The sequence below is a fragment of the Desulfoluna spongiiphila genome, assembly GCF_900101345.1.
GTDB lineage: Bacteria > Desulfobacterota > Desulfobacteria > Desulfobacterales > Desulfolunaceae > Desulfoluna > Desulfoluna spongiiphila.
Genome location: NZ_FMUX01000031.1, coordinates 1 through 51,289, shown reverse-complemented (window position 1 = coordinate 51,289; position 51,289 = coordinate 1). Strand labels below are relative to the sequence as shown.

39 protein-coding genes are annotated in these 51,289 nt (G+C 57.7%); 21 read left to right on the top strand and 18 right to left on the bottom strand.

Annotation, left to right across the window (positions count from 1 at the left end):
- Nucleotides 1-111: 111 nt before the first annotated feature.
- The 14 genes from BLQ12_RS25495 to BLQ12_RS25425 all read left to right on the top strand — a co-directional run bounded on the left by BLQ12_RS25495 (nt 112) and on the right by BLQ12_RS25425 (nt 15,428).
- The gene (locus BLQ12_RS25495) at nt 112-600 is read left to right on the top strand and encodes a Mu transposase domain-containing protein (protein WP_092215587.1); all 489 of its coding nucleotides are present in this window, start codon (nt 112-114) and stop codon (nt 598-600) included.
- Nucleotides 601-715: 115 nt separating this feature from the next.
- Nucleotides 716-1,357: an IS21-like element helper ATPase IstB gene (istB, locus tag BLQ12_RS25490; RefSeq protein ID WP_092215585.1), complete on the top strand. Its 642-nt coding sequence runs from the start codon at nt 716-718 to the stop codon at nt 1,355-1,357.
- A gap of 653 nt (nt 1,358-2,010) precedes the next feature.
- On the top strand, nt 2,011-2,460 hold the full coding sequence (locus BLQ12_RS25485) for a hypothetical protein (protein ID WP_092215583.1): 450 nt from the start codon (nt 2,011-2,013) through the stop codon (nt 2,458-2,460).
- Between the two features lie 819 nt (nt 2,461-3,279).
- Nucleotides 3,280-4,608: an NADP-specific glutamate dehydrogenase gene (gdhA, locus tag BLQ12_RS25475; protein WP_175470068.1), complete on the top strand. Its 1,329-nt coding sequence runs from the start codon at nt 3,280-3,282 to the stop codon at nt 4,606-4,608.
- Between the two features lie 219 nt (nt 4,609-4,827).
- A complete protein-coding gene (locus BLQ12_RS25470) occupies nt 4,828-6,195 on the top strand; it encodes an aminotransferase family protein (protein WP_092215577.1) in 1,368 nt (455 codons plus the stop codon).
- A gap of 126 nt (nt 6,196-6,321) precedes the next feature.
- Nucleotides 6,322-7,851 carry a CoA-acylating methylmalonate-semialdehyde dehydrogenase gene (gene mmsA, locus BLQ12_RS25465; protein ID WP_092215575.1) on the top strand — a complete coding sequence of 510 codons (1,530 nt, stop codon included), beginning with the start codon at nt 6,322-6,324 and terminating at the stop codon, nt 7,849-7,851.
- Between the two features lie 167 nt (nt 7,852-8,018).
- Nucleotides 8,019-8,504 (top strand): universal stress protein, encoded by a 486-nt coding sequence (locus BLQ12_RS25460; RefSeq protein ID WP_175470067.1) that lies wholly within the window; start codon nt 8,019-8,021, stop codon nt 8,502-8,504.
- Nucleotides 8,505-8,573: 69 nt separating this feature from the next.
- Complete coding sequence (locus tag BLQ12_RS25455) at nt 8,574-9,329, top strand: ABC transporter ATP-binding protein (RefSeq protein ID WP_092215571.1); 756 nt, start codon at nt 8,574-8,576, stop codon at nt 9,327-9,329.
- Between the two features lie 312 nt (nt 9,330-9,641).
- The gene (locus BLQ12_RS25450; protein WP_092215569.1) at nt 9,642-10,754 is read left to right on the top strand and encodes an ABC transporter substrate-binding protein; all 1,113 of its coding nucleotides are present in this window, start codon (nt 9,642-9,644) and stop codon (nt 10,752-10,754) included.
- A gap of 116 nt (nt 10,755-10,870) precedes the next feature.
- Nucleotides 10,871-11,665 (top strand): ABC transporter permease, encoded by a 795-nt coding sequence (locus BLQ12_RS25445; protein ID WP_092215567.1) that lies wholly within the window; start codon nt 10,871-10,873, stop codon nt 11,663-11,665.
- Nucleotides 11,666-11,670: 5 nt separating this feature from the next.
- Nucleotides 11,671-12,510: an ABC transporter permease gene (locus BLQ12_RS25440; protein ID WP_217640408.1), complete on the top strand. Its 840-nt coding sequence runs from the start codon at nt 11,671-11,673 to the stop codon at nt 12,508-12,510.
- 25 nt (nt 12,511-12,535) lie between these two features.
- Nucleotides 12,536-13,312 (top strand): ABC transporter ATP-binding protein, encoded by a 777-nt coding sequence (locus tag BLQ12_RS25435; RefSeq protein WP_092215565.1) that lies wholly within the window; start codon nt 12,536-12,538, stop codon nt 13,310-13,312.
- Between the two features lie 381 nt (nt 13,313-13,693).
- Entirely contained in the window at nt 13,694-14,410 is a 717-nt protein-coding gene (locus BLQ12_RS25430; protein ID WP_092215564.1) for a GntR family transcriptional regulator, read from the top strand.
- A 232-nt stretch (nt 14,411-14,642) separates the two neighbouring features.
- Entirely contained in the window at nt 14,643-15,428 is a 786-nt protein-coding gene (locus tag BLQ12_RS25425) for a sulfite exporter TauE/SafE family protein (RefSeq protein WP_092215562.1), read from the top strand.
- A 459-nt stretch (nt 15,429-15,887) separates the two neighbouring features.
- Here the strand turns inward: BLQ12_RS25425 and BLQ12_RS25420 are convergent, their stop codons facing one another.
- The 3 genes from BLQ12_RS25420 to BLQ12_RS27175 are packed head-to-tail and all read right to left on the bottom strand — an operon-like array spanning nt 15,888 to nt 17,556.
- A complete protein-coding gene (locus BLQ12_RS25420) occupies nt 15,888-16,322 on the bottom strand; it encodes a hypothetical protein (protein ID WP_092215560.1) in 435 nt (144 codons plus the stop codon).
- 9 nt (nt 16,323-16,331) lie between these two features.
- Complete coding sequence (gene panC / locus BLQ12_RS25415; protein WP_092215558.1) at nt 16,332-17,180, bottom strand: pantoate--beta-alanine ligase; 849 nt, start codon at nt 17,178-17,180, stop codon at nt 16,332-16,334.
- Between the two features lie 10 nt (nt 17,181-17,190).
- The gene (locus BLQ12_RS27175; protein ID WP_139164116.1) at nt 17,191-17,556 is read right to left on the bottom strand and encodes a hypothetical protein; all 366 of its coding nucleotides are present in this window, start codon (nt 17,554-17,556) and stop codon (nt 17,191-17,193) included.
- A gap of 70 nt (nt 17,557-17,626) precedes the next feature.
- Between BLQ12_RS27175 and BLQ12_RS25410 the strand changes: the two genes are divergently transcribed.
- The 6 genes from BLQ12_RS25410 to BLQ12_RS25385 all read left to right on the top strand — a co-directional run bounded on the left by BLQ12_RS25410 (nt 17,627) and on the right by BLQ12_RS25385 (nt 25,465).
- A complete protein-coding gene (locus BLQ12_RS25410) occupies nt 17,627-20,500 on the top strand; it encodes a PEP/pyruvate-binding domain-containing protein (protein WP_217640407.1) in 2,874 nt (957 codons plus the stop codon).
- Between the two features lie 487 nt (nt 20,501-20,987).
- The gene (locus BLQ12_RS25405; RefSeq protein ID WP_092215553.1) at nt 20,988-21,680 is read left to right on the top strand and encodes a GntR family transcriptional regulator; all 693 of its coding nucleotides are present in this window, start codon (nt 20,988-20,990) and stop codon (nt 21,678-21,680) included.
- Nucleotides 21,673-22,440, top strand: a complete 768-nt coding sequence (locus tag BLQ12_RS25400) for an RluA family pseudouridine synthase (protein WP_092215551.1) — start codon at nt 21,673-21,675, stop codon at nt 22,438-22,440. The genes BLQ12_RS25405 and BLQ12_RS25400 overlap by 8 nt, the downstream gene beginning before the upstream one ends.
- A 489-nt stretch (nt 22,441-22,929) precedes the next feature.
- Nucleotides 22,930-23,850, top strand: a complete 921-nt coding sequence (locus BLQ12_RS25395) for a dihydroorotate dehydrogenase (RefSeq protein ID WP_092215549.1) — start codon at nt 22,930-22,932, stop codon at nt 23,848-23,850.
- Between the two features lie 493 nt (nt 23,851-24,343).
- A complete protein-coding gene (locus BLQ12_RS25390) occupies nt 24,344-24,802 on the top strand; it encodes a DUF2147 domain-containing protein (RefSeq protein WP_217640406.1) in 459 nt (152 codons plus the stop codon).
- A gap of 90 nt (nt 24,803-24,892) precedes the next feature.
- Entirely contained in the window at nt 24,893-25,465 is a 573-nt protein-coding gene (locus tag BLQ12_RS25385; protein WP_092215546.1) for a chalcone isomerase family protein, read from the top strand.
- Between the two features lie 430 nt (nt 25,466-25,895).
- Here BLQ12_RS25385 and ilvC read toward each other — a convergent pair whose 3' ends face one another.
- The 15 genes from ilvC to BLQ12_RS25310 form a co-directional block, all read right to left on the bottom strand.
- The gene (gene ilvC, locus BLQ12_RS25380; protein WP_092215545.1) at nt 25,896-27,362 is read right to left on the bottom strand and encodes a ketol-acid reductoisomerase; all 1,467 of its coding nucleotides are present in this window, start codon (nt 27,360-27,362) and stop codon (nt 25,896-25,898) included.
- 153 nt (nt 27,363-27,515) lie between these two features.
- Nucleotides 27,516-29,054 carry a 2-isopropylmalate synthase gene (locus BLQ12_RS25375; RefSeq protein WP_092215543.1) on the bottom strand — a complete coding sequence of 513 codons (1,539 nt, stop codon included), beginning with the start codon at nt 29,052-29,054 and terminating at the stop codon, nt 27,516-27,518.
- Between the two features lie 448 nt (nt 29,055-29,502).
- Nucleotides 29,503-31,083 (bottom strand): citramalate synthase, encoded by a 1,581-nt coding sequence (gene cimA, locus BLQ12_RS25370; protein ID WP_092215542.1) that lies wholly within the window; start codon nt 31,081-31,083, stop codon nt 29,503-29,505.
- Between the two features lie 135 nt (nt 31,084-31,218).
- The gene (ilvN, locus tag BLQ12_RS25365; protein WP_092215540.1) at nt 31,219-31,704 is read right to left on the bottom strand and encodes an acetolactate synthase small subunit; all 486 of its coding nucleotides are present in this window, start codon (nt 31,702-31,704) and stop codon (nt 31,219-31,221) included.
- 111 nt (nt 31,705-31,815) lie between these two features.
- A complete protein-coding gene (ilvB, locus tag BLQ12_RS25360; protein ID WP_092215539.1) occupies nt 31,816-33,501 on the bottom strand; it encodes a biosynthetic-type acetolactate synthase large subunit in 1,686 nt (561 codons plus the stop codon).
- Between the two features lie 126 nt (nt 33,502-33,627).
- Nucleotides 33,628-35,295, bottom strand: a complete 1,668-nt coding sequence (gene ilvD, locus BLQ12_RS25355) for a dihydroxy-acid dehydratase (RefSeq protein WP_092215538.1) — start codon at nt 35,293-35,295, stop codon at nt 33,628-33,630.
- A 537-nt stretch (nt 35,296-35,832) separates the two neighbouring features.
- Complete coding sequence (gene larB, locus BLQ12_RS25350) at nt 35,833-36,597, bottom strand: nickel pincer cofactor biosynthesis protein LarB (RefSeq protein WP_092215536.1); 765 nt, start codon at nt 36,595-36,597, stop codon at nt 35,833-35,835.
- Nucleotides 36,598-36,650: 53 nt separating this feature from the next.
- Entirely contained in the window at nt 36,651-37,691 is a 1,041-nt protein-coding gene (locus BLQ12_RS25345; protein ID WP_092215534.1) for a response regulator, read from the bottom strand.
- A 36-nt stretch (nt 37,692-37,727) separates the two neighbouring features.
- A complete protein-coding gene (locus BLQ12_RS25340; protein WP_139164115.1) occupies nt 37,728-41,069 on the bottom strand; it encodes a hybrid sensor histidine kinase/response regulator in 3,342 nt (1,113 codons plus the stop codon).
- Between the two features lie 240 nt (nt 41,070-41,309).
- Entirely contained in the window at nt 41,310-43,013 is a 1,704-nt protein-coding gene (locus BLQ12_RS25335) for an N-acetylmuramoyl-L-alanine amidase (RefSeq protein ID WP_092215530.1), read from the bottom strand.
- Nucleotides 43,014-43,026: 13 nt separating this feature from the next.
- Nucleotides 43,027-45,687, bottom strand: coding sequence for a DNA mismatch repair protein MutS (gene mutS / locus BLQ12_RS25330; RefSeq protein ID WP_092215589.1), 2,661 nt, complete (start codon nt 45,685-45,687; stop codon nt 43,027-43,029).
- 181 nt (nt 45,688-45,868) lie between these two features.
- Nucleotides 45,869-46,276, bottom strand: a complete 408-nt coding sequence (locus BLQ12_RS25325; protein WP_092215528.1) for a hypothetical protein — start codon at nt 46,274-46,276, stop codon at nt 45,869-45,871.
- Between the two features lie 236 nt (nt 46,277-46,512).
- Nucleotides 46,513-47,253, bottom strand: coding sequence for a UPF0280 family protein (locus BLQ12_RS25320; RefSeq protein ID WP_092215526.1), 741 nt, complete (start codon nt 47,251-47,253; stop codon nt 46,513-46,515).
- A 7-nt stretch (nt 47,254-47,260) separates the two neighbouring features.
- Nucleotides 47,261-48,424, bottom strand: coding sequence for a deoxyguanosinetriphosphate triphosphohydrolase family protein (locus BLQ12_RS25315; protein ID WP_092215524.1), 1,164 nt, complete (start codon nt 48,422-48,424; stop codon nt 47,261-47,263).
- A gap of 83 nt (nt 48,425-48,507) precedes the next feature.
- Nucleotides 48,508-49,356, bottom strand: a complete 849-nt coding sequence (locus tag BLQ12_RS25310; protein ID WP_092215522.1) for an Mrp/NBP35 family ATP-binding protein — start codon at nt 49,354-49,356, stop codon at nt 48,508-48,510.
- Nucleotides 49,357-49,839: 483 nt separating this feature from the next.
- On the opposite strand from BLQ12_RS25310, the gene BLQ12_RS25305 reads away from it, so the two are divergent.
- Nucleotides 49,840-51,174, top strand: coding sequence for a CCA tRNA nucleotidyltransferase (locus BLQ12_RS25305; RefSeq protein ID WP_092215520.1), 1,335 nt, complete (start codon nt 49,840-49,842; stop codon nt 51,172-51,174).
- Nucleotides 51,175-51,289: the final 115 nt, after the last annotated feature.

Here is a 51,289-nt window from a genome sequence, read left to right as displayed (position 1 = left end):
AACCTTGTATCTCACATTTTCCATGAGTCCCTCCATAGTGGGAGGGGGTCAATTTTAGATGTCGTTAGGGGGGCAGTTTTACATGTCGCCTGACAAAGGCAATGGGCTTCCGTGGAGGAACTACAGGCCGAGACGGATAAGGCCATCGCCCGCTATGCAGAGAATACGATCTGTCCGGCAACAGGAAAATCTATCCGCGAGAGCTGGCAGAATGAACTCTTGGCATTAAGGCCACTGCCAAAATTGCCCGAACCCTTCGACAAGGTGGTAACGCGAACAGTCCGGCCAGATTGTTGTGTGGTCTTCGAAAACCGGCAGTACACAGTTCCGTTCCAATATGTGAAAGATCAAGTGGAAATCCGAGGGTGTGCTGACCAAATCCAGCTCCTGGCAGATGGGAAAATCATCCAGGAATACCCCCGTCATACAGCCGAGCGAATTCTGATTGATGAACGATGCTACGAGGGTCCGGCAACAGATCGTGTGGTGCCACCTCCACCGTTAGGGGAAATGACCTGTCGCCTGAAAGAAATCATGGAAACGTCTGTTGAGACGCGTTCCATTGACTTTTATGCAGCCCTTTCGGAGGTGGCAAAATGAGCAAACCAAGAATCGAAGTAGATGCCATCCGAAATGCCCTTGTAGAACTGGGGTTGTTATTTTCTGCTGAGGCGCTGCCTGGGCTTCTCAGCGAGTCTGTAAAAAAAGAAATGCCATCCCACGAGTTGCTGGGTCGCCTTCTTGCCGTGAAACCGATCAAAGAGAAGAACGCAGGATCGGCAGGTCGCTGCGGCTGTCCGGCCTTCCTTCTGGCTATACGCTGGGAAATTTCGATTTTGTATTCCAGCCGAGCATCGAGAAGGCACGAATCGAAACCCTGGCCACAAGTGCATATATCCAACAGAGTGAAACGGTTTTGATCCAAGGGCCACCAGGAACAGGAAAAACACACCTCGCGGTTGCTCTTGGCATCAAAGCGATAGAACACGGGTTCTCAGTGGCGTTTTACACATTGGAAGATCTAATCCATGCCGCACGGCAGGATGTGGATCGTCAACCCAAACGAATGAAAGGTGTCAAATACCTGAAGTCATCCCTTTTGATTATCGATGAGATGGGCTTTCAACCCCTGTCCAGAGAGGATGCTGCACTCCTCTTTCGCGTTGTTAATTATCGCTACGGGCGCGGTAGCACGATTATTACGACAAACAAGGCCGTAAAGGATTGGCCGGAGATCCTCGCAGGCGACGAAGTAATGACCACTGCCGTTTTGGATCGCCTGTTGCATAAAAGTCACGTACTCCATGTGAATGGTCGTTCCTACCGCCTCAAGAACCTTGAAAAGATGCTGGCATAACCCCATCCGTCTATCCCTCCAAACTATTTTCATTCGATGAGGGATGAGCGGATGGGACAACCACGGTTTGAGAGTTATCGAACCGGATTACACCCGGGCATATTCGTAAAAACTCATGTCCCCTAACTTCGTGAAAAGTCGTGTCCCTTTACAGCTGTTCGAACAGGCATGTATCGGCAGAGTTCTATGATAAAGGCCCCAAAAACCGGTACGGTATATGGCGATCGGCGGCGATATGGGCGTGGCGTTAGGCCGGAGGTCCCCGCAACGCCAAACGGTGCGGGAGCCGGACGCCGCGTTTCACGAGGGCGGTGGAGGGGTTTGTAGGATTCGCCGTCCGCACCGAATCTCTATGGTTTTGGTGTGGCAATTACTGAATCGATGTATTTGCGCCGTGCATTGATTGTTATGAAGAAGAATGGAGAGGCTTAACATTAAACTCTCTCAGGCCGAGATAGACGTTTTGTGAGGAATCATGACTTTACTTTTTGGGTCTGGAATTGTATAGCCTATGGATACTTATTGGGCCTGTTTCTCCATGACGTAAAGCGGGAATGGAGAGCTGCCGCCTGATGTTTTCATTCGGACAATCGAGTCCCAGGGCTCATTAACAAGTGTTATATAAATCACGTATGAAAATAGAGGAGACGACAATGAAGAAGCTTCTGGTTCTGTTCTGCTCCGCCGGTGTTTTGTTGATGGCGGGATGCGGCAGCGACAAGGTGACCCCTGAAGACGTGGGGAAGAAGTACATGGAAAAACGATTTTCCGGTGCCGAAGCCAATTTGACCGAGCTCAACTATACCGTCGTTGATGCCGGGGATGACATGGCCACGGTGGAAATCGAGGGGAGCATTACCTACAAGGAACAGATTTTTCTCAAGAAAAAAGGCGGCAACTGGGTTGTGAGCGAGGAAGCTCCGGCGGCAGTTGAGGCGGTTGCCGTTGCTGAAGCTGCTGAGTCCGAGGAAGCAGTGGAAGCCCATGCGGATGTTGAGGTTGAAGAAGAGGCGGCGGTTGAGCACGTGACCGAGCCTGCTGAGGAATCCCATGACGCCCATGCAGACAGCCATGCTGTTGCTGAAGAGGCCGTTCACCACTGATTTTCATGGGATGCATGAGCGACTCGTTGCGCCATGCGTTTTAAGCTCGGGATATCCGTTGCCTGGTAAATGATGCCGTCTCTTTCTTTATAAGGAAGGGGCGGTTTTTTTATGGGCACTCCGTCCGTACAGGTGCCGGTTGGTTTGAAAATCTGCTTTGTGCCCATCGTTTATGGGGTGCCGGCGATGGGTGAGGCAGCCCGCTGTAAATACGGCGAAAAATAAATCCCTGCGCCTTGGCTTCAGTCCTTGATATCTTGACTGTGGACCATTGTCGTGGTATGTAATGCCATGCTTTTTTAGATGGTTATGTGTATCTCTCCCCGTTTTGTCCTCCTCTTGTTTTTTCTTACTGTTCGGTTTTTTCTCCATGGCTTTTCCAGGACGTTCCCCGGCCTTCTTTCTGCTTTTGGCACAGTGGCTTTTTGTCCCTGTCGTTTGGGTATGTATACATAAAGGTGTCCATGGGCCCTTCGCCATTGTGTTCCCTTGATACCCATTGAGCCGATGGTGTCGGCCTGTCGGCAAGGAATTGTGTTACGGAAATCGGGGCCCGAAGGTGAGAATCATGGGGGCGGAGCGCAGGGTGTTATCAGTCCATTTGATCAACATATTCAATGGGTCACGGGCGGTGGCGTTGCATGATGAGGGTGGGGGTGGTGTACGGGTAGGTAACCACGGGGCTTTGGCTGATTTTAAAATGCAACGGAACGCTGTTTTATTTCTTGACGCCTTCTTTTGGTATCTGATATATCAGATACAGAAGATCACGCATCATCGGTGATGCGCTGGTATGTATATTAAATTGGGATAAGTGACATGTCAGAGATTTTAGAAATCGTAAAAAACAGAGACCCTCATCAACCGGAATTCCACCAGGCCGTTACCGAAGTGGTGGAGTCCGTAATGCCCGTTCTTGAGCAGAACCCTCAGTACCGACAGCACAATGTCCTGGAGCGACTTGTGGAGCCGGAGCGTGTCATTATGTTTCGAGTCCCCTGGCTCGACGATGAAGGCAAGATTCAGGTGAACCGAGCCTTTCGTGTGCAGATGAACAGTGCCATCGGCCCGTACAAGGGCGGATGCCGTTTTCACCCCTCGGTCAACCTCAGTATTCTCAAATTCCTCGCCTTTGAGCAGGTCTTTAAGAACGCTCTGACAACCCTTCCCATGGGAGGCGGCAAAGCAGGGTCCGACTTCGATCCCAAAGGCAAGTCCGACAATGAAGTCATGCGCTTTTGCCAGAGCTTCATGGCGGAACTCTTCCGCCACATCGGCCCCAACACCGACGTGCCTGCCGGTGATGTGGGGGTAGGGGCCCGAGAGATCGGCTACCTTTTCGGTATGTACAAGAAACTCACCAACGAGTTTACCGGGGTGCTTACCGGAAAAGGCCTCAACTGGGGCGGCAGCCTGGTTCGTCCCGAAGCCACGGGGTACGGTGCTGTCTACTTCCTGGAAGAGATGCTCAAGACCCGCGGTGAGACCGTAGAAGGCAAGACCGTTGCGATTTCAGGCTACGGAAACGCCGGCACCTATGTCATCGAAAAGATCAACGAACTCGGCGGCAAGGTTGTGACCATTGCCGATGAGTACGGCTACGTTCACGATCCCGATGGCATCAAGGGTGAGAAGCTGAAATACATGGCCGACCTCTGGACCATTTATCGCCGTCCCGCCAAGGATTACGCCGACAAGTACGGCTGCGAGTGGGTGCCCGGTAAAAAGCCCTGGGAGGTTCCCTGCGATGTGGCCATGCCCACCGCCATGGAAAATGAACTCCAGCTTGAGCATGCCGAGACCCTCGTTGCCAACGGCTGCAAAAGCGTCGTGGAAGTGGCCAACATGCCCTGTACCCTGGAGGCCGCCCATCACTTCAAGGAGAACGGAATCCTCTTTGCCCCCGCCAAGGCAGCCAACGCAGGCGGTGTCGCCACCTCCGGCCTGGAGATGAGCCAGAACAGCATGCGTCTCTCCTGGGGCCGTGAAGAGGTTGACGCGCGACTCAAGGGGATCATGCAGAACATCCACAGTACCTGCCTGTCGGCAGCCGAGCAGTACGGCATGCCCGGGAACTATGTGGCCGGCGCCAACATTGCCGGTTTCATCAAGGTTGTGGACGCCATGATTGATCAGGGCGTGGTTTAGCCCGGATATTTCACTAGCCCGGAGGGTGAGAAAATCGAACAGATAATCGTGAATTATATTTCGTTTTTCTTATGAAATATCCGGGATAGGACAATACAGACGGGGGGCCGGTGCTTCGTACGACGAGTCGCGAGCAGCCGAAACGAGTCGGGAAAGGCCGGCATCCCCACCTGTCTTTAACATACATGTGTATCCATTTTTTTTGGAAGGAGTGGACCATTGATAGACTTAAAAAGCATCCCCACAACCAAGGAGGACCTCGATTCCTACGAGGTCAAAAACAACTTTCATTCCTGGTCTTACCAGCCCGAGAAGTCGCCCATGCGTGTTGTCTCCGCCAAGGGTGTTCGCTTCACCACCGAAGACGGTCGTGAGCGCCTTGACTTCAGCTCCTGCTTTGTGAGCCACAACATCGGCCACCAGGACCAGCGCGTCATCGATGCCATGTGCAAGCAGGCCAACGAGCTGACCTCCTTTGCTCCCAGCATGTCCACCAAGCCCCGCGCGGTGCTGGCCAAGATGCTGGCGGAAGTGACCCCGGGCGATCTGTCCAAGTCCTTTATTTCCCTGGGCGGCACCGAGGCCAACGAAGCGGCCATCAAGATTGCCCACCAGTTCACCGGGCGCCGCAAGATCATCGGCCGTTTCCGCAGCTACCACGGCGGAACCGCCACCTCCATGAGCCTCTCCCTGGGCGATTCCCGTGGCTGGCAGCAGGTCCTGGGCGGTGCGGATCTCGTTCGCGTGCCCCAGCCTTACTGCTACCGCTGCATGTTCGGCCAGACCTATCCCGGTTGTAAAATGGAGTGCGTCAAGTACGTGGACGAAGTGATCGAGCTTGAAGGCGGCGGCGACAAAGTGGCTGCCATCATCTTCGAGCCCATCACCGGCGCCAACGGCATCATCGTGCCCCCCGACGAGTACATGAAGGAGCTCCGCGCCGTCTGCGACAAGTGGGGCGTTCTCATGATCGCCGACGAAGTCATGACCGGTTTCGGTCGTACCGGTGAGTGGTTCGCCATGAACCACTGGGACGTTGTGCCCGATATCATGACCATGGCCAAGGGCCTCTCTTGCGGGTACCTCCCCATCGGTGCCACCGTGGTGCGTGAGCACATCGGCGAAGCCTTCAAGAACACCTTCTTCGGCCACGGCTGCACCTACGCAGGTCATGCCATGAGCTGCGCGGCCGCCGGTGCGGTGCTTCCCATTTACCAGGAAGACAACCTCATCGAGAACTCCCGCGTCATGGGCGCCTACCTCCTCGACAAGGCCATGGAGCTCAAAGATAAGCACCCCAGCGTGGGCGATGTCCGCGGCAAGGGCCTCTTTGTGGGTATCGAGCTGGTCAAGAACAAGGAGACCAAAGAGCCCATCATGGCCGTTGCGGACCGCGTTAAAAAGGGCCTCAACCCCAAGACCGCCGTTGGCGCCAAGCTCGGCGAATTGGGCATGATGGCCATGGCCGCCAACCCCAGCAACGTCATTGCCATGGCTCCTGCGCTCATCGTGACCAAAGATGAGATCGACGAAGGCATCGCCAAAATGGACGAAGCCCTCAAGGTTGCCGATACTTACTGCGAATAACAGCCTTTTCCGGCTCCACTGGGGGCCAGAAAGATCTGTCAATATAACAGAAGATCATTTCGCCGGGGCCGGGTTTCGTAAGACCCCGGCGGATTGAAACACGCTTTTCAAAAGGAGAGCAGTTACATGGAATTTACGAGAGTCAAGAACTTCATCAACGGTGAGTGGGTTGAAGACCCCAAAGCAACTTATATTCCCCTGCACAACCCCTCTACAGGTGAAGTGATCGGTGAAGTTCCCATGAGCAGCACCGAGGCCTCCATTGACGCAGTCAAGGCTGCGGATGCCGCTTTCCCCGCATGGAAGAACCTGTCCATCGGCAAGCGCGTAGGTTACCTTTTTGCTCTTCGTCAGGCCATGCTTGACCATCAGGAAGAGCTGGCCGTTGCCATTGCCACCGACCAGGCCAAGCACATCAGCGAAGCCCGCGGTGAGGTGATGCGCGTGGTGCAGATTTTCGAAGCCGCCTGCAGCATCCCCACCCTGATGCAGGGCGAGACCCTGGGCAACATTGCCAACGGCATCAACGGCCGTGTGACCAAAGAGCCCCTGGGTGTGTTCGGCGGTGTGGCTCCCTTTAACTTTCCCGCCCTTGTGTTCGGCTGGTTCATCCCTTACGCCATCGGCACCGGGAACACCTTTGTATACAAGCCCTCCAACGAGTCTCCGCTTTTCATGCAGATCATCGGCGACATCTTCAACGAAGTGGGTCTCCCCAAAGGCGTGGTCAACATCATCCACGGCGACCCCAATGTGGTTGAAGCCTGGTACGATCGTCCCGAAGTGGCCGGTGTCTGCCTCGTGGGCTCCTCCCCCACAGCCAAGGCCATCGCCCAGGGCTGCGGCAAAAACGGCAAGCGCTCCATGCTCCTGGGCGGCGCCAAGAACTTCCTCGTGGTCATGGAAGACGCCAACATGGATGTGTTCATCGAGAACTTCATCCACTCCGCTTACGGTTCAGCAGGTCAGCGCTGCCTGGCCGGCTCCATCATCGCCGTGGTCCCCGAAGTCTACGACGAGTGCATCGAGCGCATGGTGGAAGCCTCCAAGAAGGTCACCGTGGGCGATGCCATGGACCCCGATATCTACATGGGCCCCGTCATCACCAAGGCTGCCAAAGAGCGCATTGAAAAGTACATCGAGCTCGGCATCGAAGGCGGTTCCAACCTTGTACTGGACGGCCGCAGCCCCGAGCTGCCCGAAAAGAACAAGGATGGTTACTTCGTCGGTCCCACGATTTTCACCGATGTCACGCCCTGCCGCACCATCGCCAAGGAAGAGATCTTCGGTCCCGTGGTGTCCGTCATGAAGATCAACGATCTCAACGACGTGCTGGGTCTGATCAAGGAGCAGGAGTTCGGTAACGGTGCCTGCATCTTCACCCAGAACCAGTACTACACCGAAAAATTCATCGCCGATGCCAACGTCGGCATGGTGGGTGTGAACGTGGGTGTCTGTGCTCCCCACCCCTACCTGCCCTTCGGCGGTATCAAGGATTCTTTGGTCGGCACCAACAAGGTTCAGGGCAAAGACGGCATTGAGTTCTTTACCCAGAACAAAGTGGCCACCATTCGTGTGACTCCCCCCGAGGGCGTTGCCGAATGCGGCACCCGCGTAGACGGCGACAAGTCTGTTCGCAGCTGCGTAGCCCAGTAGGAGAAGCTGTTCCTGAAAAGGGTCGGGGGTGCTTGTGGAGTGGCGCCTTCGATCCTTTCAGGACCTGTTCGGGCACAAGGGGAGAAGTGCCGATCCCCGGACCCTTTAAAAAGGGTCTTAATTCCGGCTTAACCTGTGAAGACACACATCATACCGACAGGTGCACTATGGCGTATAAAAAAATTGTCGTGGCCGTTGATGTCAACGACGCAAGCTCTACCCTCATGGCGCAGTCCATTGAGCTTGCAGTGAAAGAGGGTGCGGAACTCGCCGTGTTCCATTGCCTACGCCAGTCTACGGTCGCGGAACTGGAAGACCGCATAGGAACCTTCACGGAGATGGACCAGGCCTCATCTCACCGGAGACGCATTGAACGAAAAGATGCCCAGGTGACGCACGCCGAAGCCTGGCTCCAGGGGCTGTGTATTCTGGCCAAAGGGAAGGGGATCAAGACGCGAACCCATGTGGCTGTGGGAAACCCCGGGGAAGACATCGTCGAGTACGCCGGCGACTGGGGGGCGGACCTGATCGTGTTGGGTCGGACAAACCGCGGCACCCTGGCCGATCTTCTCCTGGGAAGCGCCAGCAACCACGTGGTCCATCATGCGCAATGCTCCGTACTGCTTGTTCACACACAACAGACGAGCGGGTAACCCGACAGCGCCTGGTGACCTTCACGCCCAAAATAGATAACATCAAGAAACTATGAGGGGAATTTAAAGGTGGGGAACAATCCAGCTGTAAGAAACAAAATTGAAGTGAAGAACCTGACCAAGCGATTTGGCGATCTGCTGGTTCTTGACAAGATCAACTTTACCGTCGCTGAGGGGGAATTCCTCAGTATCGTCGGCCCGACCGGGTGCGGGAAAACCACGTTCCTGAACCTTCTGTCCACACTCATGCCTTCCTCTGACGGCAATATCTTCATCGACGGAGAGATTGCCGATCCCACCAAACACAACCTTGCCTTTGTTTTTCAAGAGCCCACGTGCCTTCCGTGGCGAACCGTTCGGGAGAACGTGGCCTTCGGCATGGAGGTAAAAAACGTCTCCGCGGCTGAAAAAGAGGAACGCCTTGACCGCATCATGGATATGGTTGGCTTGACTGACTGCGCCAGCCTCTATCCCAACCAGGTATCGGCCTCTATGATCCAGCGTATCGCTGTGGCCCGTGCCTTTTCCGTCGATCCTGACCTGCTTTTGATGGACGAACCCTACGGACAGCTCGACGTCAAGCTCCGCTACTATCTGGAAGACGAGCTTGTGTCGCTCCAGAACAAACTGAAAAGCACCGTTATTTTCGTAACCCATAACATTGAAGAGGCCGTCTACGTTGCCGACCGCATCCTGGTCCTGAGCAACAAGCCCACCAATGTTCGTGCCGAGGTGGAGGTGGACCTGCCCAGGCCCCGCAACCCCATGGACCCCAAATTTGTTGAGATCAGGGAGCACGTGACCGAACTCATCCGCTGGTGGTAACAGCCGCCTTTGGGGATACTTTTTTACGAAACGTTTTCAACCCGGATGGTTGAACGGGAAAAAAGCCGTTCAGACTGCAATCCCGGCTTTGCCCCTCACAGCCACCCGGCAGCACCACGGTCCACAGGCGAGGTTTATGCCGATGGGGCCGCTTAAAGCACCCGACCTTGGGACGATCGGGCGAGAAAAGACCCGATGGGCGTCGGGCACTTTAGCACCTGTTGGTGGACCCTCCCCTTTTGAGGTTTGCAGGAGGAGGGACGAGGTGTCACTCCGTGAAACATTAACTGTAGTTATGCGAAGGAGAGTGTAATGAGAAAGCTTAAATTAATCGGCATCGTGTGCCTGGTTCTTCTGTTTGCCGTCACGGGCGTCGGAACGGCCTTTGCCAAGAAGAAGCTTTTTAAATTAAAGACCTGCTGGCTTCCCGAACATGAAGCATTCATGGCCTGGTACATGGTGGAGAAGGGCTGGGACAGGGAAGAGGGTCTTGACATGGAACTCCAGTACTACGACTCAGGGATGGCGCAGCTGGAAGCCCTTCCTTCAAAATCCTGGCACCTGGGCGGTAACGGGGCCACCCCCCACGTCCTTGCAGGCCTTCGTTACGGAACCTATGTCGCCCAGATCGGCAACGACGAGTCCTTCACCAACTCTGTTCTCGTGCGCGGAAACAGCCCCATTTTAAAGACCAAAGGGTGGAACCCCAAGAACCCCGAAGTCTACGGCAGCCCCGAAACCATCAAGGGCATCACCATCCTTACCACCACGGTCTCTTCTCCCCACTACACCATGAGCTCCTGGCTCAAGGTCTTCGGTCTTAAAGACAAAGATGTCATCGTCAAGCACATGGACCAGGCCCAGGCCATGGCCGCCTTTGAAGCCGGTGTCGGCGACGCCGTCTGTCTCTGGGCTCCCAACATGTACATCGGCATGGATCGCGGCTGGAAGGTTGTCGGCAATATCCACACCTCCGGCACCAGCCTTCCCATCACCATGATGGTCGCCCGTGAGTTCGGCGACGAGCACCCCGAGATCGTGGCGAAATTCCTCCGCCAGTACTTCCGCGTCGTGAACCTCATGAAAGAGCACGGCCAGGGAGACTTCGACACCCCCACCAGCAAGCAGCTCCTCGCCGATTACCGTCGTTTCTTCGAGGAGTGGGTGGGAACCCCCCTGACCAAAGAGATGGCCATGATGGACATCAAGATGCACCCCGTGTTTACCCTGGAAGAGCAGCTTGAACTCTTTGCCAAGAAGGACGGCAAGATGAGCACCGTTGAGATCTGGATGCGCGACATCACCGATTTCTTCACCGCCCAGGGCAAATTCACCAAGGCCGAGCGCGACAAGGTCGTGAACAGCGACTACATCACCGACAAGTTCCTGAAGATGGTGGAGACCCCGATCCCTGCGTACAACTAAGGATTGCTTCCTCCTGACATAAGGGAACCTCCCCCTTTTCCTTTCGAGGCTTTCGGAAGGGAAAGGGGGATCGGATGCAAAAAAGTACACGATTACGACTCGGAGGTTCATGATCCATGAGTTATGAAGAGGTGAAGGTTACCAAAGAACCATTGATGGTGATCCTTCCAATCATCAGTATCATCTTCTTTTTCGGGGCCTGGCAGTCACTCCTCACCTTCGGGGTGGTTCCCAGCTCGCTGCTGGCATCACCCCTGCAGGTGCTCAAGCTGTTTATTGCCAAATGGACCCAGCTGAACCCGGACGGTGCGCTTCTCACGACCCACATGTGGACCAGTATCCAGGAGGCGTTTACCGGGTACATCCTGGCGCTGCTCGTTGGGATTCCCCTGGGTCTTGCCATGGGGTGGTTCCCCGTTGTGGAAGGCCTTGCCCGTCCCATTTTTGAATTGATCAGGCCCATTCCCCCCATTGCCTGGATTCCCCTGACCATCTTCTGGTTCGGCATCGGGATCCCCGGGAAAGTCTTTATTATCTGGATTGCCGGTATTGTCCCCTGCGTCATCAACTCCTACGTCGGGGTGAAGATGACCAACCCTGTGTTGATTCAAATGGCACGGACTTACGGTGCCTCCAGCTGGCAGATTTTTACAAAGATCTGCATCCCCTCAGCGCTTCCCATGGTGTTCGGTGCGCTTCAGATTGCCCTGGCTTACTGCTGGACCAACCTGGTGGGGGCGGAACTCCTGGCAGCCGATAACGGCCTGGGCTTCATGATCACCATGGGCCGCCGTCTTGCCATGCCGGACATGGTGCTCCTCGGGATGGCCATGGTGGGCCTGACCGGTGCTGTCATCGGCGTGGTGATCGATGCGGTTGAAAAGCGGCTTCTTGCAGGCATAAGGAGGTAGGACACGTGACATCTATTGCCAACGAAACCCAAGCAACGACCAGGGAGCGCAAACCCATCACGGTGAAGGCCGTCTTGATGAACAAGTGGTTCCTCTACGCCGTTTCCCTCACCTTTTTCTTCGGGCTCTGGGACTATGTGGCGTACAAGAAGATCCTGGGAAGTTCCCTGGCCCGTCCCCTGGAAGTGGTCAATTACATGGGGTACATGATCAACCACCGCCTGGCCGGCAACTCCCTGTGGGGCCATATCTGGGCCAGTACCCGGCGCATTCTCATCGGCTTTACCATTGCCTCTCTGATTGCTGTGCCCTTAGGGCTGATGATGGCCCTGAACAAATACGTCAACGCCATCGTCAAGCCGATTTTCGACCTGATGAAGCCCATGCCTCCCATTGCCTGGATCTCCATATCCATTCTCTGGTTCGGAATCGGCGAGCCTTCCAAGGTGTTTATCATCATCATCGGGACCTTTGTGCCCTGCCTTTTGAACTCCTACAACGGGGTGCGCCTGGTGGAGCCGGAACTCTACGATGTGGTCCGGGTCCTGGGCGGCAACAGGCGGGATGAGATCCTTCAGGTCTGCTTTCCCGCGGCCTTTCCCTCGATCTTTGCCGGACTTCAGATCTCGCTTAGTATTGCATGGACCTGCGTGCTGGCAGCCGAACTCGTCAGCGCCCGTTCGGGCCTGGGGTATGTGATCATCAAGGGCATGAACCTCGGCCGGCCGGCCATGGTTTTGGGGGGCATGGTGGCCATCGCCCTTGCCGCTTTGTTGACGTCTCAACTGGTGGGGTTGCTGGAAAAAGTGCTTTGCCCCTGGAAGCGTGAAATCGAGGGACTCTAATTCATTGGAGGATGGAAACAAGACAATGGCTGAAAACGGAAACACAAACGCGAAAATTTCCTGTCAGAATATCAGCAAAACCTTCATCCAGAAAGGGAGCCAGAAGGTCCATGTTCTTGAAGACATCAGCCTTGATGTGAAAGAGAACGAATTTGTGGTGATCCTGGGGCCGGGGCAATGCGGGAAGAGTACCCTGCTCAGGATCATGGCCGGTCTTGAGACCGCCACCACCGGAAGCGTGGTGATCAACGGCAAGGAGGTGGACGGGCCGGGGCAGGACAGGGGCCTCGTGTTCCAGAGCTACATGCTCTTTGCCTGGAAAACCGTCATGGGCAACGTGGAGATGGGCCCGAAGCTTCGCGGCGTCGGTAAAGAGGAGCGCCGGAAGGTGGCCCAGCACTACATCGACATGGTGGGGCTCCAGGGGTTTGAGAACAAGTATCCCCATCAGCTCTCCGGCGGGATGAAACAGCGCGCGGGCATCGCAAGGGCCTACGCCAACCAGCCCCAGGTGATGCTATTGGACGAACCCTTCGGCCAGCTCGATGCCCAGACCCGAATCTACATGGAGCAGGAGACCGTCCGGATCTGGGAGCAGGAGAAGCGGACCGTCATCTTTGTCACCAACAACATCGATGAGGCGCTGTTCCTGGGGGATCGGATCATCTGCATGGAAGGCAAGCTGCCCGGACGCATCCGTGAGGTGTATAACGTCAACCTGCCGCGGCCGAGGAAATTTACCGACCTGGAGTTCTTAAAGCTTCGCCATGAGATCACCGAAGCCTCTGAGTTGACATTGTAATCGGAAAGAGTGCTTCGCATATCGGCAGGCACTTCATCTTCCACGGCGAAGGTGGGGTCCTGCCGGGCGGGGTGGGCGGAAACGGGTGTTTTGATGTGTACGTTCGGAGAGCTCCCGCCCGGAGGTTTGTCTCTTTGAGAAGGCAGCGGTTTGCAGGGAGGGGATACAGAGGGTGTGTCCCATGCCTAAGGGGCCGGTTTGTTGTGAATTAACCTGTTTGGTGAGTGGTGTTCAATGGAGAATACTCTGCGCTGGATATTTTATAAAATATATAATATAAAACGTCTGAAAATATTAAACGCGATGCATGTGACGGTCTGACTGTTTTGGTGTTGGCTCGACCCCCTGCTCGCCTGCGGACGAAACGAAAAAGGAAGGACCATGCAGCTGTCAGGAAGACAGGGTGAAAGTGGGATAATTAACGTTCAGCCCTTGCGCGAACAGATTTACGCCTACCTTCGAGACGATATCAACAAAGGAAACCTGCTGCCCGGCCAGCTGGTGAACACCAGCGAGATCAGCCGAAGCATGGGGATCAGCAAGACCCCCCTGCGTGAGGCGCTGATTCAGCTGGAGTGCGACGGGTTTGTGACCATCCTGCCCCGCCGCGGGGTGATGGTCAACCGCCTGACCCTGTCGGATGTACGCGAGTCCTGGGAGATTTGCAGGGCCTTTGAATCCGAAATGATGAACCGGCTCTTTCATCGCATCGATGCCTCCTGCATCGAAAACATGGAGTCCATCAACAACGAGATGAAAGAGGCCATGGCCGAAAAGGACACGGATCGGTTTTACCACCTCAACATCACCTTCCACGATGCGTTTCTCTCCCTTTCGGACAACCACCAGATGCTGCGTATTTTAAAGCTCATCAAACAGAGGCTCTACGATTTTCTCTCCCGGTCCTGCATTCCGGAGTGGGAGACCGTCAACTGCGATGAGCACGAGCACCTCATCGAGTTGCTGCGATCCGGGAACCGGGAGTCGGCCACCGCGTTTTTAAGGGATATTCACTGGTCCTTTGAGAAGCAGGAAGACCATATCAGGCGGTTTTACAAGCAGGCCAGCAAGGAAGAGGTGGCTCTGGCGGGAGAGTGACGGATTCCCGCGTTGCGATCGTTTTAGAAAAGCTGCGTAGAATAAAAATTCCGGGTGTCAGGCCCGGGATGTGGCGTATATTTTTAGGCGGGTGGGAGCAGGGACTGCTTCATCCGTCTTCGTGGTTTGCAATCAGGTGGGAGTCTGCTGTGGTACCGAGCCGGAAGGGGGCAGGGGGCAGCATGTTTCGGTTATCCGGCCCCGACCGTTATGTACGAAGGATGTTTGACGCATGATGACCTTTCTTTTGACCGGTATCGTGGTGTTTCTTACCCACACACTTGAAGTGATCACCGGCTTTGGGTGTACCGTTCTCGCTTTTCCCTTTGTGACCTGGATCCTGGGTATTTACGAGGCCAAGATTCTGCTGGCCGTGTTGACCTGGATTCTGGGGGCCTATCTCGTCTCCACGAAGTTTCGCCACATCAACTGGCGTCAGTTTGGGATCATCGTGGGCCTTGTGGGCCTGGGCATGCCCGTGGGCATTTACCTGTTCAACCACTTTCCCAGCGATACCCTGAAGCTGCTTTTGGGGATCTTCATCGTCTGTACCTCCATCATGCAGCTCAAAAAAGAGTACGGCGGCATCCAGCTTCGTGTGACCATCCCCGAGTGGGTCTACTACATGCTCCTGGTGTTCGGAGGGATTCTCCACGGTGCCTTTGCCACGGGGGGGCCCTTCGTGGTGCTCTATGCCACGAGAAAGCTCCGGGACAAGGGGGAGTTCCGGGCGACCTTGAGCCTTCTGTGGGTCTCTGTGAATACCTTTCTCATTGCCACGGACGCCACCTTTGATCCCCTCCTCTCCAACATTGCCGCCGTGGCTACCCAGGGCGCGGCCATGGGGCAGAGCCTGCTCAATTTGGTCTGGTCCCTTCCGTTTCTGCTGGTGGGGATTCTCATCGGCGAGGTCGTGCATCACAGGGTCGATGCGGCCCTGTTCAGAAAGATCGTCTTCTGGGTGCTCCTGGCCACGGGCGTGTTTATTATCCTCGCCCATGTGCTTCATATCGGGTAGCTTTAAAACCCCGCTTTGCTGAATACACAAAAACCGGTCCCGGCATATATGCCGAGACCGGTTTTTTTGTTTGTACGGGAGGGGCTTACGCAGACATTTTTACGGTGGTTCACTCCGACCAAAGAGGCCTCCGGCGGGTCGCTTTTTTGAAAAAAAGCTCCGCAAAAAACGTTTCTAATGTGAAAAAGTGGAAATTATTTCGGCGGAGCCTTGAAGGGCTTGCTTAAGACCTGTTTGTCAAACTTTTTAAACGTTTGGCCCCCGGCAGGGCCGCCGGAGGCTTGTTTGAGCTGAATAGTTACAAACGGGTTTAACAAACAGGTCTTGAAAAATGATTGTTGAGTCATTTTTGATTTTTTAAGGCGGATGTGATTTTCCCCGAGGAACGAGGGGAAAATCGCATGCGCAACCTGGGGCCCAGGGGATCATCCCCTGGCCGCCGGAGGCAAGTTTTTTCTGTTACTTGAGAACCCTGACTTCCATGGACGCCAGGGCGATTCCGCCATGGGGGGATGCCTCGTAGAGGCGGATCATCTCGGCGGTAATGGGGCGGCCCAGCTCCATGGAGAGCTTATCGGCCAGGAGCTCTTTGTTCATGCCCGGATCCCGAACCGGGGTGATCCCGCCCTGCTTAAGGTGTTTGTCAATGACCGACTGATCACCCGCGGGCAGGTAGATGGTACCGGTGGAAATGTCCACGGCAAAGGCGATAACCCCGGGGATGATACCGAAGAGGAGCCCTGCGGCGTCCAGGAGAAACACGGCCGCATCAAGCTTGCCGCCCGATTGGCCCTTGCGCTCGGGGTAGAGGACGTAGCCGCAGGCCGATAGGTTCAGCACGGCGGCCAGAAGGGCGATGGTCGTTATGGTCTTGAGACGCTGTCGGGTGTTCATGATGACTCCTTACTGCGGCACCAGCACCGTGTTGTCGATGAGGCGTGTTTTGCCCAGCATCACGGCCAGGGCCATGAGGGTGGGGCCTGTGATGGTTGCTGTCTCGTCCAGGGTTTCGGGGTCGCACAGGGAGATGTAGTCGACGGAGATCGCGGGGCAGCCGGTCAGGTGGGCTTCGGCCATGGCGCGGATGGCTGACGTATCGGTCTCACCGCCTGCAACCATAGCCCGGGCCTTTGCAAGGGACTGGCTGAGGCGAAGGCCTTCCGTACGCTCTTCCTCGGAGAGATAGGCGTTGCGGGAGCTCATGGCCAGGCCGTCTGCCTCCCGCACAAGGGCTCCGCCGATGATCTCGATGTCCATGTTGAGGTCTTTGACCATGCGGCGGATAATGGCCAGCTGCTGGAAGTCTTTTTCACCGAAGACTGCCACGTGGGGCTTGATGATGTTGAAGAGCTTGGTGACCACGGTGGTGATCCCTTTAAAAAAGACGGGACGGGAGAGGCCGCAGAGGTGGTTGGGCAGTGTTTCGAGCTGGACGTAGGTTTCGTAGCCCTCCGGGTAAATCTGGTCGTTGGTGGGGGTGAACACCACATCCACGCCCACTTCCCTGGATTTTGCCAGGTCGCTTTCCATGGCCCGGGGATAGGCGTCCAGGTCTTCATTGGGGCCGAACTGGGCCGGATTGACGAAGATGCTGGTGACCAGGATATCCGCGTGTTTTTTTGCCTCCCGCATGAGGGAGAGGTGCCCGTCGTGGAGAAAGCCCATGGTGGGGACAAAGGCGATACGCTTGCCTTTTTGTCTCAGGCTGTCGCTTAAGCTCTGCATCTCGTGAATTGAACCGATAACGTCCATGTGGGTGGCCTCATTGTTGGTTGTTTTGCTTTATTAAAATGGCTTTCAGCGTCTGGTGCCGGGTGACCCTGTTGCCGAAGGGCGTTTTGGGTGGCAGCACCCGGGTGACGCCTGTTTTATCAGCATTGGGCTTAGTCCAGTCCCGGTGAAAAGTCAATCCATGGGGAGACCTTTCAAGTGGAATGTCGGGGAAATTCTCTGTAATTGAGCAGGGGAGGGGCATTGCAGCCCGGGTGCCTCTGTCCAGAGACTTGCATTGGTATTTGGTGTCTGATATATCAAATAGTGCCCCTTTGTAAGTCTTGGCATGCGTTTTAATCATCTGTGATCGGTACGAAGGAGGGTGTGGGTTGACACAAAACGGCAGGTTATCCATGGAAGAGTTTGACTCCCGGTTTAAGGTATTTTATGAGCTGATGCCCTGTAAAATCAGGGAGATCTTGTTGGTGTCGAGCCTATATGATGCGTGCATCATGGAAGAGGACGGGCGTCTTTCGGAGAAGATCGTCAACGAGTACAGGGGTCTCAACCTGAGCCGCCCCCCCCGCCTGACCTGGGTGTCCACGGCTGAAGAGGCCCTGGATATGCTGGAGAAACGCTCCTTTGACATGGTGGTGACCATGCTGCGTCTTGTGGACATGGATGCCTTCACCCTCGGGGAGGAGATCAAACGCAAGTGCCCGAGCATCCCCGTGGTGCTGCTGACCCACAGCCCCCTGCCCAGCCAGTTTGACCCGGTTCGGTCCAAGTCCCGGGGTGTGGACCGCATGTATGTGTGGACGGGAAACGCGGATATTCTCCTTGCCCTGATCAAAAGCGAGGAGGACCGGCTCAACGTCGCCCACGACACCCAAAAGGCTGGGGTCCGCCTCATTTTGATGGTGGAGGATTCCCCGTTGTATACCTCGGCCATCCTGCCCATTTTGTACAAAGAGGTGGTCACCCAGGTCCAGAACGTCATGGAGGAGGTGTTGAACCATGAGCACCGGCTCCTGACCATGCGGGCCCGCCCCAAGATCCTTGTGACCCAGAGTTATGAAGAGGCCATGGAGATCTATGAGGAGTACAAGGAGTACATCCTCGGAGTGATCTCCGATGCCAGCTTTCCCCGGGAAGGGGTGGTGTGCGATGACTCCGGCTACCGGGTGCTCTCCCATATCCAGGGGCAGCAGGCGGACATCCCCTTGATGATGGCCAGCACCGAGTCGTCGAACCGGAGCGTTGCCGATGTCCTGGGGATCTACTTCGTGGACAAGAACTCCCCTTCTCTATCCGGTGATTTCCACCACTATTTTGTGAACAAGCTGGGGTTCGGGGATTTTGTGTTCCGGGACAACGATGGTCGCGAGCTTGGGCGTGCTCCCAACTTCAGGGCCCTTGAAAAGATGCTGGCCGATATCTCGGATGAGTGCTTTTACCACCACTGGAAGAAGAACGATTTTTCCCGCTGGTTCTTCGCCCGTTCCGAGACCCTTCTGGCCAACCGGCTCCGACCGGCCACCGATGAGGATTTCAGGGGCAATATTGCCGACATGAAGGCCTTTATCCTTAAGAATATTCAGGAACGGCGCCGCAACCGCCAAAAGGGTGTGGTGGTCCAGTTCGATGCCGATGAGTTCGACCCGGAAACCGAATTTTTGAAGATCGGAAACGGCTCGTTGGGGGGGAAAGCCCGGGGCCTGGTCTTTGCCTCCACCCTGCTTCGCCACCACCCGGAGCTTCACGAAACCTTCGGGGAGGTGGAGATCACCCTTCCCCAGACCCTGGTGATCTCCACCGAAGGGTTTGACGCCTTTATGCGGGAGAACGACCTCAAGTGGGTTGCCAAAGCCGACCTTGCCGATGACGAGGTGATCGAGCTTTTCCAGAACGCCACCTTTCCCGGCTGGATCGACGAAGAGCTCCGGGCATTTTTAAAAGAGATCCGTCACCCCCTGGCCGTGCGTTCCTCGGCCCTGTTCGAAGACGCCCAGTTCATGGCCTATGCGGGCCTGTACCACACCTGCATGATCTCCAACGACAACGCGGAGCTGGAGGTGAGGCTGAACCAGCTGATCTCTGCGGTGAAGCTTGTCTACGCCTCCACCTATTTCCAGGGGCCCAAGAGTTTTGCGCGGCGGGTGGGGCATCGCACCGAAGAGGAGAAGATGGCGGTGATCATCCAGCAGGTCTCCGGACGCCGGTGGGGAGAGTACTATTACCCGGCCGTGTCGGGTGTGGCCCAGTCTTACAACTACTACCCCTTCGGGAAGATGGAGGCGGATGAGGGGATTGCCGCCATCGCCATGGGGCTTGGTCGCACGGTGGTGGAAGGGGAGCAGGCCCTGCGGTTTTCACCCAGGCGGCCCCATATCCTGCCGCAGTTTTCCCGGGTGGAGGAGATCCTGAAAAACGCCCAGCAGAGCCTGTATGCCCTGAAGGTGGGATCCAAAGCCCGGTGCTCCGTCATGACCCTCAACTCGGAGATTGAAAAGCTGGCGATCCGCGACCTGGACGGCAGCGGGCCGGTTTCCTACCTCTCCGGGACCTATGTCCGGGAGGAAAACACCATCCGGTACGGCCATCAGCACCGGGGGCCAAGGGTGTTGACATTCGATAAAATCCTTAAGTACAACATGTTTCCCCTCCCGGAACTCCTTGCAAAGGTCCTTGATATCGGGGCCCAGGGCATGGGGTCTTCGGTGGAGATCGAGTTTGCCGTGGAGCTTCCCCTTGCGCCCGGGGAGAAGGGGCGGTTTGTCCTGCTCCAGATTCGGCCCATGACCGACCGTGACGAGCTGGCCGATGTGGTCATCACCGACGAGGAGAAGGGGGCCGGGGTGAGTGTCTCCTCCCATGCCCTGGGAAATGTGAAGGGACAGCCCGTCACCCATATCCTCTACGTGAAACCCGACACCTTCGACCTGAAGCATACCCGGGAGATTGCCCGGGAGATCGGCCGCATGAACGTGGAGATGGCCAGGCGCCAGGAGAAGTACCTGCTTCTGGGGCCGGGGCGCTGGGGCTCTGCGGACCGCTGGCTCGGGATTCCCGTGACCTGGGAGGAGATCTCCGAGGTGTGCGGCATCATCGAGAGCAGCCACGCCGATCTCAAGGCCGACCCTTCCCAGGGGTCCCACTTTTTCCACAACATCACGGCCCTGGGCATTAACTATGTCTCCATTCTGGAGGAGCGGGGCGATTACTTTGACATGGAATGGCTCCTGAAACAGCCGGTGGCCGTGGACGGGGAGTATACGGCCCTTGCCAGCTTTGAGAACCCCTGCGTGATGAAGGTGGACGGGCGCCACGCCGTAAGCGTGCTGCTGCCACCGGAGTAGGGTCTTTTTTGCCTTAATTTGTCGGGCCCGTGTTGTTTGACGGTGAACATGTTTCTCTTTGGTGAAGGCGTTGACGGGCGCGACATTTGTGTGTACATTTCCGTTTTTTTACATGATGGGGGCACCTGATTTTTTAAGGAATTGGTGAGAAGGTGCCCCTTGTGCCTCAGGGTGTGGCAGGTTTTGCCCACGGGGCATGTGTGGTGTGAGTATATTTTAAAGGATACTTTGAAAAGGGTATTCCGGGCGCGGTGGTTTTGGCGCGACCGGAAACATGGCCCGGGTGCTGTTGAATTGACCAGACTGATTTTTTTAACATCCATCCGGATTTACTGACGGGACAGCCGGACGGGATGCCTTACCGGTATCCTTCTTCGGGACATTCCATGGGGTGCAGAAGACAATCCGTGCACGATGGAATGATGGGGACCGAAGGGGCAGTGATGCCACACCGGCCGTTCCGGGATATCGATGAAGGAGATGTGTGATGGAGAATCAGGAGAAACAAGGCATAAGCATCATTGCCAAGCCTTTGAGGGAACAGATTTACGAATACTTAAGGGATGAAATGTACCGTGGCAGCCTGCTGCCGGGATCCCTTGTGAACGTCAATGAGATCAGCCAGCGCCTGGGCATCAGCAAGACCCCCCTGCGGGATGCGTTGATCCAGCTTGAGTGCGACGGGTTCGTCTCCATTCTCCCCAGGCGGGGGGTGATGATCAACAAGCTCTCCCTGGAAGATGTCAAGAACGCCTGGGAAATCTGCCGGGCCCTGGAATCGGAAATGCTGATTCCCATCTTCGACAAGCTGACGGAATCCTGTCTCACCGAGATGGAGCGGTTGACCCGGGAGATGAAGCGGGCCTCGGAGCTCAAGGATACCTACAGCTTTTACCAGAACAACGTGGCCTTTCATAACGTCTTTCTCAATCTCTCCTCCAACGACCAGATGCGGCGTATCATCCAGCTGAACAAGCAGCGCCTCTACGATTTTCTCACCCGCAAGCACATCCCCCAGTGGGAAGAGGAACACTGCGAGGAGCACATGGCCTTCATTGACCTCATCCGGCGCGGAAACGCCGCCGAAGCCGCAGAGTACCTCAAGGTGACCCACTGGTCCCTGGAAGACCAGGAGACCTATATCCTGCAGTTTTACTTTAACGGGGAGACCCATGAGTAAGCGAGCCCATAAGGAATCCAGTCCCCCTGCGACCCTTGAATCCCTGGGGATCCGCGTCCTTGGCGGCGGCAAGGGCTGGGTGGCCCTGGACAAACCCTGCGGGGTCTCGGTCCATAACGACCCCGGCCGGGACCTTGTCTCCGTGGTGACCCGGACCCTGTCCACGGATTCCCCTCGTCTCCTGCAGGAGGAGGACTGCGGTCCCGTGTCTGTGCACGCCGTGCACCGCCTGGACAGCGACACCAGCGGCGTGGTTCTCTTTGGCTTTGGCAAAGAGGCGGCGCGCCATCTGACGCGTCAGTTCGAAGAGAAAGAGGTGACCAAGGAGTACCTTGCCCTGGTCCACGGCAGCCTGGAGCCCGAGACCGGTCAGTGGCAACAGCCCCTCGCCAAAGAGGCCGGTGGGCGCACCAACGCCGCGGGCAGCGGCAGGCGTCTGCCTTCGGCCACGGCTTTTTCCGTTGTTACCCGCTCCATGCGCTATACCCTGGTGCGGTGCAGCCCCCTCACAGGCCGTAAACACCAGATCCGCCGCCACGCCAAACTGGCCGGGCACCCCTTGACAGGGGACCGACGATACGGCTCCAAACGCGCCCTGGCCGTTCTGGAAGAGCGCTTCGGATACCGTCGCCTGGGCCTTCACGCCCGGGCCATTACCTTTTGTCCCCCGGGAGAGGACACGCAAACCACCATTGCCTCGGCAGTCTCTGTGCCGGAGACCATGGAGGCCCTCCTTCAGGGCGACATGGCCGCAGAGTGATTTCACCCCACGACCTCCAACTTGTCGGCTTTTAAAAAGCTGCCTCCGGCGGCAAGGTGAGCCACCTTGAAAACTGGTTACCGCTGCGCTTTAACCCTCGTTCCTCGGGTTAAGTCACAGCGGTATTCCTGTATGACCTGTCTATTTCTTTTTTTTATCTGAGCCCTAAGTGATCAGCCCAATCTACCTCAGACTGCCAGAGTGACTTTCACAGTAACTGAATAGTTACCCCGTTTTTTTAAAACCTGTTTGTTAAACTTTTTAAAAGTTTAGCCCCCGGCAGGGCCGCCGGAGGCACGCTTTTCGCTTTGTCCTTCCTTTACAGTTCCCCCCCGGAGCATTCGCGAACCCCGGGGTGTTGCATGGGGGCTGTCTGTGGTATAGTGCGCAATTCGGATCGGTACCCATGGATTCCGCCGGAAAAAGGGGCACCCCTTGAGCGTTTACGGGCGGGCAGACAAGTCACCATCAACACAGACGAAAGAGATCATGAGCCAGACCATTAATACATCAGTGGATATCGGAGGCGTACGCCTCGCCAACCCGGTGATGACCGCATCGGGAACCTTCGGGTACGCAATGGAGTTTGACGAGGTGCTCAACCTCAACCGGCTTGGGGGTGTCGTCATGAAGGGGCTCTCCCTGTACCCCTCCAAGGGCAACCCACCCCCCCGCATTGCGGAAACCTCCTGCGGCATGCTCAACGCCATCGGCCTTGAGAACGTGGGGATCCAGCGGTTTATCAAAGAGAAACTCCCCGTGATGAGGGCCTTTGACACCAAGGTGTTTATCAATATTTACGGCAAGACCGTGGAAGAGTATGCCGCCATTGCCGATACCGCAGAAGGGGTGGAGGGCATCCACGGCATCGAGATCAATATCTCCTGCCCCAACGTCAGCGCGGGCGGCCTGGCCTTCGGTGTGGATCCTGTGGCAGCCTCCAATGTGGTCAAGGCCGTCAAGGCAAAGACCACCCTGCCCGTCATGGTCAAACTCAGCCCCAATGTCACGGACATCACCGAGATTGCCAGGAGCGTGGAAGGGGAGGGGGCCGATTCGGTTTCCCTGATCAACACCCTCACCGGCATGGGCATTGACATTCACACCCGAAAGCCCCTGTTGGCTAACGTGGTGGGTGGGCTCTCCGGCCCTGCGGTGAAGCCCGTTGCCATCCGCATGGTGTACCAGGTGGCAAAGGCCGTGAAGATTCCGGTCATCGGCATGGGGGGCATCATGACCGCCGACGACGCCGTGGAGTTCCTCATTGCCGGGGCATCCGCCGTTCAGGTGGGCACAGCCAACTTTGTGTACCCCGACGCCGCCGAGAAGGTGGTGGACGGCATCGAGGCCTTTCTCAAAGAGAAGGGAATCAGCGATGTCAACGATCTCATCGGGAGCGTGGAAATCTAAGCCTCCGGCGGCAAGGTGTGCCACCTTGAAAGCTGATTACGGCTGTGCTTTGCCCCTCGTTCCTCGGGTCAAAGCACAGCCGTATTTCTCGTAAAAAATGGTCTTAAAGCCTGTTTGTTAAACCCGTCGCCCTAAGGTCAGGCAAAAAGTATAGCCCCGCCGGAGGCATAAGCTGAGCAGTGACCAGAAAAGATAGTTTTTGAAAGCCGCGTTTTTACGCGGCTTTTTTTATTGGGGCAGGTCGTCTTGCGAACACTCCGCAGGCAGTTCGGGGGGGCACCATACGCCTTTTGAGACGATCACGCGTCTTCCCCCTCTCCCCACCCAATCCCCGGATTCAGCGTCTATAGAACGGAGGATGGTGAATATCCTTGCTTTTGACACCTATCTTTGTTTAAAAAGACTGAACATAGTTAGGGTTTATGTCTGGTGTCTTTTCATTTGGCTTGTCGTTTGATCTTTAACCGACGTAAAACGATGGAAAGGGGGATTTATGAAACGCAGCATCTTTGTTCTTCTGTTCATGGCCGTCTTTTGCCTTCCCGGAGCGGGCCTTTGCGAGATTTCGGCGGATGATATCCTGGGGCAGTGGTACACCAAGGACAACGAGGCCGTCGTTGAGATCTACAAAGATGGCGAGACCTATGCGGGGAAAATTGTCTGGCTTGCAGAGTCTGTGGCCACCGATGAGAACGGAGCCCCGGTTCTTGATGCGAATAACCCCGATCCTGATAAAGCCCGGCAGCCCGTTCTCGGCATGACCCTGGCCCACGGGTTTTCCCATGTGGGGGGACGGGACTGGGAAAACGGTCATATTTACGATCCGGACAATGGAAAGACCTACAAGTGCCTCATGAAGTTGAAGAAGGGGGGCAAGAAGCTTAAAGTGCGGGGGTTTATCGGGGTGTCCCTTTTGGGGCGCAACGAATACTGGACGCGCAAAGGGCAATAAATCGTTTTTTATCGTGTTGCTGATACGCATTGCATCGGCCCGGGCTGCGGGCCGACGTCATACCGACCATCAAACTTAGAAGGAGGAAATATGTGTAAGCGAATCGTGATGATACTTCTGGCCCTCTGCCTTGCGACGGGCACAGCTTTTGCCGTGGATGCCAAGGATGTCACCTTCCCGGAGAAGGTCACTTTTGACGATGTGGACCTTGTCTTCAACGGCTCGGGTATCCGGGTCAAAAGTTTTGTAAAGCCCTATGTCGCTGCCCTTTTCCTCCAGGAGAAGAACTCCGACGGTGAGGCCGTGGTCAAGGCCGATGCCCCCATGGCCATCCGGCTCTACATCACCAGCAAGCTCATCACCTCCAAAAAAATGTCCAAGTCCACCCGCAAAGGCTTTAAGACCTCCACCAACGGCAACACCGCTCCAATCCAGGCGGAAATCGACCAGATGATGGAAGTGTTCAGCGAAAAGATCCACGTGGACGACGTCTACGACATGGTCTACGTCCCCGGCATCGGCACCAGCATCTACAAGCAGGGAGAAAAGAAGGCCACCATCAAAGGGTACGAGTTCAAAAAAGCCCTCTTCGGCATCTGGCTCGGCGCCAAGCCCACCACCGAAGCCCTCAAGGCCGGCATGCTGGGACAATCCAACGGATAGAGGTTCGCACATGCTCCGTCCCTTCGTTCCTCAGAGACGTCACATGTGCTGACGGGCTTCGCCCGTGAGTTATTCGAGCCTCTTTTTGTTGCCTGAACCGTGCTTAAAAAAAGGTAACCATTCAGCTTATGCCTCCGGCGGGCCTGCCGGGGGCTAAACTTTTAAAAAGTTTAATAAACAGGTTTTAGAAAACAGATTCAGGCCACTCCAAATTAAAGGCGAATGTGATTTTCCCCGAGGAACGAGGGGGAAAGCGCATTCGCAACCTGCTTTCAAGGTGGCACACCTTGCCGCCGGAGGCAGCTTTACGAAAAAAGAAAAGGTGGAACCGAAAATTCGGTCCCACCTTTTTTATTTCAGCTCAGTCTCCACACCGCCGAAGGCGGTACGTAGAAAGAAAATGCGGTCGCGATGCGACCGCGTTTTCTTTCTACAAGATAGCTTTCATGGCGGTCATGAAGCTGCGGAGCTCTTTGCCGATGACTTCCACGGGGTGGTTGCGGATGGCCTCGTTCACATCGATGAGGGCCATGTTATCCACGCCGTTGCCGTCGGCTGCAAGGCCTTTTCCGATGATGTCGGTTTCTACGCTCTTCATGAAGTCGGCCAGAAGGGGGACGCAGGCATTGGCGAAGAGGTAGCAGCCGTATTCCGCGGTATCTGAAATGACTTTATTCATTTCGTAGAGCTTTTTGCGGCTGATGAGGTTGGCGATGAGGGGGGTCTCGTGGAGAGACTCGTAGTAGGCGGACTCCTCTTTGATGCCTGCGGCCACCATGGTCTCGAAGGCCAGCTCGACGCCTGCCTTGACCATGGCCACCATGAGGATGCCGTTGTCGAAGAACTCCTGCTCGGAGATCTCCATGTCCCCTGCTACGGACTTTTCAAAGTTGGTCTGGCCGGTCTCTTCACGCCATCCCAGGAGCTTGGCGTCGCCGTCTGCCCAGTCGGCCATCATGCCTTCGGAGAAGGCACCGCCCATGATGTCGTCCATGTGCTTGTTGAAGAGGGGCCGCATGATGGTCTTGAGCTCTTCGGAGATGTCGAAACACTTGATTTTGGACGGGTTGTCCAGGCGGTCCATCATGTTGGTGATGCCGCCGTGCTTGAGGGCTTCGGTGACGGTCTCCCAGCCGTACTGGATGAGCTTGCTGGCGTAGCCGGCCTCCATGCCCTTTTCGATCATCTTGTCGTAGCAGAGGATGGAGCCGGTCTGGAGCATGCCGCAGAGGATGGTCTGCTCGCCCATGAGGTCGGATTTTACCTCGGCAATGAAGGAGGAGAGAAGAACGCCTGCGCGGTCTCCGCCGGTTCCGGCGGCGTAAGCTTTGGCGATCTCAAGGCCGTCGCCGTTGGGGTCGTTTTCTTTGTGGACGGCGATGAGGGTGGGGACGCCGAACCCGCGCTTGTACTCTTCACGTACCTCGGTTCCGGGGGATTTCGGGGCAACCATGACAACGGTTAAGTCCTCGCGGACCTGCATGCCCTCTTCAACGATGTTGAAGCCGTGGGAGTAGGCCAGGCAGGCGCCCTTTTTCATGAGGGGCATGACGGCCTTGACCACGTTGGTGTGCTGTTTGTCCGGGGTGAGGTTCAGGACGAGGTCGGCGGTGGGGAGCATCTCTTCGTAGGTGCCGACTGCAAAACCATTCTCTGTGGCATTCAGGTAGGACTGGCGCTTCTCGTCGATGGCTGCCTGGCGCAGGGTGTAAGATACGTCAAGGCCGCTGTCGCGCAGGTTCAGGCCCTGGTTGAGACCCTGGGCCCCACAGCCGACGACGACGATTTTTTTGCCTTTGAGCTTCTCCACGCCGTTGAACTCGGAGGAGTCCATGAAGCTGCATTGGCCAAGCTGTTCCAGTTGAAGGCGTAAGGGAAGGGTGTTGAAGTAGTTCATCTTTGGATGCTCCATATCATAAAAATAAAGATTAATGGGCCATATTGGCTTGCAGGGGCCGCCCGCGGGCAGCCCGGGTTTTTTACCTGTTTGGTAAGCTTTTCAAAAGCTTGGCCACCGGCTTGGCCGCCGGAGGCCTTTTTTTATATAAACCTATATCACATCACAGGATGTGACGGGGTTCGACTTGAAATATTCAAGCCGGTTGAGACCGTTGATGTAGGCCTTGGCGCTGGCCGTGATGATGTCCGGGTCGGCGCCGCGTCCCAGGGAGACGTAGTCGCCTTCCTGCATGCGGACGGTCACCTCGCCCTGGGCGTCGGTGCCCCCGGTGAGGGCGCCGATGGAGAAGCGCAGGAGTTCGGGCTCCCGTCCGGCAATTTTTGCGATGGTGTTGAAGACCGCGTCGATGGGGCCGTTGCCTTCAAAGGCTCCCTGCTTCACCTTGCCGTTGATGCCCAGGCGCACGCTGGCCATGGGGTAGACGGTGGTGCCGGAGGTGACATGGAGGTATTCCAGGGTGTACACCTCGTGGCTTCGCAGGACAACGTCCGTGACCAGGGCTTCCAGGTCTTCGTCCACGATCTCTTTTTTCCGGTCGGCCAGGGCTTTGAAGCTCTCGAAGACGGTGTTGAGCTCCTCTTCGGTGAGGTTGTAGCGCATCTCCTCCAGGCGGGAGCGCAGGGCAAAGCGTCCGGAGAGTTTTCCCAGCACCAGCTTGTTGGTGGTGAGCCCCACGGTTTCCGGCCTCATGATTTCATAGGTCATGGGGTTTTTGAGCATGCCGTCCTGATGGATGCCGGACTCGTGGGAGAAGGCGTTGGCGCCCACGATGGCCTTGTTGGGCTGCACCATGATGCCCGTGATGGAGCTGACCAGGCGGCCCGTGGCATGGATGCGCGTGGTGTCGATGCCCGTCTCCATGGGAAAGGTGCCGGGGCGGGTGTGCAGCGCCATGACCACCTCTTCCAGGGCCGTGTTTCCGGCCCGCTCGCCGATGCCGTTGATGGTCACCTCTGCCTGTCCGGCCCCTGCGGCGATGGCCGCCAGGGTGTTGGCCGTTGCCAGGCCAAGGTCGTTGTGGCAGTGGACGCTCAAGGTGGCGTTTTCCATGCCCGGGGTGTTGGCCATGACGTGGCGCACCAGCTCGCCGAATTCGCTGGGCACGGCGTAGCCCACGGTGTCGGGGAGGTTGACGGTGGTGGCCCCGGCTTCGATGACCGCTCCGAAGATGCGGCAGAGAAAGTCAGGGTCGGTGCGGGATCCGTCTTCGGCGGAAAATTCGACATTCTCGGTGTACTTCCGTGCGTGGCTGACGGCGGCCACAGCGCGCTCCACCACTTCGTCGCGACCCATGCGGAGCTTGTACTCCAGGTGGATGTCCGAGGTGGCGATGAAGGTGTGGATACGGGGTTTTTTCGCGTCTTTGATGGCTTCCCAGGCCCGGTCGATGTCCCCTTCAGAGGCCCGGCACAGGGCGGCCACTTCCGCGTGTTTCACGGTTTCCGAAATGCGGGAGACCGCATCGAAATCACCGGGGGAGGATGCGGGAAAGCCCGCTTCGATGACGTCCACGCCCAGAGCGTCCAGATGGGTGGCGATGCGCAGTTTTTCCGCGGTGTTCATGCTTGCGCCGGGTGACTGTTCGCCGTCTCGTAAGGTGGTGTCAAATATGGTGATGGTTCTGTTCATGGTTTTGTGCTCCGAAAATTGGGTCTGCAAGTTTGTCTTGTGGTTCTAACGATGTGTCGTTTGAATTCAGGCAAACCCAGTGAGCATGGACCGCAGGATGCCTGCGGCGTCTCCTGCGGTCATTGTCACCTCTTTCATGGTACGGGGCCTCCTGGTCCCCTGTGGATGGTCTGGCGGCCGTGGGGGCCGCCGTGCATGTATGAAAAACAAAAGCTTACAAAAGGGAAGCCTCCGGCGGCAAGGTGGGCCACCTTGAAAGCTGGTTACGAATGTGCTTTGCCCCTCGTTCCTCGGGCCAAATCACATCCGTATTTGTGTCGACGTAAACTTAAAATATGGTTTTAAAACCTGTTTGTTAAACCAGTCGTTATAAAATCAGGCAAAAGTTTAGCCTCCGGCAGGGCCGCCGGAGGCACAAGCTGATCAGTATGTTGCCAAAAGAGTCCGGCTATTTTTTCTTGGCCAGCTTGTACTGAAAACTGTCGGCCAGGGCTTCGAAGCTCGCTTCGATGATGTCTTCGGAGACGCCGATGGTGCTCCAGATGTCGTCGCCGTCGCGGGATTCGATGAGGACGCGGACCTTGGCTTCGGTGCCGCCCCGTCCGTCCATGACGCGGACCTTGAAGTCCACGAGGTGCATGGTCTCCAGCTCCTTGTAGAACCGGCTCAGGGCTTTGCGCAGGGCGTTGTCCAGGGCGCTGACCGGGCCGTGGCCTTCGGCCGCCGTGATCTCGCTTACGCCGCCCACGTTCACCTTGACGATGGCGTGGGAGGTGCAGGGCCGGTCCTTGTCCTTTTCGATGGTGACCCGGAAAGATTCCAGATCGAAGACCGGTTCGTACTGGAGAAGGAACTTGTCCATAAGGACTTTAAAGGAGCCGTCGGCCACCTCGTACTGGTAACCTTCCTGCTCCAGCATCTTGATTTCGTTTACGATGCGTTTGGAGTCAAACTCCGGGGCGTCCAGGTCGATGCCCATCTCCTTGGCCTTGTACTCGATGTTGCTCCGGCCCGCCTGGTCCGAGACCAGGACACGGCGTCTGTTGCCCACATCCTCCGGGTCGATGTGTTCATAGGAGAGGGGCTCTTTCATCACGGCGCTGACATGGACCCCGCCTTTGTGGGCAAAGGCGCTCTTGCCCACAAAGGGGCGGGAGGCCAGGGGGATCATGTTGGAGGTCTCACTCACAAAGCGTGACAGGGGTTTCAGCTTTTTCAGGTTCTCTGCTGAAACGCAGGGGCGCTTCAACTTCAGGTTGAGGATGGGAATGACCGAGGTCAGGTCCGTGTTGCCGCATCGCTCTCCGTATCCGTTGATGGTGCCCTGCACCATGATCGCTCCTGCCTGCACGGCGGCGATGGAGTTGGCCACGGCCACGCTGCAGTCGTTGTGGGCGTGGATGCCCATGCGGATATCCCTGCCAGTCTCGGCATCAAGGGCGGCTTTGACCGTCTCCAGGATCTCGGTCACTTCGTGGGGCAGGGTGCCTCCGTTGGTGTCGCACAGCACAATGATATCCGCGCCCCCGGAGAGGGCCGCCGACAGGGTTTTCACGGCGTACTCCGGGTTGGCCCTGTAGCCGTCGAAGAAGTGCTCGGCGTCGTAGAGGACCTCCCGCCCGTGGCCTTTGAGAAAGGCGACGCTCTCCTCGATCATGGCCAGGTTTTCCGAGAGGGTGTTGCCCATGATGTCCACCACGTGGAGATCCCAGGTTTTGCCGAAGATGGTGATGGCCGGGGATCCGCAGGCCACCAGGGCCTTTAAGTTGGCGTCTTCCTCTGCGGGGATCCCCTGCCGTCGGGTGGAGCCGAAGGCGGTGATGCGGGCGGTAACGAACTCCGTGGATCGTGCCAGCTCGAAAAACCGGTCGGCAGCCGGGTTGGAGCCGGGCCATCCGCCTTCGATGTAGTGGATGCCCATGTCGTCCAGGCGCTGGGCCACTTTTATTTTGTCCTCCGGCGAAAAGGAGATGTTCTCCCCCTGGGCGCCGTCGCGCAGGGTGGTGTCGAATATCAGGACCGGTTCCATGTCATTTTGCTCCGGGTGTCTTCTTGAAAAATATGAGCCCCATGGCGAAGGTGCGCACGCTTGGTGCCTTCTTTCCGTGCGCACAGGCCATGCGGCTGTCCCCGGCTTTTAGGGCCGGGGCTTCCCTTGTTGAGATCAGTTGCCGCGGTAAAGGGCAATACTGCCGGTGCGGACGATCTCCTTGATACCCATGGGGGTGACCAGCTCAATAAAGGCTTTGAGCTTGTCTTCCGTGGCCGTGGCCTGGATGGTGACGTGTTCCGGGCCCACATCCACGATCTTGTAGCGGAAGATGTCCACGATGTTGATGAGCTCGCCGCGGTTGTCCGCCTTGGCATGGACCTTGATAAGGGCCAGCTCCCGCTGGACGTAGTCCGATTCGGTGAGGTCGTGGACGGTGACCACGTTGATGAGTTTGTGCAGCTGTTTTTTGATCTGCTCCATGATGTTGGGATCTGCCGTGGTCACCATGGTGATGCGGGAGATCTCGGGCTCGTTGGTGGCTGCCACGTTGAGGCTCTCGATGTTGTAGCCGCGGCCGGAGAAGAGGCCGACAATCCGGGAGAGAACGCCGGGCTCGTTGTCCACCTGAATGGAGAGAATGTGTCGTTTGTCGCTCATGGGTCGATTTCCTTCGTATCTGTATGGGGGCCGAATCCCGGCCGCCCGTGACGGTTCAGGGTGCGATGGCGTTAAACGGCGGCCCTGCCCGCGGCAGGGCCGGTCCACGGATCAGACAAGGAGCATGTCGGTGATGGCCTTGCCCGCCGGGACCATGGGGTAGACGTTTTCTTCCCGGTCCACCATGAACTCCATGATGACAGCCCCTTCGGTTTCAAGGCCCTCTTTGAGGACGGCCTCCACCTCTTCGGGTTTGGTGGCCCTGAGCCCTTTGGCGCCGTAGGCTTCGGCAAGTTTGACGAAGTCAGGGTTGTGGTCCAGGGTGGTGGCGGAGTAGCATTTGTCGTAAAAAAGGTCCTGCCACTGGCGCACCATGCCCAGGTATCGGTTGTTGAGGATGATGACCTTGATGGGCAGTTTGTGCTCCACGGCCGTTGCCATCTCCTGCATGTTCATCTGGATGCTGCCGTCACCGGCCACGTCCACGACGAGTTTGTCCGGGCAGGCCATCTGGGCGCCGATGGCCGCAGGCAGGCCGAAGCCCATGGTGCCCAGGCCCCCGGAAGTGATGAACTGGTGGGGCCTGTTGAAGTGGTAGTACTGGGCGGCCCACATCTGGTTCTGCCCCACCTCGGTGGTGACAATGGCATCGCCCTTGGTCATCTTGAAGAAGGTGTCGATGACGTACTGGGGCTTGATGGTTTCCTGCTGGTCGTAGGCCAGGGGGGTGGTTTTTTTCCACGCCTCGATCTGGTTGTTCCACTCGGTGCGATCCGGTGTGTTTTCGGTCACCGCCTCTTTTTCCAGCAGCTCGTTGAGCTTTTCCAGGGCGATTTTGCAGTCGCCCACGATGGGCACGTCCACCTCGATGTTCTTGTGGATGCTGGTGGGGTCGATGTCGATCTGGATGATGGTGGCGTTGGGGGCGAAATCATCGGTTCGGCCCGTGACGCGGTCGTCAAATCGGACCCCTACGGCCAGCATCAGGTCGCACTGGCTGATGGCCATATTGGCACGGAAGGTGCCGTGCATCCCCGGCATACCCAGCCAGAGGGGATCGGTTCCGGGGAAGGCCCCCAGGCCCATGAGGGTACTGGTGACGGAGATGTTGGTGCTTTTTGCCAGCTGGGTCAGGGCCTCTGAGGCCCCTGAGAGCACCACGCCGCCGCCTGAAAAGATCAAGGGGCGCTTTGCGTTTTTGATGAGCCCGGCCACGCGGGAGAGCTGCTTGACGTTGGGCTTGTACGTGGGCTTGTAGGTCCGCATGGAGATGTCCTGGGGACCGTTGACCTTGGCCTTCATGGCCTGGATGTTTTTGGGGATGTCCACCAGGACAGGGCCGGGGCGACCGGACCGGGCCAGGAAGAAGGCTTCCCGTAAGATTCGCTCCAGGCTGTCGATGTCCTTGACCAGGTAGTTGTGCTTGGTGCAGGGACGGGTGATCCCCACGATATCCACCTCCTGGAAGGCGTCGTTGCCGATGAGCTGGGTGGGGACCTGGCCGGTGATGATCACCATGGGGATGGAGTCCATGTAGGCCGTGGCGATGCCGGTGACGGTGTTGGTGGCCCCGGGGCCCGAGGTGGCCAGGCAGACGCCGGTGCGGCCCGTGGCCCTGGCAAATCCGTCGGCTGCGTGCACCGCCCCCTGTTCGTGGCGTGCAAGGATATGTCTGATATCCGTCCTGGCAAGTTCGTCGTAGATATCGATGACCGCACCACCCGGGTATCCGAAGATGGTGTCAACCCCCTCTTCCTTCAACACTTTCATCAGGATTTCTGTTCCTGTGAGTTCCATTGCAGACATTCCTTGATCCTTTGCTTGTTTGACGACGGGGAAACGCCTTGTCCCGTCGCCGTTGTCATCGTCAAAATTCTTATAAAACTGAGTAAACGGCCGCCGAAGCGGCCGGTAAGTCCATGGTTACTTGACCACAGCCCCTTCGCTGGCCGAGGAGACCATGCGGGCGTAGCGGCTCATGTAGCCCCGGGTGATGCGGGGGGCAGGTGCCGTCCATTCGGCTTTGCGCTTTTCAATGGCCATCTCGGGGATCATCAGCTCGATGCTCTTGGTGGCGATGTTGATGCTGATGAGGTCCCCTTCACGGACGAGGCCGATGGGACCGCCCGATGCCGCTTCCGGGGAGACGTGGCCGATGGCCGCGCCGCGTGTGCCGCCGGAGAACCGGCCATCGGTGATAAGGGCCACGGATCCGTCTAAGCCCATGCCCGCGATGGCGGAGGTGGGGGTGAGCATTTCGCGCATGCCCGGACCGCCCTTGGGACCTTCGTTGCGGATGACCACCACGTCGCCTTTGGTGATCTTGCCGGCCATGATGGCTGCAGAAGCCTCTTCTTCGGATTCAAAGACCCGGGCCGGCCCTTTGTGCTGCATCATCTCGGGAAGGACGGCGGACTGCTTGACCACGCATCCGTCCGGGGCGATGTTGCCGAAGAGGACGGCAAGGCCTCCCTCTTCGTGGTAGGGGTTGTCCCAGGGGCGGATGACGTCGGGGTCCAGGACGCCCGCGTTTTTGATGTTTTCACCCACAGAGGCTCCGGTGACGGTGATGCACTCGGTGTCGAGGCGTCCCTGATCGGCCAGGATTTTCAAGATGGCCTGGATGCCGCCTGCGCGGTTCAAGTCTTCGATGTGGTCCTTGCCGCCGGGGGACAGGGAGCAGAGGTGCGGGGTGATCTTGCTCACCTCGTTGATGAGGGACAGGGGCACCTCAACGCCCGCTTCATGGGCGATGGCCTTTAAATGGAGCACGGTGTTGGTGGAGCAGCCCAGGGCCATATCCACGGCCAGGGCGTTGGCAAAGGCCTGTTCGGTGAGGATCTGGCTGGGGGTGATGTTCTTTTCCACGAGTTCCAGGATCTTCATGCCCGCCATTTTGGCCAGGCGCTCCCGGGCGGCCATGACCGCAGGGATGGTGCCGTTGCCGGGCAGGCCCATGCCGATGGCTTCGGTGAGGCAGTTCATGGAGTTGGCCGTGAACATGCCGGAGCAGGAGCCGCAGGTGGGGCAGGCAGAGTCCTCCATGGCGGTGAGCTCGTCTTCGGTCATTTTTCCGGAGAGAACCGCCCCCACGGATTCGAAGACGCTGATGAGGTCCACCTTTTCATTGGGGCGCTCGGGGTGGCGACCGGCCAGCATGGGGCCCCCGCTTATAAAGATGGAGGGGATGTCGAGGCGCGCGGCGGCCATGAGCATGCCGGGGACGATCTTGTCGCAGTTGGGGATCAGCACCAGGCCGTCCAGGGCGTGGGCCGTGGCCACCACCTCCACGGAGTCGGCGATGAGCTCCCGGCTTCCCAGGGAGTAGCTCATGCCGGTGTGGTTCATGGCGATGCCGTCGCAGACGCCGATGGTTCCGAATTCCACGGGCATGCCGCCTGCCATATAAATGCCTGCCTTGACCGCCTCGGTGATGCGATTCAGGTGGGTGTGGCCCGGAATGATGGTGTTGGCCGAGTTGGCGATGCCGATGATGGGGCGCTCAATTTCGGTGTCGGTGTAGCCCATTGCTTTGAAGAGGGAACGGTGCGGGGCTCTCTCCACGCCCTTTTTGACATTGTTGCTTTTCATGACGTGCTCCATAAAAAAAAGCCGTTATCAGCTTGGGCTGATAACGGCTTTTTTTTTGTGTGATATTTATTTTAAGCCATTACCAGTCGCCTTTATGTAGACGAATCCCAATCACGGGCACAATGCCCACTACAAGAATGAGAATCACAATAATAAGGTTGGTAATCGCTTTGGCGTCGTTCATGAGTCCGGGTTTCCTAAATAGATTCATTTGATCGTCACTTGATATCCTCTTCAGCCCCCTTTGTCAAGGGGTTCATCTCGGATGTGGAAAAAAGTCGGGGGTAATCTTTTATATATGTTAAGCGGACGGGCGATTTGGTTTAGGAAAGACGTGTTTCTCCGGGTAGAAATGTTTTTCTTGTGAAGATATAATAATTTGGAGTTATTGTGGATACGATGGCTTCTTGATGCAGGTTGGTCAGGGACGAGGTAAAAATCCCGCCCGGGGTTCACCATGGGCGTCGTTAAGGGCTTTTATCGTGGAAACAAAGGACAGGGGACCCGGAAGACGACACGGGCCCCTGGCAGGAGAGCTTACGACGCGGGCAGGGGGATGTGGTTGATGGCCGAGGCCATGTATCCCGCGCCGAAGCCGTTGTCGATGTTCACGGCGGCCACATTGGAGCTGCAGCTGCTCAGCATGCCGAACAGGGCGGTCATGCCGCCGAAGCTGACCCCGTAGCCGACACTGGTGGGCACGGCAATCACCGGGGCCTTCACCATACCGGCCACCACGCTGGGCAGGGCGCCTTCCATGCCGGCCACCACGATGATCACCGTGGCCTGTTCCATGGCCTCTCTGTGGCGCATGAGGCGGTGAATGCCTGCGACGCCCACGTCGAAGACCGACTGCACGTGGTTTCCCATGTAGCGGGCGGTGAGCAGGGCCTCCCGGGCCACGGGGATGTCTGAGGTGCCTGCGGAAAGCACCAGCACGGTGCCGTGGCCGGTGGGTTTCGGGTCCTCAGGGGCGCAGATGATCATGCGGGCGTCCGCTTCGTACCGGCAGGAGGGGAGGGCCTCAAGGACGCGTTTTGCCTTCTCTTCGTCCACGCGGGTGGTGAGGATGACGTTTTCCTGGGACATCATTTTTTCCATGATGCCGATGATCTGCTCGCTGGTTTTGCCCTCTCCGAAGATGACCTCGGGAAAGCCTTTGCGAAGGCTTCGGTGGTGGTCGATGTTGGCAAAGTCCAGGTCTTCGTTGACGAAGTGGGTGAGCTTGCCCGTGGCTTCCTCAATGGAGAGGTCGCCGCGCTGGAGGTTTTGTAAAATGCGTGTGAGTCGGTGTTTGTCCATGGGGGGTCCGTGATGGGTTGGGGTCAGTGCCTCGGGTGTGTCTCGGACCTGTTCTAATCGTTTTTTTCTATGAGGTCAATAACGTCCTCCCGCATCTCCATGAAGAGATCCACGAGCCGGGGGTCGAAGTGGGACCCGCTGCGGTGGCGGATTTCCCGGAAGGCTTTTTCCACGGGCCAGGGAGCCTTGTGGGGGCGTTCGGAGATCAGGGCGTCAAAGACATCGCAGATGGCAACAATACGGCCGATGAGGGGGATCTCGTCACCCTTGAGGCCCCGGTTGTACCCGGTGCCGTCCCATCGCTCGTGGTGGGTGAGGGCGATGGTTTGGGCGTCCTGCATCAGCGGAGACCGGCTCCCGGCAAGGAGGCGGGCACCGATGGTGGTATGCTCTTTCATCTGCACCCATTCGGCATCGGTGAGCTTTCCTTTTTTCATGAGGATTTCGTCTGAGATGCCTATTTTCCCTGCATCATGCAGGGTACTGGAGAGGGCCAGGCGTTCGGTCTCTTCATCGGAAAGCCCGGCCATCCTGCCGAGCATTTCGGCCAGGTGGCTGATGCGGAGTACGTTCTGGCCGGTGCCGCAGTCCCGGAACTTGGAGGCGAGGCTCAGGCGGTTGACGATCTCCACCTGGGTCTCTTTAAGCTCCCGGGTGCGCTGCCTGACCTTCTCTTCTAAAATGAGGTTTTTATTCTTGAGGCTCTCCTGGGTCACCTTGAGGGTGAGGTGGGTTTTGACCCTGGCTTTGACCTCGGAGATATCAAAGGGCTTGGTGATGTAATCCACGGCACCGATGGAAAGGCCTTTGCGTTTGTGGGCGGGGTCGTCCATGGCGGTGATGAAGATGATGGGGATATCCCGTGTGGCCGGGGCCTCCTTGAGCCGTCGGCAGACCTCGAAGCCGTCCATGCCCGGCATCAGGATATCCAGAAGGATCAGGTCCAGGTGATTGGTGTGGGAGTACTCAATGGCTTTTTCGCCGTCCAGGGCCACCCCGAGCCTGTAGTCTTCCCTGAGGGTCTGGACGAGGATGTCGATGTTGGCTTTGGTATCGTCAACGAGGAGGATTCTCCTGTTGGCATGCTCTGTCATGGGATCGGTCCTTGTGGCAGGCCCCAAGGGCCTTTTTTATTCGCTTGAGCGAAGGGGGCTTTTGCCCGTCGTGGATGAGGCAGGTGCGTGTTTGAGCTGCCGTGAGAGGGTGTCTGTAAGGGATGCCGCCCCCTCGAAGTCGTATGCGAGGATCGCCCTTTCCATGGCGGTGATCAGCCGGGAGAGTTCGTTGCCCGGGTTGGGGATACCGGCAAGGCTGCCTTTGATTTTATGAAAGCACCCTTCGGATGCCACGGGATCGAACTGGGCCAAATGAGCGGCCAGGTCCGGGAGCAGGGCCAGGGCTGTGTGGGTCGGGGTGGGGCGGCGGGTGAGTTCAATGGGCTGCCCGTCGTTTTTCGGGGACGTGTTTCCGATTTTGCCCACCGACTCCAGCACCACGGCAAGGGAGGACTCCACCAGCCGGACCCGTTCCAGGATGCGGTCTTTTTGTCCCTCCCTTATGGCTGTTTCAAGGGTTTTGGCGGCGAGCATCAGGTCCCCTGCGGAGATGTTGCCGGCCACCCCTTTGAGGGCATGGGCGCTGAGGGCGGCTCCCTCAAGATCGTCAGCGGCCATGAGTTTCCTGAATTCCGTGAAAAACGGTGTGTACTGGGTTTTAAACTCCTTAAGAATCCGGACGTAGGTATCCCAGGAACCCCCAAGCCGGTGGATCCCTTCATCCAGGTTTAGGCCGGGCAGGGTGAAGGGCAGCTCCTGGCTGGATGCGGTGCGGGGTGTGCGCTGGGCGTATCGGGACTCCATCTTCAGGGCTTCGGACAGGCGGGTGTTTTTCCGGATGGCTGAAAAGAGACGGGTGCGGTCGATGGGTTTGGAGATGTAGTCGTTCATGCCGGCGGCCAGGCACTTTTCCCGGTCTCCGTACATGGCGTGGGCGGTCATGGCGATGATGGGAAGGCTGATGCGTTTCAGGTCGTTGCGGATGGCCCGGGTCGCCTGGAAGCCGTCCATCTGGGGCATCTGGATGTCCATGAGCACCACGTCGTAACGTTGGGCCTTTACCTTTTCAACGGCTTCGGTACCGCATTCGGCCGTATCGATGAGGGCACCGGAGCCTTGAAGCATCTCGGTTGCCACCATCCTGTTGATGGGGTTGTCCTCCACCAGGAGAACGGAGAGGCCGGAGAATTCATCGCTGGGAGGTGGCTGCCGGGTGGCTGTGTTTTTCCGGGTGGACTCGTACCCGAAGATCTCCATGATGGAGTCAAAGAGGAGGGACTGCTTGATGGGCTTGAGCAGAAAGCTGTCCACCCCGATCTGCTTGGCCCGCTTGATCTCGAATTCGTTGCCCAGGGCACTGATCATGACAATGGGCGGGGCATCGGAGGCGTGGGTTTTTCTGATGTGTTGCGCCACCTCGATGCCGTCCATGCCGGGAAGCCTCACATCCAGGACCACCAGGTCGTAAGCCTGGCCGTGGTGGGCTCCCTGGCAGAGGCGGATGGCCTTTTCCCCGGATTCGGCCAGGTCCGTGCGGAAGCCGAAGGACTCCATGTACCGTTTGATGACCATGAGGGTGGAGGGGTTGTCGTCCACGATGAGGGCGCACATCTCGCGCATGGTGGGCGGAAGGGTGGGGGTGGCTGCAACGCTTTCGGGCACGGCCTTGAAGCGGGCGGTAAACGAAAAGAGGCTGCCCTTGCCCCGCTCGCTTTTCACCCAGATGTCGCCCCCCATGATGCGGACGATATTCCGGCAGATGGCAAGGCCCAGGCCTGTGCCTCCGTATTTGCGGGTGGTGGAGCCGTCGGCCTGGGCAAAGGCGTCGAAGATATCCCCGGTTGCGCTTTCAAGGAGGGCCGGATCGATGCCGATGCCGGTATCCCGGATTTCAAAAAGAAGGGTGGCCTGGGGACCGGCCATCTCTTTTAAGGATACCCGGATGCAGATCTCTCCGTGTTCGGTAAATTTAAAGGCGTTGCTGATGAGGTTGGAGAGGACCTGGCGCAGGCGCAGGGGGTCGGCGATGAGCTGCCGGGGGATCTTGGGATCGATGTCGATGATGAGCTCCAGCTGCTTGGCCATGTTCTTTTCAAGGAACATGTCGGCGCTCTCGTCGATGAGCTCATGCAGGGAAAATGGGATACTCTCAAAGGTGAGCTTGCCCGCATCGATCTTGGAAAAATCGAGGATATCGTTGATGAGCTCCAGCAGGGAGAGGGAGGAGGTGCGGATGATGCCCAGGTACTCAAGGCGTTTTTCCGTGTCCATGTTTTTTGTCAGGAGGTCCGACATTCCCACGATGGCGTTTAACGGGGTGCGGATCTCATGGCTCATGTTGGCCAGAAATTCGCTTTTGGCCCGGGTGGACTGGTCGGCCTCCTCCTTGGCCCGCGTCAGGCTTTCGTTGGCACGGATCAGCTCGGCCGTGCGTTCCTCCACCCGTTTTTCCAGTTCGTTTCGAGCTTTGGCAAGGGCCTCTTCGGCCCGTTTGCGGTCGGTGATGTCCCGGGCCACTCCCCGGAAACCGGTGGGCTCTCCGTGCTGGTTCCGGATGAGGGTGGCGGAGATGGAGAGGACGGCGGACTTGTTTTTGCCCACCATCTCGTAGTCGCTTATTTTCCCTGACCTGCCGGTTTTGAAGATGGTGCTGAAGACGTTGAAGAGCTCGGCGGCGGTTTTTTTGCTGGTGTACGCCTTGTAGTGAAGCCCCATGAGCTCCTGGCGGGTGTAACCGGAAATGTCGCACATGGAGTTGTTGAAGAAGATCAGCTTGCCGGCCAGGTTGACCTCAAAGAACCCCTCCTGGATGCTGTCCAGGATGGTCTGGTACGAGTTCCGGCTCTTGATGAGCTCCTCTTCGTAGGTTTTGCGCTTGGCGATCTCTTCCCGGAGCTTGCGGTTTGCAGCCACCATCTCGGCCGTCCGGTTTTCCACCTTCTCTTCCAGCTTGTCCCGGTACTCTTCCAGTTCGGCCTGGCTCGTGATCTGCCGGGTGATGTCACGTAAAAAGGTGAGGGTGGCCGGGCGACCGTTCCAGAGGATTCCCGAGGAGCGAAGGCGCACCACACCGAAGCTGTCGTCGGCCTTTATGGTGCGGAAGGTGTATTCGGAGAAGCCTTCCCCTGCGGCGTCTCCGGTGGTGAGCCGGTAGCTTTCAAGGACCCTTAAGGTGTCGTCATGGTGAATGAACTCGGCGATGGGGTGGCCGATGATCTCATGGGGCGGGCGCCCCAGGTGGGTTGCCACCTTGCTGTTGGCAAAGACGAAGCATTCGTCCTGAATCACCACGACTCCGTCGCTGGCGTTTTCAACCATGGTCTCGTTGACGGTCAGGGACTCTTTCGCCTTTTTCAGCTCTGCTGTAAGGCGCAGGATCGTCTCTTCCGGCGTTTCATGTCGCATCTGGTCTGGCAACGGTTAACCCTCCGGTAAACGCCCTGTACAGGTACCCGTATCAGAAGGGGGCGGGTCAGGCTCAGGTTGATTTCGGTGCTCCCGGACGTTTAAATTCGGTGAGCAATGTTTATTTCATGGTATCGTGTTTATCGTTATCGTACCTTTCCGCTAATTTCAATGTGTTTCAGGTATTTTTTGCGGTGCGTTCCCCTGGGGCGGACGGGGATGTTTGGCTGTTTTTGTCCGGGGCTGTCGGGGTCAGGTCCCTGTGCGGGCCAGGGACGAGGGATGGGTGGACTCGATGTAGCGTTTGACGCCCTTGACAATGCCGTCGCAGATTTTTTCCTGATAGGTGGCGCTTGCGAGCCGTTTGCACTCCCGTTTGTTGCTGATAAAGCCTGTTTCCACCAGGATGGCCGGCATGCGGGCCCCCAGGAGCACGTAGAAGGGGGCCTGCTTGACGCCCTTGTCCTTGATGTTTCCGTAGCTTCCCTTGAGTTTGGTTACCAGGGAGCTCTGGACGTATTGGGCCAGCCTGCTGGACTCGTTGATCTTGGCGTTTTTCATCAGGCTGTTCAAGATGGTGTGCAGGTCGCTGATGTTTTTTTCACTGGTGGCGTTCTCCCGGGCTGCCACATTGATGGAGGCCCGGTCCCTGGCCAGGTTGAGGAAATAGGTCTCCACCCCGTAGGCCTTCCTGTTCCGTGAGGCATTGGCGTGGATGGAGATGAACAGATCGGCCCGTTTCCGGTTGGCAAGGGTGGTGCGTTCATCCAGGCTCAGGTAGCGGTCGGTGCTTCGGGTGAGGATGACTTCGCATTTGAGCTCTTTGCGGAGTTTCACGGCGAGGCGCTTGGCAAGGGCCAGGACAACGTCTTTTTCGGCAACCCCCTTGTAGTACCCCGGAGCCCCGTGGTCCTTGCCCCCGTGCCCGGCATCGATGACGATGCGGCGGACCCCCAGGGCCAGCTGTCGCGCCAGGTCGTCGGGGGTGATGAGGTCGTTGACGGGTTTTTTCGGCGCCTGTTTTCTGGGGGCCGCGGCAGGGGCCTTGCCGCTCCAGATATCCACCACAATGCGGTTGGGACTCTTCAGGGAGAAGACCTTGTAATGGCTGAAGTTGACGGCATCCACCACCACGCGCACGGTTCCGGGTTTGTAAAGACCTGAGCGGACCTGCTTGACCCTGGGATCGTTGGGCAGGGTGATACTTGACTCCAGATTTTTTTCCGCATGGCCCTTGATGTCGATCCAGATGCGCTTGGGGCGCTTGTTCTTGGGATCGTGACGCAGCATGCCGTGGGTAAAGGCCAGGGCCCCTTTGGTGTCCAGTACGATGCGGGTGCGTGACGGAAGGGATCCGTAGCGGATGTGGGTCACGGCCCCCTTGGATGTTTTTCCGGTCACCGGTGCCGGGGGAACCACGCTTTTCGTTGCTTTTTTTGTCTCGGAGGATTTTACCGGGAGCGGCGGGGCCTTGGGTTTGGCCGGGGTGGCGGCGGGTTTGGGAAGGCGACGCAGAATCTTGGTCGCTTCATGGCTGTACCGGCTGGAACTGAAGGCCCGTGCCTGGGTCAGGAGGCTTCGGGCACGTTCGAGGTCGGAGCGCTTGCCGGAGTACTTTTCCAGTTCGATATAGAGTTTGCCTGCCTGGAACAGGCCCGCAGGGGCCCAGGGACCTTTGGTGTCCTTGCGCCAGGCGTTGAGGTATTTATCGGCACAGGTCTCCCATTTGTCCCGCCTGTTTTTCCAGGACGGGGTTTTAAGGAGCTTGCGGTGGTAGGACTCGGCCGCGTGGTATGCTTTTTTTGCCTCGTCTCTTTTGTCTGCAAGGGCCTCGGTCGCCGGCAGGGCGAAGAAAAGGGTCAGGAGCAGGAGACGGATCACCGCAACGGTCCACCGGTATCGGTGGCACCGTAAGGGGGCATCTGCTTGGTTGTGGATCTCTCTGGTCTGCTGCACCCGATCTCCCGCTTCAGCTCTTTGATTCCTCTTCGGACAGGGCTTTGAGTTCGTTCAGCAGGGCCAGGGCCTGCAAGGGGGTGGTGGCGTTGATGTCCACCGACTGGAGTTTCTCAAGGACCGGATTTTCCCTGGATGGGAAAAGGGCCAGCTGAACAAACCCGCTCTCTTTCTTCTTGGCTTTTCCGTTTTTTCTGGGGGGCTTTGCCTTTTTTTCGGGGAGGCCTTCCCCCAGACGTCGCCCCAGGTTTTTCTGGTCACCGTTTTCATCGCTTTCAATGACGGAGAGTACTTTTTTGGCCCGTTTGATGACTCTCTGGGGAACACCTGCCAGGCGTGCCACCTGGATACCGTAACTTCTGTTGGTTCCGCCTTCAACCAGTTTTCGTAAAAAAATGATGTTTTCGTTCCATTCCTTTACCGCGATGTTGAAGTTTTTTACCCGGGGCTTGAGCCCTTCGAGTTCCGTCAACTCGTGGTAATGGGTGGCAAACAGGGTTTTGACCCCGGCCCCGGAGAGGTCATGGAGATATTCGGCCACAGCCCAGGCGATGCTGAGGCCGTCGTAGGTGCTGGTGCCCCTGCCGATTTCATCCATGATGATCAGGCTGTTGGCGGTGGCGTTGTTGAGGATGTTGGCGGTCTCCTCCATCTCCACCATAAAGGTGCTCTGGCCCTGGGAGAGGTTGTCCAGGGCTCCCACGCGGGTGAAGATGCGGTCCGTGACGCTGATGACGGCCTTGGCCGCAGGGACAAAGGAGCCCAGCTGGGCCATGAGGGTGATGAGGGCCACCTGTCTCAGCACGGTTGATTTACCGGCCATGTTGGGGCCGGTAATGAGGATGACCTGGTTGTCCGTGTTGTCCAGGCGAATGGTGTTGGGGACATACCGCTCGGCGGTGATCATTTTTTCCACCACCGGGTGCCTGCCGTCCCGGATGTCGATGACCCCGTCGGTGGTCATGACGGGTCGGGTGTAGCCGTTGTGGTCCGCTATTTCGGCAAGGGACAGGAGCACGTCCACCCGGGCGATGAAGCGTGCGGCCGATGACAGTTCGGCGTTTTTCTGGGTGACGGCATCCCGCAGGGTGCAGAAAATCTGGTACTCCAGGGTGCTGCGCCTCTCTTCGGCATGGAGGACCTTGGTCTCGAACTCTTTGAGCTCTTCGGTGATGTAGCGCTCAGCGTTGACCAGGGTCTGCTTGCGGATGTAGCTGTCCGGCACCTGGGCGGACTGGGCCTTGGACACCTCGATGAAGTATCCGAAAACCTTGTTGTACTTGACCTTGAGGGAGGAAAGCCCGGTTTTTTCGCGCTCCGAGACTTCCAGTTCGGCGATCCAGCTCTTGCCGTCTGTGGTGAGGCGGATGAGCTCGTCGAGCTCTTCATGGTAGCCTTCCCGGATGATGCCGCCTTCCTGGAGGGTCAGGGGGGCGTCCTCGCGGACGGCCCGGTGGAGAAGCTCGGCAAGTTCGGCAAGGGAGGCTGCATCGCCTTCGTAACGGTAAAGGGCCGAGCCGAAATCCGTGAGCTGCTCCAGGAGCCGGGGCAGGGCCATGAGGGAATTTTTCAGGGCGGTTAAGTCCCTGGCGTTGCCCTGGTTCATGGCAATACGGCCGGCCAGGCGCTCCAGGTCAAAGACCCCGCTTAAGTCCTCACGGGCCAGGCTGCGGCGCGTCATGTGCTCTTTGGCCTCGGAGACGGCGTCAAGGCGGGCTTCGATGGCCTTGGGGTCGAGCAGGGGAGAGCGGATCCAGCCCTTGAGGAGGCGTCCTCCCATGGCGGTGACGGTTTTGTCGATGGTGCCCACGAGGGTCCCTTTGCGGGAGCCGTCCCTTAAGTTGGCAATGAGCTCCAGGTTCCGCAGGCTGGAGTCGTCCAGGCCGTAGGTCTCGATGCGGTCGAGGTGCTCGATTTTTCGGAGCTGGGTTTCGCTTACGTAGGAGAGAATGGCCCCTGCGGCTCCTACCCCGGCCTTGAGCCCCTCGCACCCGAAGCCCTCCAGGGAGCGGGTGTTGAACTGCTCGGTGAGGCGTTTTTTGGCGCCCCGGTGATCGAATTCCCGGTCTTCCAGGTAGGTGAAGGAGCTGTTTTGAAGGGCCTCTTTCAGGGGGGCCATGTCCCGGTCGACCCGCAGGGCTTCGGGGAGCAGGATCTCCGATGGTGACAGCTTCACCGACTCATCAAACAGGGCGGACAGATCGGCGGATTCGCAGAGGCGGAAGGTGCCGGTGGAGATGTCCAGACAGGCCAGCCCTGCGGCTCCGTTGCTTCTGTGGATGGAGAGGATAAAGTTGTTGCTCTTTTCATCCAGCAGGGCGGTATCAAGGATCATGCCGGGGGTAACGATGCGGGTGACGTCCCGTTTGACAAGGCCCTTGGCGGCTTTGGGGTCTTCCACCTGTTCGCAGACAGCCACCTTGAGCCCGGCACCGATGAGGCGGGCGATGTAGCTGTCTGCCGCCTTGGCAGGCACCCCGCACATGGGGATGGGGTTCTCGGACTTTTTGTCCCGTGAGGTGAGAGCGATCTCAAGGACCTTGGACGCTTTTTCCGCGTCTTCAAAGAACATCTCGAAAAAATCACCCATTCGGTAAAAAAGAATCGCGTCCGGGTGGCTGGACTTGATCTCGAGATACTGGGCCATCATGGGTGTGGGTTTGTTTTGCGTCATGGTTGTCTTGGGTGCCGCTTCCCGCGAAAGCAAACGCCGCGCTCAGTGGGCGCGGCGTACATGGCTTTGGGACGGATTATTACAGGGTATCGCAGACCGGGTCTGTGGGCGTCATGGTGCGTCAAATGCCTCTCCGGCCAGGTGGATTCCCGTGGGGTTCAGTTTAGTTCCGGGTGAAAAATCAGCTCTGCTGGGATTCGGAGTCCAGCGCCGGGGCCTCAGAAGGCTCTTCGGCTGCAATCTCTGCCTGGGGTTCGGGGGCTTCCACGGGGCGACGCTTCAGGAGATCCATCTCACCGCGGAGGGTGGAGATTTTTTCCTGCTGGGAGTCGATGACAGCGTTAAGCTCCTTGACCATCTTGCTGGAGCGGAAACGGGCCATGAGGCCTGTGGTGTATGCCAAAAGGAAACCAAAGAGAAAAAAACCGAGGAAATAGAGACCGTGGGCGATGGCCGGGGACTGGTAGGCCCACAGCTTGAGATCGACAGACAAGGCCTCTTTGTTGAGGAAAAAGACCCGGTTCTGATAGGCTACGACAAACAGTGCGACAAGTATCAAGAACATCAGAGCAAATTTAAGTTTTTTCATGGTTTTCTCCTGGTGTCGTGCCCGGTTTTTTTCCGTCGGCAGGGTTTTCGGGGCCTGCGTATGGGGCGCGGTCCGTCACAACATGACGAACGGGTTTGGCGAATCGGCAGGCAATTCGATAAAGATACTGTTGGATTCACATAATCTTTTTGATTGAAAAACTCAACCTTTTTTTATCCTGAAGTGCTTGGGTGACGGGCTTTTTCGGCCCGATTACCAGGGGCGTGGAGAGGGGCTCAGAGCCGAACCAGATCCAGGGCTCCCCAGAACCCGATGCGGGAACCCACCACAACCACAAGCCCTTCCACTCCGGGGATCGTCTTTCCGAAGTCCATGGCCTGGTCGATGGCCCCTTCGCCTGTGACCCTGTTTCCGATGGCGGTGGCCACCGCATCGGCCAGGGCGCCGGAAGGGGAGACCACGCACACCGCGTCGCTTTTCCCGAAACTCAGGGAGTGGCCCACGGTCCCGGAGGAGGTGCAGACGGCAAAGGGGGATTGCACATCCTTGAAAGACAGGCCCACCTTCATGGAGAAGGGGGAACTGCCGGCATGAAGGGCCACGGTAGTGTCCCCGGTGATGGCAATGAAGGTGTCTCCGCCGTTTTCAACGATCACCTCAGGGGAGTGGTGAAGAAGGGCCCTTGCCACCGACTCGGAGAGGGCGCCTGCCACGGCGGCCATGGGGCCGACGCCTGCCTTGTGCGATGCCTCGGCCATGGTGCGGACCATGGCAGGGGCCGGTCCGGTAACCGGAACGGGAGCCAGGGATGTGGCAAAGTCGGGGTGGGACTCGATCCATGTCTCCAGGGGGATGCGGGTATCGAGGATGGCCTGGACAGCTTCGCGGGTGAGGTCGCGGCAGGCGGAAACGGCAAGGTCGGTCTCTTTGACCGTGGCCCGAAAGGTGGTGAGGTTCTCCCGGGTGCAGAGGTTGCGGTAGGTGCGGTTTTGAAAAAGGGGGTTCTCGTGACTCATGGGCTCTCTATGGTGACGGGGTGAGGTGAATGACATGGGGGCGGAGCTCCTCCGGGCAGAGGCGCAGGAAGTAGGTGTCGGTCATGCCCGAGATAAAGTCCCGGACCACCATTTCTGCCGGAGTGGTGTCCAGGTAGGCCGGTGTCATGTTCCGGACAAAGCCCTCCATGATGAGCGACCCCTCCCGTTTTTTCCGCAGATCGCCTAAGCAGTTTTCAAAGACCAGGGCAAAGAGGTCGGAGAGGTTCCCGAGGTGGGCCTTGATGGCCGGGCTCCTGTAGATGCGCTTCAGGTTGAATGTTTTTAAGGCTTTTATGGCCTCTGCCACCTCGTCGGAATAGCGGATCTCATCTCCGGAGCTGTGGGTGATGACATCGGTGACCAGGCTGTAGACAATGGTGCCGTTGGTCTCGCCCAGGATCCGGGTGCATTCACGGGGCAGCTCTCCTCGTTTGATGACACCTAAACGGATGGCGTCTTCGATGTCCCGGCCGATGTAGCTGATGGTGTCCGCAAACTTGACCACGCAGCCTTCGAGGGTCAACGGGGACGGTGCAAAGCGCTTTCCCTCTCCCAGGCGCCGCATTTCGTCGTCTAAACAGGCGAAGGTCTTGGTCGGGTCGGGGGAGAGGGGGACGTCATGGCTCTCTCCGTTGTGGCAGAAGATTCCGTCCAGGGTCTGCAGGGTGAGGTTCCAGCCCTTTCCCTCCTTTTCAAGGGTGTCCAGGCACCGGACGCTCTGGATGTTGTGGCGAAACGGGCCGAGACCCGCCGCTTTGGAGAGGGCCGAGAGAATCTGTTCCCCCTGGTGGCCGAAGGGGGCGTGGCCGATGTCGTGGCCCAGGGCAATGGCTTCGATGAGGTCTTCGTTCAGGCCCAGGGCCCGGCCCACGGTCCGCGCGATGCGGGAGGCCAGCTGCACGTGGAGGACCCGGTGGGTGAGGTGGTCGTTTTGAATAAGGGAGAAGACCTGGGTTTTGTCGATGTAGCGGGTATATGCCTGGGAGTTGATGATCCGGTCCACATCCACGGCGTAGGCGGGGCGGTAGCCGGACGCTTCGGCGGGATCGTCCGTGCGGCGAAGGGCGTTGGTGGACCTGGCTGCAAAGGGGGACAGGGTCTCTTCCACCCGTTCTAAGCGGCGTCTGATTGTGGTGCCGGATGGGTTCATGGGATCGTGCAACCGTTGGTGTGAATGGGGCTGCAAGGCGGGCGTACCGGCCCGGGAGTTCCTCGGGCCGGTATGCTTCAATCTTACAGCTGCTTGACGATTTTTGTGATCACTGCGTCAAGGGCTTTGGTGAACTCGTTGGACTTGTTTTTCGTAAAGATGGGGGTGCCTGCATCCGAGGCTTCCACCACTTCGGGGTCGAAGGGGAGGGTGCCCAGGAAGGGGATGCCCATCTTGGTTGCTGTGGTCAGACCGCCGCCGCTCTTAAACAGGGAGATCTTGGTGTTGCAGCCGGGGCAGGAGAAGGGACCCATGTTTTCCACGAGGCCCACCACGTCGAGTTTCACGGTCTGGCAGAAGTTGATGGACTTGCGCACGTCTGCAAGGGCCACTTCCTGGGGCGTGGTGACCACGATGGCCTTGGCCTCGGGGATGGTCTGCACCACGGTGAGGGGCTCGTCGCCGGTTCCCGGAGGGGCATCGATGATGAGGAAATCAAGGTCTCCCCACTCCACCTGGCTGACAAACTGCTGGATCATGCCCGCCTTGGCGGGGCCTCTCCAGATCACGGCCTGATCGGCTTCGCGCATGAGGCACTGCATGGTGATGACCTTGAGGTTGGGTCCCTTCTGGGCCGGGATGAGCTTTCTCGCTTCGTTGATGTCGAGGAGCTCGCTGAGGCCCATGATCTGGGCAATGCTGGGACCGTGGAGGTCCACATCCATGAGACCTACCTTAAAGCCTTTGTCGGCGAGGCCCACGGCGAGGTTGGCGGAGATGGAGCTTTTGCCCACACCCCCTTTGCCGCTCATGACAAAGAGTTTGTTTTTGATCTTGGAAAGGGTGCCCTTGATCATCTGTTCCTGTTCCTGGGCGGCGTCGGATTTTCCGCCTTTGGCTTTTTTAGCCGCATCCACACTGTCGTGAATCATGGTGCTCAACGCTCCTTGTGATTTCAGTCTGCGGGCATTAAGTGGTGCTGGTGTTCGGCCCGCGGGTCATGAGGTCACCGGACAGGTCGTCCGGGTTTTCACACTCTCCACGAGCGACACATGACACGCACACGCCGTTTCGTGGGGACTGTAAAAACAGGTTTGCCTCCCCTGCCGTCCACCAGGGGAAGACTCAATATAATGCAAATCAGGATTTCTTCAAGGTATAATGGATGAGATAATTTTTTGCCTTACATATTTTGGTGCGACTAAACTGTTTTGTGGTTGGTGTCCCTGGTGATGGTGTGCCTTGAATTTGTGGTCGATCCCCTGTAAATCAAAGGCTAAGGGGAAGGACACCGACCATGGCGGGAACAAGGGGGGCAGGGACGGGTGTTTTTTTGCGATGCGGGCCGCTGAAGGCCCTTCTGACCAGTGACTGTTTTTCTTTTTCGCCTTCATGTGAAGGGTGCGGATTCAGATATGAATAAAATGAACATTGAACCGGAAGCGTTTGCAGCGCACACGATGGCACTGACGGTGTTGTCTCGCCTGAGGGCCCAGGGCTTCCAGGCCGTTGTGGCCGGCGGAGCCGTGCGGGACAGCCTTTTGGGGCGTCCGGTACGCGAACTCGATATCGCCACGAGTGCCTCGGCTCGGGAGGTTACGGCGCTTTTTGCCGGAGCCCGCGTGGAGGAGGTTGGGCGGAGTTTTCCTCTGGTCCTCGTAAACGGGGTGGAGGTGGCCACGTTCCGGGGGAAGACCCTGGAAGAGGACCTGCTGCGGCGGGACCTGACCTTCAACGCCATGGCCTGGTGCCCGGATACCCATGCCGTCATCGATCCCTGGGGGGGAGCAGCAGACCTTGAGGGCCGCATCGTTCGCTTTACCGGCGACCCAGCCGCACGGATCCAGGAGGATCCCTTAAGGCTCCTTCGGGCGGCGCGGTTTGTGGCCGAGCTTTCGGGGCGCATGGCCAACGAGAGTCTTGATGCCATGGCAGCCGCTGCAGCGGTCGTGGCCGAGGTGGCCCCGGAGCGGATCCATCATGAAATCATCAAGGCCATGGCCGGGGAGACGCCCTCCCTTTTTTTTGAGACCCTTCGGCAGGGCGGTCTGCTTCGTTATCTCTTTCCCGAGATGGAAAAGAGCGTGGGCCATGACGGCGGGTTTCATCACGATGAGACAGTGTGGGAACACATGATGCTGGCTACGGACGCCATTTCACCCAAGTTTCCCCTGCTGCGGCTTGCCATGGCCCTGCACGACGTGGCCAAACCCCAGTGCGTGGACATGGGAAAGAACGGCATTCGGTTCCTGGACCATGAAAAAAAAGGCGAACCCTTGGTGGACGTGTACCTTGAGCGTTTAGGGTTCAGCAACCAGCAGCGGGCCTTTGTGTCGAAAATCGTGCGTCACCACATGAGGCGCATCGATGCCGACACCACCCCCAAGGCTGTGCGCCGTATCCTGCGGGACCTCCATGACAGCGACCTTCCCTGGCGGGACTGGATGCGCGGGGTCATTGCCGACGGCAAGGCCAACAAAAAGAAGCAGGGCGGCTACAGCCTGGCCGAGATTCGCCTGATGGTGGACGCTGTGTATGCCGAGATCTCCCCAAAGAAACAGAGCGCCTTCTCCCTGGCTCACCTGGCCGTCAGCGGCACCGACCTCATCACCCAGGTAGGCATTCCCCAGGGCCCCGTGGTGGGAAGGGTCCTGAAGGCCCTCCTCGACAAGGTGATCGAATCCCCGGAGCTCAACGACAAAGAGACCCTGCTCAAAGAAGCGGCATTATTGGCCGGGAAGCAGGCATAGTCTTGGATGCCTAAAAAGAAGCCTCCGGCGGCCCTGCCGGGGGCTAAACTTTTAAAAAGTTTAATAAACAGGTTTTAATAAACAGATTCAGGCCAATCAAAATCAAAGGCGAATG

Bases quoted from the DNA above. Each gene is read 5' to 3' on its own strand.
- panC (WP_092215558.1), bottom strand. From the start codon at position 17,180: ATGGACGTTATCGGTTCAATTCACGAGATGCAGAGCTTAAGCGACAGC.
- BLQ12_RS25435 (WP_092215565.1), top strand. From the start codon at position 12,536: ATGGCTGAAAACGGAAACACAAACGCGAAAATTTCCTGTCAGAATATC.
- ilvD (WP_092215538.1), bottom strand. From the start codon at position 35,295: ATGAAAAGCAACAATGTCAAAAAGGGCGTGGAGAGAGCCCCGCACCGT.
- BLQ12_RS25405 (WP_092215553.1), top strand. From the start codon at position 20,988: ATGGAGAATCAGGAGAAACAAGGCATAAGCATCATTGCCAAGCCTTTG.
- BLQ12_RS25320 (WP_092215526.1), bottom strand. From the start codon at position 47,253: ATGAGTCACGAGAACCCCCTTTTTCAAAACCGCACCTACCGCAACCTC.
- larB (WP_092215536.1), bottom strand. From the start codon at position 36,597: ATGGACAAACACCGACTCACACGCATTTTACAAAACCTCCAGCGCGGC.
- BLQ12_RS27175 (WP_139164116.1), bottom strand. From the start codon at position 17,556: ATGGATAACCTGCCGTTTTGTGTCAACCCACACCCTCCTTCGTACCGA.
- BLQ12_RS25345 (WP_092215534.1), bottom strand. From the start codon at position 37,691: ATGACAGAGCATGCCAACAGGAGAATCCTCCTCGTTGACGATACCAAA.
- BLQ12_RS25460 (WP_175470067.1), top strand. From the start codon at position 8,019: ATGGCGTATAAAAAAATTGTCGTGGCCGTTGATGTCAACGACGCAAGC.
- ilvC (WP_092215545.1), bottom strand. From the start codon at position 27,362: ATGAACTACTTCAACACCCTTCCCTTACGCCTTCAACTGGAACAGCTT.
- mutS (WP_092215589.1), bottom strand. From the start codon at position 45,687: ATGACGCAAAACAAACCCACACCCATGATGGCCCAGTATCTCGAGATC.
- BLQ12_RS25425 (WP_092215562.1), top strand. From the start codon at position 14,643: ATGATGACCTTTCTTTTGACCGGTATCGTGGTGTTTCTTACCCACACA.
- ilvB (WP_092215539.1), bottom strand. From the start codon at position 33,501: ATGGAACTCACAGGAACAGAAATCCTGATGAAAGTGTTGAAGGAAGAG.
- BLQ12_RS25390 (WP_217640406.1), top strand. From the start codon at position 24,344: ATGAAACGCAGCATCTTTGTTCTTCTGTTCATGGCCGTCTTTTGCCTT.
- BLQ12_RS25450 (WP_092215569.1), top strand. From the start codon at position 9,642: ATGAGAAAGCTTAAATTAATCGGCATCGTGTGCCTGGTTCTTCTGTTT.
- BLQ12_RS25325 (WP_092215528.1), bottom strand. From the start codon at position 46,276: ATGAAAAAACTTAAATTTGCTCTGATGTTCTTGATACTTGTCGCACTG.
- ilvN (WP_092215540.1), bottom strand. From the start codon at position 31,704: ATGAGCGACAAACGACACATTCTCTCCATTCAGGTGGACAACGAGCCC.
- BLQ12_RS25315 (WP_092215524.1), bottom strand. From the start codon at position 48,424: ATGAACCCATCCGGCACCACAATCAGACGCCGCTTAGAACGGGTGGAA.
- BLQ12_RS25385 (WP_092215546.1), top strand. From the start codon at position 24,893: ATGTGTAAGCGAATCGTGATGATACTTCTGGCCCTCTGCCTTGCGACG.
- cimA (WP_092215542.1), bottom strand. From the start codon at position 31,083: ATGGAACCGGTCCTGATATTCGACACCACCCTGCGCGACGGCGCCCAG.
- BLQ12_RS25485 (WP_092215583.1), top strand. From the start codon at position 2,011: ATGAAGAAGCTTCTGGTTCTGTTCTGCTCCGCCGGTGTTTTGTTGATG.
- BLQ12_RS25445 (WP_092215567.1), top strand. From the start codon at position 10,871: ATGAGTTATGAAGAGGTGAAGGTTACCAAAGAACCATTGATGGTGATC.
- BLQ12_RS25395 (WP_092215549.1), top strand. From the start codon at position 22,930: ATGAGCCAGACCATTAATACATCAGTGGATATCGGAGGCGTACGCCTC.
- BLQ12_RS25420 (WP_092215560.1), bottom strand. From the start codon at position 16,322: ATGAACACCCGACAGCGTCTCAAGACCATAACGACCATCGCCCTTCTG.
- gdhA (WP_175470068.1), top strand. From the start codon at position 3,280: ATGTCAGAGATTTTAGAAATCGTAAAAAACAGAGACCCTCATCAACCG.
- mmsA (WP_092215575.1), top strand. From the start codon at position 6,322: ATGGAATTTACGAGAGTCAAGAACTTCATCAACGGTGAGTGGGTTGAA.
- BLQ12_RS25310 (WP_092215522.1), bottom strand. From the start codon at position 49,356: ATGATTCACGACAGTGTGGATGCGGCTAAAAAAGCCAAAGGCGGAAAA.
- BLQ12_RS25400 (WP_092215551.1), top strand. From the start codon at position 21,673: ATGAGTAAGCGAGCCCATAAGGAATCCAGTCCCCCTGCGACCCTTGAA.
- BLQ12_RS25305 (WP_092215520.1), top strand. From the start codon at position 49,840: ATGAATAAAATGAACATTGAACCGGAAGCGTTTGCAGCGCACACGATG.
- BLQ12_RS25430 (WP_092215564.1), top strand. From the start codon at position 13,694: ATGCAGCTGTCAGGAAGACAGGGTGAAAGTGGGATAATTAACGTTCAG.
- BLQ12_RS25375 (WP_092215543.1), bottom strand. From the start codon at position 29,054: ATGAACAGAACCATCACCATATTTGACACCACCTTACGAGACGGCGAA.